53 protein-coding genes and 1 pseudogene (1 of these 54 only partly in view) are annotated in these 57,671 nt (G+C 64.1%); 24 read left to right on the top strand and 30 right to left on the bottom strand.

All coding sequences use genetic code 11. The annotated features are described in order from the left end of the window. The first annotated feature begins 229 nt into the window (after window positions 1-229). Window positions 230-601: an integration host factor subunit alpha gene (locus GPA22_RS00535; protein ID WP_169254146.1), complete on the top strand. Its 372-nt coding sequence runs from the start codon at window positions 230-232 to the stop codon at window positions 599-601. A 1,106-nt stretch (window positions 602-1,707) separates the two neighbouring features. Here GPA22_RS00535 and GPA22_RS00540 read toward each other — a convergent pair. Further along, a complete protein-coding gene (locus GPA22_RS00540; protein WP_169254147.1) occupies window positions 1,708-2,007 on the bottom strand; it encodes a DsbA family protein in 300 nt (99 codons plus the stop codon). Further along, the gene (locus GPA22_RS23005; protein ID WP_343035904.1) at window positions 2,004-2,303 is read right to left on the bottom strand and encodes a thioredoxin domain-containing protein; all 300 of its coding nucleotides are present in this window, start codon (window positions 2,301-2,303) and stop codon (window positions 2,004-2,006) included. The genes GPA22_RS00540 and GPA22_RS23005 overlap by 4 nt, the downstream gene beginning before the upstream one ends. On the opposite strand from GPA22_RS23005, the pseudogene GPA22_RS00550 reads away from it, so the two are divergent. From GPA22_RS00550 to GPA22_RS00560, 3 genes and pseudogenes are all read left to right on the top strand, one after another. Continuing rightward, window positions 2,235-2,504: pseudogene (locus GPA22_RS00550) on the top strand (ISAs1 family transposase); the annotation flags it as partial. The gene GPA22_RS23005 and the pseudogene GPA22_RS00550 sit on opposite strands and share 69 nt — an antisense overlap. A gap of 245 nt (window positions 2,505-2,749) precedes the next feature. Beyond that, window positions 2,750-3,892 carry a CaiB/BaiF CoA transferase family protein gene (locus GPA22_RS00555; protein WP_169254149.1) on the top strand — a complete coding sequence of 381 codons (1,143 nt, stop codon included), beginning with the start codon at window positions 2,750-2,752 and terminating at the stop codon, window positions 3,890-3,892. A gap of 26 nt (window positions 3,893-3,918) precedes the next feature. Further along, complete coding sequence (locus GPA22_RS00560) at window positions 3,919-4,785, top strand: SDR family NAD(P)-dependent oxidoreductase (RefSeq protein ID WP_211168853.1); 867 nt, start codon at window positions 3,919-3,921, stop codon at window positions 4,783-4,785. Between the two features lie 29 nt (window positions 4,786-4,814). Here GPA22_RS00560 and GPA22_RS00565 read toward each other — a convergent pair whose 3' ends face one another. Both GPA22_RS00565 and GPA22_RS00570 read right to left on the bottom strand, forming a co-directional pair. Then, entirely contained in the window at window positions 4,815-7,571 is a 2,757-nt protein-coding gene (locus GPA22_RS00565; RefSeq protein WP_169254150.1) for a winged helix-turn-helix domain-containing protein, read from the bottom strand. A 192-nt stretch (window positions 7,572-7,763) separates the two neighbouring features. Beyond that, window positions 7,764-8,510 carry a lysophospholipid acyltransferase family protein gene (locus tag GPA22_RS00570; protein WP_169254151.1) on the bottom strand — a complete coding sequence of 249 codons (747 nt, stop codon included), beginning with the start codon at window positions 8,508-8,510 and terminating at the stop codon, window positions 7,764-7,766. Window positions 8,511-8,733: 223 nt separating this feature from the next. Here GPA22_RS00570 and GPA22_RS00575 point away from each other — a divergent pair, with 223 nt between their 5' ends. The 13 genes from GPA22_RS00575 to GPA22_RS00635 all read left to right on the top strand — a co-directional run bounded on the left by GPA22_RS00575 (window position 8,734) and on the right by GPA22_RS00635 (window position 21,272). Then, window positions 8,734-9,474, top strand: coding sequence for an SDR family NAD(P)-dependent oxidoreductase (locus GPA22_RS00575; protein ID WP_169254152.1), 741 nt, complete (start codon window positions 8,734-8,736; stop codon window positions 9,472-9,474). A 13-nt stretch (window positions 9,475-9,487) separates the two neighbouring features. Continuing rightward, entirely contained in the window at window positions 9,488-10,540 is a 1,053-nt protein-coding gene (locus GPA22_RS00580) for a phosphotransferase family protein (protein ID WP_169254153.1), read from the top strand. 47 nt (window positions 10,541-10,587) lie between these two features. After that, window positions 10,588-11,631: an alcohol dehydrogenase catalytic domain-containing protein gene (locus GPA22_RS00585; protein ID WP_169254154.1), complete on the top strand. Its 1,044-nt coding sequence runs from the start codon at window positions 10,588-10,590 to the stop codon at window positions 11,629-11,631. A gap of 38 nt (window positions 11,632-11,669) precedes the next feature. Continuing rightward, window positions 11,670-12,890 carry an acyl-CoA dehydrogenase family protein gene (locus GPA22_RS00590; protein WP_169254155.1) on the top strand — a complete coding sequence of 407 codons (1,221 nt, stop codon included), beginning with the start codon at window positions 11,670-11,672 and terminating at the stop codon, window positions 12,888-12,890. Between the two features lie 76 nt (window positions 12,891-12,966). Beyond that, entirely contained in the window at window positions 12,967-13,845 is an 879-nt protein-coding gene (locus tag GPA22_RS00595) for an enoyl-CoA hydratase-related protein (RefSeq protein ID WP_169254156.1), read from the top strand. 106 nt (window positions 13,846-13,951) lie between these two features. Continuing rightward, window positions 13,952-14,968, top strand: coding sequence for an MFS transporter (locus GPA22_RS00600; RefSeq protein ID WP_343035906.1), 1,017 nt, complete (start codon window positions 13,952-13,954; stop codon window positions 14,966-14,968). Window positions 14,969-14,976: 8 nt separating this feature from the next. Then, window positions 14,977-15,195: a hypothetical protein gene (locus GPA22_RS00605; RefSeq protein ID WP_169254158.1), complete on the top strand. Its 219-nt coding sequence runs from the start codon at window positions 14,977-14,979 to the stop codon at window positions 15,193-15,195. Between the two features lie 174 nt (window positions 15,196-15,369). Then, window positions 15,370-16,140: an SDR family NAD(P)-dependent oxidoreductase gene (locus tag GPA22_RS00610; protein WP_169254159.1), complete on the top strand. Its 771-nt coding sequence runs from the start codon at window positions 15,370-15,372 to the stop codon at window positions 16,138-16,140. 34 nt (window positions 16,141-16,174) lie between these two features. Beyond that, window positions 16,175-16,960: a glucose 1-dehydrogenase gene (locus GPA22_RS00615; protein ID WP_169254160.1), complete on the top strand. Its 786-nt coding sequence runs from the start codon at window positions 16,175-16,177 to the stop codon at window positions 16,958-16,960. Window positions 16,961-17,001: 41 nt separating this feature from the next. Beyond that, window positions 17,002-18,270, top strand: coding sequence for an acyl-CoA dehydrogenase family protein (locus tag GPA22_RS00620; RefSeq protein ID WP_169254161.1), 1,269 nt, complete (start codon window positions 17,002-17,004; stop codon window positions 18,268-18,270). After that, window positions 18,267-19,421 (top strand): CaiB/BaiF CoA transferase family protein, encoded by a 1,155-nt coding sequence (locus tag GPA22_RS00625; protein WP_169254162.1) that lies wholly within the window; start codon window positions 18,267-18,269, stop codon window positions 19,419-19,421. The genes GPA22_RS00620 and GPA22_RS00625 overlap by 4 nt, the downstream gene beginning before the upstream one ends. A 37-nt stretch (window positions 19,422-19,458) precedes the next feature. Beyond that, entirely contained in the window at window positions 19,459-20,523 is a 1,065-nt protein-coding gene (locus GPA22_RS00630; RefSeq protein WP_169254163.1) for a phosphotransferase family protein, read from the top strand. A gap of 50 nt (window positions 20,524-20,573) precedes the next feature. Then, a complete protein-coding gene (locus tag GPA22_RS00635) occupies window positions 20,574-21,272 on the top strand; it encodes a nitroreductase family protein (protein WP_211168854.1) in 699 nt (232 codons plus the stop codon). A 31-nt stretch (window positions 21,273-21,303) separates the two neighbouring features. Here GPA22_RS00635 and GPA22_RS22575 read toward each other — a convergent pair whose 3' ends face one another. From GPA22_RS22575 to GPA22_RS00740, 22 genes are all read right to left on the bottom strand, one after another. Further along, window positions 21,304-21,546: a hypothetical protein gene (locus tag GPA22_RS22575; protein WP_211168855.1), complete on the bottom strand. Its 243-nt coding sequence runs from the start codon at window positions 21,544-21,546 to the stop codon at window positions 21,304-21,306. 12 nt (window positions 21,547-21,558) lie between these two features. Continuing rightward, entirely contained in the window at window positions 21,559-22,302 is a 744-nt protein-coding gene (locus GPA22_RS00640) for a VOC family protein (RefSeq protein ID WP_169254164.1), read from the bottom strand. Window positions 22,303-22,341: 39 nt separating this feature from the next. Next, window positions 22,342-23,142 carry an enoyl-CoA hydratase/isomerase family protein gene (locus tag GPA22_RS00645; protein WP_169254165.1) on the bottom strand — a complete coding sequence of 267 codons (801 nt, stop codon included), beginning with the start codon at window positions 23,140-23,142 and terminating at the stop codon, window positions 22,342-22,344. 29 nt (window positions 23,143-23,171) lie between these two features. Continuing rightward, window positions 23,172-24,062, bottom strand: a complete 891-nt coding sequence (locus GPA22_RS00650; protein WP_169254166.1) for an SDR family oxidoreductase — start codon at window positions 24,060-24,062, stop codon at window positions 23,172-23,174. A 24-nt stretch (window positions 24,063-24,086) separates the two neighbouring features. Next, window positions 24,087-24,887: an enoyl-CoA hydratase-related protein gene (locus GPA22_RS00655; protein ID WP_169254167.1), complete on the bottom strand. Its 801-nt coding sequence runs from the start codon at window positions 24,885-24,887 to the stop codon at window positions 24,087-24,089. Between the two features lie 12 nt (window positions 24,888-24,899). Beyond that, window positions 24,900-26,339, bottom strand: coding sequence for an MmgE/PrpD family protein (locus GPA22_RS00660; RefSeq protein ID WP_169254168.1), 1,440 nt, complete (start codon window positions 26,337-26,339; stop codon window positions 24,900-24,902). 48 nt (window positions 26,340-26,387) lie between these two features. Further along, on the bottom strand, window positions 26,388-27,413 hold the full coding sequence (locus tag GPA22_RS00665) for an NADP-dependent oxidoreductase (protein ID WP_169254169.1): 1,026 nt from the start codon (window positions 27,411-27,413) through the stop codon (window positions 26,388-26,390). Window position 27,414: 1 nt separating this feature from the next. Beyond that, complete coding sequence (locus GPA22_RS00670; RefSeq protein WP_169254170.1) at window positions 27,415-28,422, bottom strand: NADP-dependent oxidoreductase; 1,008 nt, start codon at window positions 28,420-28,422, stop codon at window positions 27,415-27,417. A gap of 42 nt (window positions 28,423-28,464) precedes the next feature. Continuing rightward, on the bottom strand, window positions 28,465-29,643 hold the full coding sequence (locus GPA22_RS00675) for an acyl-CoA dehydrogenase family protein (protein ID WP_169254171.1): 1,179 nt from the start codon (window positions 29,641-29,643) through the stop codon (window positions 28,465-28,467). Further along, window positions 29,644-31,479, bottom strand: coding sequence for an AMP-dependent synthetase/ligase (locus tag GPA22_RS00680; protein WP_169254172.1), 1,836 nt, complete (start codon window positions 31,477-31,479; stop codon window positions 29,644-29,646). A gap of 143 nt (window positions 31,480-31,622) precedes the next feature. Next, the gene (locus GPA22_RS00685) at window positions 31,623-32,423 is read right to left on the bottom strand and encodes an enoyl-CoA hydratase-related protein (RefSeq protein ID WP_169254173.1); all 801 of its coding nucleotides are present in this window, start codon (window positions 32,421-32,423) and stop codon (window positions 31,623-31,625) included. 95 nt (window positions 32,424-32,518) lie between these two features. Continuing rightward, window positions 32,519-33,601, bottom strand: coding sequence for an acyl-CoA dehydrogenase family protein (locus GPA22_RS00690; protein WP_169254174.1), 1,083 nt, complete (start codon window positions 33,599-33,601; stop codon window positions 32,519-32,521). A gap of 12 nt (window positions 33,602-33,613) precedes the next feature. Then, complete coding sequence (locus tag GPA22_RS00695; protein WP_169254175.1) at window positions 33,614-34,786, bottom strand: acyl-CoA dehydrogenase family protein; 1,173 nt, start codon at window positions 34,784-34,786, stop codon at window positions 33,614-33,616. Window positions 34,787-34,789: 3 nt separating this feature from the next. After that, a complete protein-coding gene (locus GPA22_RS00700; RefSeq protein ID WP_211168856.1) occupies window positions 34,790-35,578 on the bottom strand; it encodes a crotonase/enoyl-CoA hydratase family protein in 789 nt (262 codons plus the stop codon). A 122-nt stretch (window positions 35,579-35,700) separates the two neighbouring features. Then, window positions 35,701-36,267 carry a DUF2889 domain-containing protein gene (locus tag GPA22_RS00705; RefSeq protein WP_169254176.1) on the bottom strand — a complete coding sequence of 189 codons (567 nt, stop codon included), beginning with the start codon at window positions 36,265-36,267 and terminating at the stop codon, window positions 35,701-35,703. A gap of 41 nt (window positions 36,268-36,308) precedes the next feature. Further along, on the bottom strand, window positions 36,309-37,469 hold the full coding sequence (locus GPA22_RS00710; protein WP_169254177.1) for an acyl-CoA dehydrogenase family protein: 1,161 nt from the start codon (window positions 37,467-37,469) through the stop codon (window positions 36,309-36,311). Between the two features lie 26 nt (window positions 37,470-37,495). Then, window positions 37,496-39,280, bottom strand: a complete 1,785-nt coding sequence (locus tag GPA22_RS00715; RefSeq protein ID WP_169254178.1) for an acyclic terpene utilization AtuA family protein — start codon at window positions 39,278-39,280, stop codon at window positions 37,496-37,498. 40 nt (window positions 39,281-39,320) lie between these two features. Then, complete coding sequence (locus GPA22_RS00720; RefSeq protein WP_169254179.1) at window positions 39,321-40,172, bottom strand: MaoC/PaaZ C-terminal domain-containing protein; 852 nt, start codon at window positions 40,170-40,172, stop codon at window positions 39,321-39,323. Window positions 40,173-40,190: 18 nt separating this feature from the next. Beyond that, window positions 40,191-40,964, bottom strand: coding sequence for an SDR family NAD(P)-dependent oxidoreductase (locus tag GPA22_RS00725; RefSeq protein ID WP_211168857.1), 774 nt, complete (start codon window positions 40,962-40,964; stop codon window positions 40,191-40,193). 39 nt (window positions 40,965-41,003) lie between these two features. Continuing rightward, window positions 41,004-42,035, bottom strand: coding sequence for an SDR family oxidoreductase (locus GPA22_RS00730; protein ID WP_343035910.1), 1,032 nt, complete (start codon window positions 42,033-42,035; stop codon window positions 41,004-41,006). Further along, window positions 42,028-42,837 (bottom strand): enoyl-CoA hydratase/isomerase family protein, encoded by an 810-nt coding sequence (locus tag GPA22_RS00735; RefSeq protein WP_169254180.1) that lies wholly within the window; start codon window positions 42,835-42,837, stop codon window positions 42,028-42,030. The genes GPA22_RS00730 and GPA22_RS00735 overlap by 8 nt, the downstream gene beginning before the upstream one ends. Window positions 42,838-42,856: 19 nt before the next feature. After that, a complete protein-coding gene (locus tag GPA22_RS00740) occupies window positions 42,857-43,633 on the bottom strand; it encodes an SDR family NAD(P)-dependent oxidoreductase (protein WP_246263972.1) in 777 nt (258 codons plus the stop codon). Between the two features lie 209 nt (window positions 43,634-43,842). Between GPA22_RS00740 and GPA22_RS00745 the strand changes: the two genes are divergently transcribed. The 7 genes from GPA22_RS00745 (at window position 43,843) to GPA22_RS00775 (ending at window position 52,540) form a co-directional block, all read left to right on the top strand. After that, entirely contained in the window at window positions 43,843-45,300 is a 1,458-nt protein-coding gene (locus GPA22_RS00745) for a 3-oxoacyl-[acyl-carrier-protein] synthase III C-terminal domain-containing protein (protein ID WP_169254181.1), read from the top strand. Window positions 45,301-45,314: 14 nt separating this feature from the next. Continuing rightward, window positions 45,315-46,520: an acetyl-CoA acetyltransferase gene (locus GPA22_RS00750; protein ID WP_169254182.1), complete on the top strand. Its 1,206-nt coding sequence runs from the start codon at window positions 45,315-45,317 to the stop codon at window positions 46,518-46,520. Continuing rightward, entirely contained in the window at window positions 46,517-47,773 is a 1,257-nt protein-coding gene (locus tag GPA22_RS00755) for an acetyl-CoA hydrolase/transferase family protein (protein WP_169254183.1), read from the top strand. The genes GPA22_RS00750 and GPA22_RS00755 overlap by 4 nt, the downstream gene beginning before the upstream one ends. 92 nt (window positions 47,774-47,865) lie before the next feature. After that, entirely contained in the window at window positions 47,866-50,016 is a 2,151-nt protein-coding gene (gene fadB / locus GPA22_RS00760) for a fatty acid oxidation complex subunit alpha FadB (RefSeq protein WP_169254184.1), read from the top strand. 42 nt (window positions 50,017-50,058) lie between these two features. Next, the gene (locus tag GPA22_RS00765; protein ID WP_169254185.1) at window positions 50,059-50,841 is read left to right on the top strand and encodes an SDR family NAD(P)-dependent oxidoreductase; all 783 of its coding nucleotides are present in this window, start codon (window positions 50,059-50,061) and stop codon (window positions 50,839-50,841) included. A 47-nt stretch (window positions 50,842-50,888) separates the two neighbouring features. Beyond that, window positions 50,889-52,067, top strand: coding sequence for an acetyl-CoA C-acetyltransferase (locus GPA22_RS00770; protein WP_169254186.1), 1,179 nt, complete (start codon window positions 50,889-50,891; stop codon window positions 52,065-52,067). A gap of 23 nt (window positions 52,068-52,090) precedes the next feature. Beyond that, entirely contained in the window at window positions 52,091-52,540 is a 450-nt protein-coding gene (locus tag GPA22_RS00775) for a DUF3237 family protein (protein ID WP_169254187.1), read from the top strand. A gap of 261 nt (window positions 52,541-52,801) precedes the next feature. On the opposite strand, the gene GPA22_RS00780 is transcribed toward GPA22_RS00775, so the two are convergent. The 4 genes from GPA22_RS00780 to GPA22_RS00795 form a co-directional block, all read right to left on the bottom strand. Then, on the bottom strand, window positions 52,802-53,266 hold the full coding sequence (locus GPA22_RS00780) for a VOC family protein (protein ID WP_169254188.1): 465 nt from the start codon (window positions 53,264-53,266) through the stop codon (window positions 52,802-52,804). A gap of 46 nt (window positions 53,267-53,312) precedes the next feature. Then, on the bottom strand, window positions 53,313-55,763 hold the full coding sequence (locus GPA22_RS00785) for an efflux RND transporter permease subunit (RefSeq protein WP_169254189.1): 2,451 nt from the start codon (window positions 55,761-55,763) through the stop codon (window positions 53,313-53,315). Between the two features lies 1 nt (window position 55,764). Continuing rightward, window positions 55,765-56,931: a YCF48-related protein gene (locus GPA22_RS00790; RefSeq protein WP_169254190.1), complete on the bottom strand. Its 1,167-nt coding sequence runs from the start codon at window positions 56,929-56,931 to the stop codon at window positions 55,765-55,767. Between the two features lie 111 nt (window positions 56,932-57,042). Beyond that, a protein-coding gene (locus GPA22_RS00795) for a DUF1329 domain-containing protein (protein WP_211168859.1) crosses the window boundary here: on the bottom strand, window positions 57,043-57,671 show its 3' portion. It continues 715 nt past the right edge of the window; 629 of the gene's 1,344 nt are visible here — the last part of the coding sequence; its start codon lies beyond the right edge, outside the window — the gene reads right to left on this strand; its stop codon occupies window positions 57,043-57,045.

Below are 57,671 nucleotides of genomic sequence, written 5' to 3' on the forward strand. Positions count from 1 at the left end.
TCAAGCAGGGTGGGCGCAGGCTGCTTTTGACATTACCGCCCGAACGTCACGGATCGCCGAAAACCACCGCCACCATGAGTCGCAGCGCCACCAGGGAAACCGCCCCTTCGTCGTCCAGCTGCCAGGTGCTTTACCTGTTATCGGGAAAAGTGCTATATCAGCCCGAGTTCGAGACGGGCGACAGCCGCCCAGCCGCCGCGATCAGGCTCAGGGATTAGAAGACAAGAACATGACGCTAACAAAAGCAGAAATCGTCCAAGTCGTCGCCGACAACGTCGGACTGAACAAGCGGGAAGCCTTGGAGATGGTCGAGGCTTTTTTCGAGGAAATCAGCGCTTCGCTCGAAGCTGGTGAGGACGTCAAACTGTCGGGCTTCGGCGGATTTCAGCTGCGCGAAAAGCCCGAGCGTCCAGGGCGCAACCCGAAGACCGGTGAGACGGCGCGGGTGACCGCGCGCCGCGTCGTGACGTTTCACCCCAGCCAGAAACTCAAGCTGACGGTCAGTGGAATTGCGAGCAAGCATCAGGAGTCGCGCCAAGCCAACAAATCGGTCGGGGGCTCTTACGAAGTTCAGCGCTGGCGAATAACAGAGCCGGTCTGAGCAGCCGGATCGGGCGGTGGCAGGCCGGCCAACCCGAGGCTTCGTCGCACGCCCCATTCGGCTGCCAACCGTCACATGATTACGCGTCCTCTACCCTGTCGTGATTCGGGCGCCGCTGAGTCTCTGCGTCGGCATATGCGCGTCGCGAGTTCACACCGACCAATAGGAACACCGCTCAGTCGGTCCACTGATCTTACAAGGTTTGCAGGATTCGAGCGTTGGCCGCCGGGTAATGCCTCGCATGCTCCGAGCTACCCTAAGAAACAAGCCGCGCCTAACAGGTGGCGCCTGGCTCCGCAACCACTTTCAGGTTTCCTGCAGCGCTGCGCGACTGGAATTCCACCGTTGCTCCCCATATCCGGGTAGTTACAGTCCAGTGCTCAACACAGCGAAAACAAGCACTTGCGTGACTTTTTGCAATATGTCTTCAGCATGCAAAAGCGCTGCAAGTACTTGAAAACATGGGGCGACATACCGGGATCTAACCGGTGACAACTGGAGCCACAATCCCTATCAGTTTTCTTATCAATCAGTTACTTGAGCATTTTTTCAATCTACAATCTCCACTCATCTGTGGCCCCGGAAGCCGCGTCAGCGCTCATGGCGCCACAGTTTTGTAGAACGGTTTCGGCGCCCTTCTGCATGCGCCGAACGGGTTCCCAAGTAGGCGCTTTCGAACCCGAATCGCGCACCCGACAAATCATTCTAGACACACAGCGCGCGATCGCAACCGATGCTCACCGTTCCACCTCGTGATGGACGCGAAGGACAGCTTTGTGCGCAGCCATGCGTCCATCCGGCTTCGTCAGGACCCGCCGCACTCCGGCCATTCGGCCCTGGTAGGTTCGACGACAGCTACGCCTCCTACAACTGCCTTATTCTTGGCTTCATCCCTGAGCAATAGCTCTTGCACGAGGCGATTTCAGACACACGATGCCGGCGCTACACTCGGATCTTGTTCGGACGGCGGCATACAACTTGGGACGTGTCATTCCTCGAACAAATTAACGATCTCTCGTGGCGTCGCGTCCTCTGCCTCACTCCGTGATTCGTTGCATCACATCACCGCGCACGTCCATCCGACAGCACGTCGTCGACGAGCGATCTCAGCTGTTCATAGCCAAAACTCGGCAACGGCTTGCCATTGACGAAGAACTCCGCGTCTTGGATACATTCAAGATTTTTGCATCCGCAAGGCCCTGCTCGATCACTTTGGCGATTTCGGGCGAAGTCATGTCCAGGGCCCTGCGTTCCATGTCCAGGCCCAGTTGCTCGAGGTACTTCCATACCAGCCCCAGCTGCGGCGTATGGTGGGGTGCCCATTCGTCCTGCGACGCCAGCAGAGCTTCGAGCGCCGCCCAGAACTTGCCCTGCCGGCGGGCCGCCTCCAACACGGCGACGATCATGTTGGATCCGTTATGGAAGGGCGCGTCGCGCTGCATCCACGCGAATCTTGTCCGGATTCTCCTCCATCATCTTCCTTCACGCGCGGGTAGAACGCCCGGCAGGTTTCGCACGCGGGATCGAGAAACTCGACGATGACGACCGGCGCATCGGCCTTGCCCAGCGTTGGCGAATGCATGGGTATCAGGGCGCTGCGATCTGCCTCGATGCGCTGCGTCGCATGCGTTTCCTGCCGGCCGACGCCGAGCGTATAGCCCAAGCCGGTCGGAGCCATTGGGAAGTCGAGAACCGCCTTCATTGGTGTCTCGACGTCCAATTCAACGACGACCAGTCGCGCGAGCGTACCGGTTTCGCGGCCAACAACCTCGCTATCATCCGCCACATCGTCATCGACCTCGTTCACCTGAACACTTCACGAAAGGCCAGCATCAAGACCAAGCGCCTATTGGCCGCCTCGTCCGATCAGTTTCGTGCCGAACAGCGTGGATTCACAGCATGACAAAAAGGTGCGAAAGCCCTGCCGGTCCATCGGACCGAACCCGATGGACCGGCATCGCTGATGCTCTTGAGCAACAAGATAGCCAGCACAACTTTCGGCCTCATCGTCGGAACGGACAAATCTGCGACACCGCGACAATTTTCGGCACCCCCTCGGTCAGATCGAAAAAAATCGTCGCATCCGCCGATGCCGCAACGGGACGGCCAGCATACAAAGACACATCGACTATTCCCAATGGAGCACACATGGCTGGACCCCTGCATGGCATTCGCGTCGTCGAGATGGCCGGACTGGGCCCCGGGCCCTTCTGTGGAATGATGCTGGCGGACATGGGCGCCGACGTCATCTGCATCGAACGCAAACCCTCGACCGTCCAAAGCGACTTCGACAAGCTGAAGCGGACCGTCACCGACCGGGGACGCCGTTCGGTCGCACTGGACATGAAGAAGGAAGGCGCCGCCGACCTGGTACTGCGTCTGGTGGAAACAGCCGACGTCCTGATCGAGGGCTTTCGCCCCGGCGTGATGGAGCGCCTCGGCTTGGGACCCGACATCTGCCTGGCGCACAACCACCGCCTGGTCTACGGCCGCATGACGGGCTGGGGCCAGCAGGGGCCGCTGTCCCATACCGCCGGGCACGACATCAACTACATCGCGATCAGCGGCGCCCTGGGCGCCATGGGCTATGCCGATCGCCCCCCGACGCCGCCCCTGCATCTGGTCGGCGACATGGGCGGCGGCGGCATGATTCTCGCATTCGGCATCGTCTGCGCCCTTCTTGAAGCGAAAACTTCGGGTCAGGGACAGGTAATCGATGCCGCCATCTCGGACGGCACCGCCAGTCTTGCCTGCATGTATTACGGCATGCGCGCCAAAGAGCAGTGGAGTAGGCAACGGGCCGACAATTTGCTGGACGGAGGCGCGCACTTCTACGGCTGTTACGAATGCGCCGACGGTCGCCATATCGCCATCGGCGCGATCGAGCCCCAGTTCTATCGCCTGCTGCTCGAATTGTGCCAAATCGATGATCCGGAATTTGCCGACCAATGGAACAAGCAGGCCTGGCCGGAATTGCGGGAAAAGCTGCGCCGCATATTCGTGCGCCGCAGCCAGGATGAATGGCGCGCCCTGCTGGAGGGAACGGATGCCTGCTTCGCCCCCGTGCTCGACTTCGACCAAGCCCTGGCGCATCCGCATCACCGCGCGCGCAATACCTTCATCGACATCGACGGCATCGCCCAGCCCGCGCCCGCCCCCCGTTTCAGCCGCACGCCCGGCAGCGCGGGCCGCCTGCCGGAAAGCGCAGGACAGCACACCTCGGAAGTTCTGGCCGAGGCAGGTTTTTCTCCCGCCGAACTGGCCGACCTTGCCGCTGCAGGGATCATTTGAAGCGAATTCAACGACGGGGAGGAAGCATGGCTAGCAACATGGAAACAGCAACACGAGGCCGTTTACAGGACAAGGTCGCCGTCATCACCGGCGGCGCCAGCGGCATAGGGCGCGCTTCGGCACTTTTCTTCCTCGACCAGGGCGCCCAGGTCGTCATCGCCGACCTCAACCCCGTCACCGCCGAGGAGACGCTGGTTTTGGCCGCGCAAAAGGGACACGCCAAATCGATTCGTTTCCTGCGTACCGACGTTTCCCGCGAGGAAGACATCGAAGCGGCGGTTGCCTTGGCCCTCGACAATTTCGGCCGGCTCGACTGTTTTTTCAGCAATGCCGGCGCGGGCGGCACCATGGCCCCTGTCACCGAAACGCCGATCGAGGATTGGGACCGAACCATTGCCCTGCTGCTACGCTCGGTCTTCCTCGGCATCAAGCACGCCGGCAATGCCATGAAACGCCAAGGCTGCGGCGGCTCGATCATCAACACATCATCCACCGCCGGGCTGAACGCCGGCAGCGGGCCGGCCGCCTATTCCGCAGCGAAGGCAGGGGTCGTCAACCTGACTCAAAGCGCCGCCGTCGAACTCGCCCCGGCCCGCATCCGGGTCAACAACATCGCACCGGGAGGAATCTTTACGCCTCTGATCCGCGGCGCGAAAAACGAGCAGGAAATGCTCGCCTTCATGAAAGGCCGCCTGCCCTGGCCCTCGGTCGGCCTGCCCGGGGACATCGCTCATGCCGCCGTGTTCCTGGCGAGCGACGAATCGCGCTTTTGCACCGGAACGACCCTGCTCATCGACGGCGGCCTGCTGGCGTGGGGACCCGGCCTGTTCCCCTTCGGCGGCATCTACAACGAGGACCGCAGTTTCAGCGCCGGCAACATCGGCCAGGGCTGAATACCTGGCGGCGCCGGAGGGGAGGAATATCAGCGGATCCACCCCTGGCGCCGGGCCATGTTCACCGCCTGGGTCCGGTTGCCGGCGCCGAGCTTGGCGTTGATCTTGCGCAGGTGCGATCTGACCGTGCTCTCGGTGACGAACAGCTTTTCGGCGATGGCGTTGTTCGACAGGCCGAAGGACACGAACTCCAGGATGTTCAATTCACGCGCCGAAAGCGAGGCTGTGGCATCGACCACCTCGTCCTCGCTGCCCGCCGGTTCCAGCTTGCATCCGGCCCGCTGCAGAATCCGATCGATGAACAAAGTTAGTTCGTCGCCCTGCTCCTTGCCTTCCACCTGCCGGGCCAGGCGCAGTTCGCGCAGCAGTTCGACGATGGGGGCGCCCTCCTCCAGGAAGGTGCGGACCAGGCCCTCGCTGCACGCCGTCTCCGTGCATTCCTGGATCATCCGCATCGCCAGCCGAACCTGGCCGGACATGTGCAGTGCCTTGGCCAGCAGAATCTTCAGCTTCAGCACGCGGCGGTTCCTGGAATGGTTCTGGGCCGAGCGGATCTCGGCCTTGATCGCATCGATGATTCCCGCATCGCCGCCGCCATGCACGAACAGGCGGAAGCGACACAGTTCCGTGGTTTCCAGATCGTTGGCCGGCATGATCATGCCGCGCAGGCTGGCCCACGCCGCCGGGTATTCGGCGCGTTCGCATTGATTCCTGGCGTCTGCCAGGTCGCCTCTGAGCAAGGCCATCCTGGCCCTTTCCAGTTGGGCGGACGCGATCACGCGCGGCAAGTTGTTGTGCCGACCAAAGTATTCCAGTTCGCTCAGATAGTGGTAGCAGTGGTCGAGATCGCCGCGGTCGTGGGCGATGCGGGCGTAAATGACGTGGCTGATGATCAGTTGATCGGGCAGGACGTACTCCCGCACGATCGGAAGATAGAGCGCCAGCAACTGTTCTGCCTCGTCCAGCTCGTCGATGTCGTACAGGGCCTCAGCGAGATAGACCGCAGCGATCGAGCGCCCGACGCTGCGGCTGCCGAAAGCCACTTCGGCCTCGCCCAGCGCCACGCGAAAATGCGCGATGGCCTCCCGCACCCGGCCTTGCGCTAGGCTTACCAGCCCCTGCAGGCACATCGTGTATACGATGGGGAAGGTCGTGCTCCGGGTTTCGCCGTCCGGATTCGAACGGGTCAGCAGTTCGATCGCGTCGGCATAGCGATTGGCGGCAACCCGCCAGGTCGCCAACGTCGTGGTGAGGATGGCATAGCAAAAGCTGTCCCGGTGGACAACCGCGTGGACCGCCTCCTCCGCCAGCCAGAAACCTTCCTCGTGGCGCTCCAGGATCGCCAGGATATAGGGTCTCAGGGCATCGATTTCATTGGACAAGCCTTCGCTGGCCGGGAGCACCGCCTTGTCGCCTTCAAGCGCATCCAGGCGCCGCAGCGCCTCGGCGCCCCGCCGGGTGAAAGTCAGCGCCCAGATATGGGCAAGGCGCAAACGCGGCTTGAGCCGCAGCGACTCGGTCGGCAAGGCGTCGAGCCAGCGTGCCAGCAGCCGGAAGCGGCCTTCGAAAAGCAGGCTGTTGCTGCGGGCCGCGATAAGCGAAAGTGCATATTCGGTCATCCCCGACGCCAGCGCGTGTTCGATCGCCGGAATGGGCCGCCGTTCCGCTTCGTACCACTTGGCAGCGGTCAGGTGGAGGGCGGAAATTTCCTGGGGATAGAGCCGCTCCAGTTGGCCGCGCAGGAAAGCGGCAAAAAGACCGTGATAACGGTAGAGGTTCTGCTCGCCACCATCCAGGGTCGTGACGCAGACATTGGAGTGCGCCAGGCCGATCAGGACCTGATCGCTGTCGTCACGGCCACACACGGCATCGCACAGGGATTTGTTGAGTTCGCCGAGAATGCTGCTCTTGAGCAGGAAACTCCGCACATCTTCCGGTTGGTTGGAAAGAACGGCCTCGGCCAGGTATTCGGCCACGGCCGAATTCGACCCCGAAAACGTGGCGATGAAGGATTCCGGGTTTTGCCGGTTTTCCAGCGCCATCGAGGCCAGCCACAGCACCGCGGGCCAGCCTTCCGTATCGCCGTAGAGCTTGGCGACGCCTTCTGCCGAGAGCTTCAAACCTCTCTGGGTACGCAGGAAGAAGTCGGTTTCCTCGCGGGAGAAGCGCAGCCACATCTGGTCCACTTCCACCAGTTGCCCTTGGGCGCGCAGGCGGCCCAGTTGCAGGTTGGGCGCCTCGCGCGACGCGATCGCCAATTGCCCGCCGGGCGGCAGGCGACTGATGATGACCCGAAGCAGGTCGTCGATGGAGCGGTTGGATACCGATTCGAATTCGTCGATGAAGAGCGTGAACGGATGTTCGCAATCGGCCACGCTATCGACCAGCCTCAGCGCCAACTGATCGACCCCGGGCGTCACGCCGGTCGAAACCTGGTACTCGTCATGGCTGCCCGCCGGCTGCAACACCTGATCGAAGACTGCGATGAGGTGGGTCAGGAAACGACGGAAATCGTCGTCGAGGGAATCCAGGGTCAGCCAGGCCACCCGCCGGCCGTCGGCCTGCAGGTGATCGAGGTATTGGCGCATCGCGGTGGTCTTGCCGAAACCGGCGGGCGCCCGGAACAGGATCAGCCGGGTATCGGCGGAGCGCGCCACCAATTCGGCGATCTTGCGTCTCGCGACCGGTCGATAGGCCGCCGATGGCGCCGCCAGTTTCGCCCGCCGGACGATGCCGGGCAATTGCACCGGCGATTCTTTTGAATCAATTTCTGAATTATTTGACATATTTTATCTCCTCCTACAATTCCTTGAACTGCTGCTGTCTTGCTGTCTATCTCCTCGACTAACAGGGCTCGATGCATGATATTTATATTTAAAGCATCCGAACCGGTGACTGATTGAGCAATCTCTTCCGAATTCCGCGGACCCGCGAATACTGCCCTGATGCAGCCATCCAGGCGCCGGTTTCGCAAGGCATCAGCTTGCCGCAGCCTGAGGAATTGTTGCCGCATAATGATGCGGAAACAATCTGCGCATCTCTGCTTCAATCCAATTTCTGGCAGCCAAATTGATTTCGTTGGCATCCATGTCCCCGGGCGCGATGGCGGGGCCGATGCTGACGATGATTTCACCGGGCGTCTTCAGCCAGGTGTCACGCCGCCAGAATTCGCCGGCATTGTGCGCGACCGGGACCACGGGTACCTGCGCCTGTTGCGCGAGCCTGGCGCCGCCCGGCTGGTAGCGGCGCGTCGCCCCGAGCTCCACCCGCGTCCCCTCGGGAAAAACCACGACCCAGAAGCCTTCGGCAAGACGCGCCTGCCCCTGCTCGACGACCTGGGTCAGCGCGTCCTTGGCAGCGCCCCGATCGATCGCGATGCCGGAAGTCAAGGCAAGCCCCCAGCCGAAGAACGGCACTTTCAGCAACTCGCGCTTGAATACGAAACATAGCGGCGGAAATATCACCTGCAGCGCCATCGTTTCCCACGCCGATTGATGCTTGGACACGATCACGGCGGATCCGGCGGGAATGTTTTCGCGTCCGATAACCCGATAGCGGATGCCCAGCAGATGCCACGCGAACCACATCACCAGCGGCGCCCAGCTGGCGACGATACGACGGCGCACGGAGGACGGCAACGGAAAGGCGAGTATGCCCAGGATCGCACAGGGCGGCGTGACGATCACAAGGAACACTGCAAACAACAGGGAACGCAAGGCAAGCATGGTTTTCTCTAGGCTGCAGAATCGGCAACCACCGTTGCAGAACCGGATGGATGGGAACTTACCGAGATGTTCCCACAAGTACCGCTGAAACAAACTGTCCGATCCGACGATGCCCCCCCGCTTGTTTCTACTCACACTAGGCGCCAATCAGCAATCGGGCAGCATGATTCCCGGGCAGCCTGCCCATCGATCATGGCACTGCGCAATCTTGGAAGACCTTCAGATGACACAGGAACTCAATTTTTCCGGCAAGACGGTACTGGTAGTGGGGGGATCGAGCGGGATCGGCAACGCCATCGCCCAGGCGTTCCGGGCCCGAGGGGCAAGTGTCCATGTCTGGGGCACGCGGGCCGATGCCGGCGCCTATGGTGATTCCCCGGACTCGGATCTGGCCGGGCTGCACTATGCGCAGGTGGACCTGTCCTCTCCCGCCAGCATCCGGCACTACCAGCCGGCTTTCGACCGGCTCGACGTGCTGGTCCTGAGCCAGGGCATCGTGCTCTACGACCGGGCCGAATTCCAGCCCGAGAATTTCCGCAAGGTGGTCGAAGTGAACCTGAACAGCCTGATGGACTGTTGCGATCGTTTTCACGACATGCTCCAGGCCAGCGCCGGCTCGGTCATCGTCATCAGTTCTTCGTCCGCCTTCCACTCCACCCGCGGCAACCCGGCTTACGGCGCCTCCAAGACCGGCGCCATGGGTCTGACCCGCAACCTCGCCGACGCCTGGGCACCCGAGGGCATCCGGGTCAACGGCATCGCTCCTGGCATGGTGCCCACCAAGATGACCAAGGTCACCACCGACCATCCCAAGCGCGTCGCCGCGATGTGCTCGCAGATCCCCCTAGGCCGCCTGGGCAGCACGGAGGAAGTGGCTGGCGTCGCCCTGTTCCTGGCATCGCCCCTCGCCTCGTACGTGATTGGCCAGACCATCCCGGTGGATGGCGGCCTCACGCTGCGCTGACCGGGAGAGCGGAATGGCGCGCGAAGCCTGGCAGGAACTCGTCGATGTCGATCGACTCGCTGCGTGGATGGACAGCCGGGGCCTGGAGCAGGGACCGATTGCCGATGCCCGCCCCCTGACCGGTGGCACCCAGAATCTGCTGCTGCGCTTCCAGCGCGGCGACCGGCAATTCGTCCTGCGCCGCCCTCCTCCGCACCCGCGCATGGACGGCACGGCAACGATGCAGCGGGAAGCCCGGGTGCTGGGCGCCCTGGCCGGCACCCGGGTCCCCCATGCGCGCCTGATCGTCGGCTGTGACGACAAGACGATTCTCGGTGCCGGGTTTTACCTGATGGAACCAGTGGAAGGTTTCACCCCCACCGGGCCATTGCCTGCCCCCTTCGTCGAGCATGCCGGCTACCGGCAACAGATTGGGCTGGCCATGGCAGAAGCGATCGCCGAACTCGCCGCGGTCGACTACGTTGCCGTGGGCCTTGCCGATTTCGGCAAGATCGAAGGCTACCTCGAACGCCAGGTGGGCCGCTGGCGGTCCCAACTCGAAGGCTATCGCGACTATCCAGGCTGGCCCGGCCCGGCCGGCATCCCGGGGACCGAATCCGTGGGACTCTGGCTGGAAGCGAACAAGCCGGCCACTTTCCAGCCGGGCATCGTACATGGCGACTATCACCTGGCCAACGTCATGTTCCAGCACGAGCGTCCGGAATTGGCGGCGATCGTGGACTGGGAACTGGCCACCATCGGCGACCCGCTGATCGATCTGGGCTGGCTGATCGCCACCTGGCCCGACGCGGACGGCGCCGGCATCGTCCCCAAGCTCGAAGCCTCGCCCTGGGACCGCTTTGTCCGCGCCGACGAACTGATCGAGCGCTATGCGCAGACCAGCCGGCGAGACCTGTCCGACCTGCGCTGGTACACGGTACTCGCCTGCTACAAGCTCGGCATATTGCTCGAAGGCAGCTACGCCCGCGCCTGCGCCGGCAAGGCGCCGATGGATGTCGGCCTGTCGCTGCATGCCGCCACGCTCCGCCTGTTCGAACGCGCGCAGAACTGGATGGAGAGCCGTTAGATGGCTTGCCGCCTGACGCCGTTTACCACCTGTGACGAGGACCATCTATGAAGGCGCTCTGTTACGCGGGTCCACGAACCATCCACTATGAAACGGTTGCAGATGCCAGGCTGGAAGACGACGACGATATCGTGGTGCGCATGGAAGCGTGCGGCATCTGCGGCAGCGATCTGCACATCTACCACGGCCAACCGTTTCCCGGAAACGAAACCCCTTGCTTCAGCGTCGGCCACGAAGCCATCGGCGAAGTCATGGAGGCCGGCAAAGGGGTGCGCCGTTTCAAACCGGGCGACCGGGTCATGCTCTCGGCGTCGGTCGGATGCGGTGCCTGCCGGAACTGCCTCGCCGGGCACGTTCAGGCATGTACCAGCGGACCGATGCGGATCTACGGCATCGGGCGCGGCTTGGCAGGCTGCCAGGCCGAGGCCATCCGGGTGCCGGCCGCGGACTGCAATGCAGCCCCCATGCCCGAAGGCATCAGCGTCGACCAGGCCATCATGCTGACCGACAACCTCCCCACCGCGTGGCTCGGGTGCATCAATGCCAAGATCCACCCGGGCGATACGGTTGCAGTCGTCGGTCTCGGGTCGATCGGTCTGATGGCGGTGGAAAGTGCCTTTGTGTTCGGCGCCAGCCGCGTTTTCGCCATCGACCCCATCGCCGAACGACGCCAGATCGCGGCAAGCCTGGGCGCTATTCCGCTGGAACCGACCACCGCGCTTGCCGAAATCCAAGAAGCCACCAGCGGCCAGATGGCGCATAGCGCCATCGAGGCCGTCGGTCTCGATGCGACGATAAAACTGGCGATTGGCCTGGTAGCAAAGTGCGGCACCGTTTCCGTGGTCGGTGCGGGCATCTCCGCCATCAGCGAATTCCCATTCCGCGAGCTTCTGATCCGCAATCTCGACTTCCGTGCCGGCCTGTGTTCCGCACAAGAGCACTGGGAATCGCTGGTTCCTCTCATCCAGCAGGAACGGCTGCACCCTGAACGCTTCGTTACCCACGCCTTCGCCTTGAACCAGGGCGAAGAAGCCTACCGGATATTCGATGCACGCCTCGACGGTGCGTTGAAGATCGTCATGACGCCGTAGGTTCGTCCTGCGGATCCCCATCACAACGAGGAGTCTCCATGGAATTCGATTTCAGTCCCAAGTCAAAAGAACTGCAACAGCGCCTGTTGCGCTTTTTCGACCAACACATCGTCCCCAACGAACATCGATTTACCGAGGAGGTGGAAGCCAACCGGCGCGCCGGCAACGCCTGGCTGCCGACCGCCATCGTCGAGGAACTCAAGGACAAGGCGAAAGCGGCGGGCCTGTGGAACCTGTTCCTGCCGCATTCCGCGCGGGCGCCGGAAGGTCTGTCCAACCTGGACTATGCCCCGCTGTGCGAAATCATGGGCAAGGTGCACTGGGCGCCCGAGGTGTTCAACTGCTCGGCGCCGGACACCGGCAACATGGAAACCCTCGAACTCTACGGCACCGAAGCCCAGAAGGACGCCTGGCTCGACCCCCTGCTGCGCGGCGAAATCCGCTCCAGCTTCGTGATGACCGAACCGGACGTGGCCAGTTCGGACGCGACCAACGTGCAAACCCGGATCGAGCGCGACGGCGACCACTACGTCATCAACGGCAGCAAGTCGTGGATTTCCGGCGCCGGCGACCCGCGCACGAAGATCTACATCGTCATGGGCAAGACCGATCCGACTGCCGCCCGGCACCTGCAGCAATCGATGATCCTGGTCCCGGCCGATGCCCCCGGAATCACGGTGACCCGCCCGCTGCGCGTGCTCGGTTACGACCATGCGCCCTCCGGCCACATGGCCGTGGAACTGGTCAACGTCCGCGTGCCGGTCGGCAATTTGCTCCTCGGCGAAGGTCGCGGCTTCGAAATCGCCCAGGGGCGCCTGGGGCCGGGGCGCATCCATCACTGCATGCGTTGCATCGGTGTCGCCGAGCGCGCCCTGGAACTCATGGTGCGCCGAGCCAAGAACCGGGTGGCGTTCGGCCGCCCCCTTTCCGAGCAGGGTGTCTGGCGCGAGCGCATCGCCGAGGCCCGCATCATGATCGAACAGGCCCGCCTGTTGGTGTTCAAGACCGCGTACATGATGGACACCGTCGGTAACAAGCAGGCACGTGGCGAAATCGCCATGATCAAGGTGCTGGCACCCAACGTCTCCAGCCGGATCGTCGATTGGGCTATCCAGATGTACGGCGCCAGCGGCCTGTGCGACGACACGCCCCTGGCCGAAATGTACGCCCTGCAGCGCGCGATCCGTTTCACCGACGGGCCGGATGAGGTGCATCGCAACGCCATTGCCAAGCTGGAGCTCGCGCGCTACGACGCATAGAGCAGTCCAGGGCGTGCCCCGAAATCCGAAACAGTCTTGAGCCTAGCCTGGCATATGGGCACTTCTGGAGGTTCTGGTGACTTATCGCTTTGATACCATAACCGGCACGCTCGATCGTGGCGTCTTATTCGCCACGATCGGCAGTCCGCCCTGCAACGTAATGTCGGTACAGATGATGTCCGACCTGACCGAATTGGGCCAAAGGATCTCCGCAGATGACAGTGTTCGTGTGCTGGTGCTGCAGAGCCAGGACCCGGAATTTTTCATCGCACATTTCGATACCCCCGTCGTCATTCAGAAATCCATCGAGGGGTTGCCCAAACGCGCCAGGGAGTTAAGTCCACTGCAGGCCATGTGCGCAATGCTTAGGGACAATCCGAAACCCAGCCTGGTGAAAATTGGAGGCCGCGCTGGCGGCGGAGGCAGCGAACTGGCGTCATCCTGTGACATGCGATTCGGCGTGCGCGGCAAAACAGTGATCAACCAGATGGAGGTGCCGCTTGGCCTTCTGCCTGGCGCCTCTGGATCGCAGAACCTGCCTCGACTCATGGGCCGCGGGCGAGCGCTCGAGGTCATTCTCGGCGGTAACGATCTCGATGCCGAAACGGCAGAACGATGGGGTTATCTCAACCGCATCTTCGACACCGTTAACGAAATGGACAGCTTCGTCGAGGCCCTTGCGTTCCGTATCGCGAAATGGCCACCCCATGCCGTGGCGCTGGCAAAGGAGTCGGTGGGCAACATCGATCTTCCATGGCGGCAGGGATTGTTGGAGGAGCAGTTGCTCGCCGCGCACGCCGTACGCGATCCTGCAACGAAACGACTGCTCCGCAAATTCATGGAGCTCGGTGCGCATACCCGTGATGGCGAGGCGCGCATGGGGACACTGCTCCTCAAAGTCGCAGAGGCGCTGGCTGCCGAGTCTGGAATGAAAAATAAGGGCGATATCCCCTGACCAGCAACAGACGATTACCGCGAGACCGTATTCATCATAAGTCGTTGGAATTCCAGGCGCGGTTCTAGTACCGAGAGCAACCAAAACACTGAATAGAGGTATTCCCGTGGGAATAAAAGAAAAATCTCACAGGGCGTGGCTTCAGCTGGCCTTCAGTTGCCTGCTGGTGGCGACCATGGGGACGACGACCCTGCTATCCTTCTTCACCTTGCCGGTGTCCACGGCATTGGGCGTTCCGCGGGCGGCCTTCACCCTCTATACAAGCATCATGTCCCTGATGGTCATCGTGTCCATGCCCTTCTGGGGCAGGATGCTGCCCAGGATTGGCATCAGGGCCATGGTCGCCATCTCCGGCGCGGGCCTTTCCTACTTGGCAATGTCCCAATTCACCGCCCTGTGGCAATTCTATATTGCCGGCATCGTCGTCGGATTCACATTGCCAGCCTGCTCGTTCCTGCCCGCCTCGGTCATCGTCACCAACTGGTTCGAGAAGCGCCGGGGCACGGCGATGGGCATTGCGATGGCCTTTACCGGTGTCTATGCCGCCCTCGCCAGCACCTTCCTTCCCGGCATGATCATGAAAACTGGCTGGCCGGCTGCCTATCTGTTCCTCGGGATGGTGGTACTGGTGCTGACGATTCCGATTGCACCGTTCCTGCGCGATCATCCGTCGAAGATGGGTTTGCAGCCCTATGGCGCCAGGAAGGAAACGGGCACGCCGGGGCCGTTCGCCGCACCTTCGGGCGTATCCGCCGCCGTGGCGTACAGATCCGGCGCATTCTGGTTGGTATGCGCAGGACTGCTCTTCGGCCACGCCTCGATCATAGGATTCATCCAGCATGCCCCGGCTCATTTGACGAGCAAGGGCATCAGCCCGGTCGAGGCCGGGACCTTCATGAGTCTGTGCATGCTTTCCCTGATCGGCGCCAAGGTGATCCTGGGCTGGCTGAATGATCGTATCGGAACCGTCGGTTCGAATCTCGTTTGCCTGCCTTCGGCGCCCTTGCGCTCTTCCTGTTTACCCGGATGGGCGGGCAGGCGGTCCTCTCCGGCATCGGCGCGGCCTTGTTCGTTGCCTATGCCTTCGGCTACGCCTACAACAGTATCTTTCCGCCGCTGCTGATATCGAGGATGTTCGGCGCAACGAAGGACTTCGCGTCCATATACGGCGTTGCCTATGCCCTGGCCTGCGTCGGCGTCGCCGTGGGCCCGCCGCTGTTCGGGACTTCCTACGATCTGACGGGCTCCTACGACACCATGCTGCTCATCAGCATCGGCCTGGTCGCCCTCTCCGCAGCCATGTCCATCCTGGCCATCAGAATGAGCGCCCAAATTCCCAGGGCGGCGTAGGTCGGACGGACAAGCGAGCATCCATTCGACAAACCGGCATGACCCCTTTTCATTGCCGATTGAAGTTCTGTCGTTTCGGACGATGGCCCGCCGCCATCCGGCGGTAATGATTCAAAGGTCGAGCTGCAGGCTCCCACTGCATCGATTCCACAAGCTAGGCATTGGAGTTTCCGCATGGCAGACACCAGGCAAAGACTGGCTGACACCGTCGCGGTCGTTACCGGGTCGGCACGAGGAATCGGCCGCTCGATCGCCGAACGACTCGCCGGTGAGGGTGCCCGCGTCGCCTGCCTCGACGTCAGCCCAGCCCGCCTCGAAGCGGCAGTCGCGGAAATGCGCACCGACGGCTTGGACGTCCACCCCTACGTGGTCGATGTCGCCCGGCGCAGCGAGGTGCACGAGGTGTTCCAGCGCATCGAAGCCGATTTCGGCGGACCGGTCGCGACGCTCGTCAACAATGCCGTCTGGGCGCGCTACCAGGCGATCGACGCGATCGACGAAGAAACTCTGGAGCAGATGCTGGCCGTGGGCCTGAAAGGCATCATCTGGGCGACCCAGGCCGCGACCGCGCAGATGAAGCGGCGCGGCGCCGGCACGGTGATCAACCTCAGTTCCGCGGCCGCCGTAATGGGGCTCCGGGATTCCGTCGCCTACTGCGCCGTCAAGGCGGCGGTAACGGGGCTGACGCGCGCCGCGGCGCTCGATCTCGGCCCCCACGGCATCCGCGTCAACGCCATCGCACCCGGCATGATCGCTACACCGGCCTCGCTGGGCAAGTTCGACCAGCCCACCCTCCAGGCACGCGAGCGCAACGTGCCCATCGGCCGCTTCGGCGAGGCCGGAGAAATCGCCGCAGTGGTGGCCTTCCTCGCCTCGGCAGACAGCAGCTACATCAACGGCGCCCTGCTCATGGCCGATGGCGGCCTGACCATTGCGGGGACCTAAATCCGGATCTTCATCGGCAAAGGAGGGCAACCCCGTGCAAAGGTTACAGGGCAAGCGCGCGATCATCACCGGCGCGGGCAGCGGCATCGGACGGGCCAGCGCGCTGCGCTTCGCGCAGGAAGGCGCCCAGGTGCTGGTCACGGGCCGCACCGCGGCCAAGGTCGAGGAAACCGCCGAACTGGTCCGCGCCGCCGGCGGCAGCGCCATCGCGATGGCGGCGGACGCGGCAGTCGAGGAGGACGTCGAGGCCATGATCTCCCGCTGCATCGCCGAACTCGGCGGCCTGGAGGTGTTTTTCGCCAACGCGGCGACCTGGGTCGGCAACGTCTCGCTGTTCGAGCAGACGGTCGCCCAGTGGCAGGAGGTGCTGCGGGTCAATCTCATCGGCGCCTTTCTCGCCACGAGGTACTCCGGCCGCCATATGCGGGCGCAGGGCAGCGGGTCCATCATCTTCACCTCGTCGGTCGCATCCCTGCGCGCCAATGCCGGGGATGCGGCCTATAGCGCCAGCAAGGCCGCCGTCAACTCCCTGGCGCAAGTGGCCGCCAACGAGCTGTCTGGCAGCGGCGTGCGAGTCAACGCCATTCTGCCGGGGCTCATCGAAACGGAAGGCACCAAGGCGCTGTTCGACGCAGCCAAGGCACGCGGCGCCGCCTCCCGGCTCGGCCAGGTCAATCCGCTCAAGCGCCCCGGACAGCCCGGGGAAATCGCCGCCATGGCGGCATTCCTCGCCAGCGAGGATGCGTCCTACGTCAACGGCCAGGCCATCGCGGTCGATGGTGGGGTATCGAGCACCCATCCGTTCGGCCGCCTCAGTTGAGGTCGTGCCACCCCCCTCGAGAATAATGAAGGAGCCATCCCGTGGATCTGGAACTGCCAAAAAAACTGACCGACTACCTCGCCGAGTTGGATGACTTCATCGAGCGCGAGATCAAGCCGCTGGAAAATGAAGACGACAACAACCGCTTCTTCGACCACCGTCGCGAGAACGCGCGGACCGATTGGGAAAATGGCGGGCAGCACGCCAAGGAATGGAGGGCGTTGTTGGCCGAAGTGGTACGGCGTGCCGATGCGGCGGGCCATTACCGCTACGCCTTGCCTCCGGCCTATGGCGGCCGGGATGGCAGCAACCTGGATATGGCGGTGATCCGCGAGCACCTGAACGCCAGGGGACTGGGCCTGCACAACGACGCCGCCACCGAGCACGCCATCGTTTCCGTGCGGGTACTCACCGCCCAATTGCTGATCGAGTTCGGCAGCGAAGCCCAGAAGCGGAAATACCTGCCGCCGCTCCTCGACAGTTCCGCGGCGATGGCCATGGCGATCACCGAGCCCGGTCACGGGTCGGACGCCACCCACATGGAAACCATCGCCCAGCGCGAAGGCGAGCACTGGATTATCAATGGCATCAAGACCTGGAACTCGGGCGCCAATTGGGCGGACAGCAATATGGTGTTCGCCCGCACCAGCGGCAAGGCCGGTGATGCGCACGGCATCACCGCCTTCCTGGTGCCGCTCAAGCCCCTGCCACCACAGGGGCATGTGGTGGAGGAACTGTTGTGGACCTTCGTCATGCCCACCGACCACGCCACCGTCAGCCTCACCGAGGTCAGGGTTCACAACGACGACATCGTCGGACGCGAAGGCGAGGGCCTGGCGATCGCGCAGCGCTTCTTCAACGAAAACCGCATCCGCCAGGCTGCGGCGAGCCTCGGCGCGGCGCAATACTGCGTCGACCAGTCGGTCGATTACGCCAAACAGCGGGCGCCCTTCGGCAAGCCGCTGGCGACCAACCAGGGCATCCAGTTTCCCCTGGTCGAATTGCAGACCCAGTGCGAAATGGTCCGTGCCCTGCTGTACAAGACCGCCTGGCTGATGGACAAGTACGGTGCGGCATCGCAAAGCGACAAGGTTTCGATGCTCAACTTCTGGGCCAACCGGCTGTGTTGCGAGGCGGCCGACCGGGCCATGCAGGTCCACGGCGGCCTGGGCTATTCCCGGCACAAGCCCTTCGAACACATCTACCGTCACCATCGTCGCTACCGCATCACAGAAGGCACCGAGGAAATCCAGATGCGCCGTGTTGCCGGCTATATGTTCGGCTTCATGAAGTTGGGGAGCGAAGCATGAGCGGGCCACTGGCAGGGGTGAAGGTCGTCGAAATCGTCGGCCTGGGCGCAGCGCCGTTCTGCGCCATGATGCTGGCCGACATGGGCGCGGAAGTGATCCGCATCGACCGGCGGGGAGGCGGCGAGATCATGAAGTTGGTCGAACCGCGCTTCGACGTCATGGCCCGTGGCCGGCGCTCGGTGGCCATCGACCTGAAGAAGCCTGGCGCCGCCGAGGCGGTGCTCGACCTCGTGGCACAGGCCAATATCCTGCTGGAAGGCTTCCGCCCTGGGGTGATGGAACGCATGGGGCTGGGCCCGGATATTTGCCTCGCGCGCAACCCCAGACTGGTCTACGGGCGCATGACCGGCTGGGGCCAAGACGGCCCGCTGGCGCAGGCCGCCGGCCACGACATCAATTACATCGCCCTGGCCGGCGTGCTGCACGCCATCGGCAAGCCGGACGAACCGCCCTTGCCGCCGATGAACCTGATCGGCGACTTCGGTGGCGGCGGCATGCTGCTGGCCTTCGGCATCCTGTGTGCCCTGCATGAAGCGGGGAAATCCGGCCACGGCCAGGTGGTCGACGCGGCCATGGCCGAAGGCTCGGCGCTGCTCGCCGCGATGAACTGGGGCTTCAAGGCCGCCGGGCTGTGGCGCAACGAGCGCGGCAGCAACGTCAACGACGGCGGCGCCCACTATTACGGCGCCTACGCTTGCGCCGACGGCCGCTGCATCTCGATCGCCGCGGCCGAACCGCAGTTCTACACCCTGCTGCGCCAGAAGCTGGGGCTGGACGACCCTGTGTTCGACGCGCAGCACGACCATCGACGCTGGCCGGAACTCAAGGCACGGCTCGCCGGGATCTTCAAGACCAAGACGCGTGCTGAATGGTGCGCCCTGCTGGAAGGAAGCGATGTCTGCTTCGCTCCGGTGCTTGACTGGAACGAAGCGCCGGAACATCCGCACAACCGCGCACGCGGCATGTTCATCGACATCAACGGCGTCACCCAGCCGGCGCCGGCGCCGCGCTTCAGCCGCACTCCGCCACCCGCGCCCCGGCCCCCTTCCGCGCCCGGCGCCGATACCGCAACTGCCTTGCGCGACTGGGGCTTCGATCCCGGCCGGATCGACGCGCTGTGCGCCAGCGGGGTGCTGCCGCCGCACACCTGAACCCGAACAGCCATCTCCCCCGACAACAGGAAGCCCCATGACCATGTTCATCGACAAGGGCCGGGAAGCGGCACAGGACTGGGACGCCGTTGCCCACTATCTCGCAGGACAAGGCATGACCCTCGACCGTGAGCGGGAGATCCGCCAGTTCGCCTCCGGCATCGCCAATCTGAACTACCTCGTCTCGCTCGACGGCAAGCCGGCGGTGTTCCGCCGTCCGCCCGACAACGACGCGCCCCCCGGCGCCTACGACTTCGCCCGCCAGTACAAGATTCTCTCCCGGCTGGGCAAATGCCTACCGACCACGCCGCGGGGGCTGGCGTATTGCGACGACACCCGAGTGATCGGCGTGCCCTTTCTGATCAGCGAATTCCGCAAAGGCATCGCCATCGGCCGCGAATTGCCGGAGCAACTCGCCGCGGTGGACCACATTGGCAGCAGGCTCAGTGCGCTGATCGTCGCCGCCCTGGCGCAGCTGCACCGAATTTCCCCCGTCGAGGCCGGGCTCGCCGACTTGGGCAAGGCCGAAGGCTTCATCGCCCGGCAGATCCACGGCTGGCACAAACGCGCCTCACGGGTCATGTCGGGCGAGCCGATGCGCAAGGTCGACCTGCTCCGCGACTGGCTGGCCGCCCATCAGCCGGCCGAACGGCCAGGGACCTTGGTACACCTGGATTTCAAGCTGGACAACGTGCTGGTCGCCCCGGAGACCCTGACCGTGCAAGGCATCGTCGACTGGGAGATGGCGACCATCGGCGACCCCTGCTACGACCTGATGCTGATGCTCAGCCTCTGGGGCGAACCGTCGGACGGTCCGGTCTATGCGCAGCAGTGGTACATGCCCTGCACCGCCTCCGGCTGGTGGACCCGGCGCCAGACGCTGGAGGTCTATCAACGGCAAACCGGCATTCATCTCTCCGAGGCGGACGTGAAGTTCTACTGGCTGCTCGCGATGTTCCGCAACGTCGGCGCAATAGCCCAGTTGATCACCCTCTACCAGCGGGAGGCCATGCCCAATGCCAGCACCATCGATATGCCCGCTGTTCTCGCCTCCACCCTCGACCATGCCCTTGCCCTGACCGCCAGGCCGCTCGACTGGTAGCGGGCATACCGCCCGACGTCGACACGACCCGATGACGTGGAAATACCGGAATGAAAAAGAACGCCTCCCTCTCCGTGCTGGAAACACTTTCGTTCGACGAAGTTCTCTTCAGGCGGAGGTCGGTACGCGGCTACCTTGCCGACGAAGTGCCCGCTGACGTCCTTCGGGACGTCTTCGGGCTTGCTCAGCGGGCACCGTCCAACTGCAACGTGCAGCCGTGGATCGTGCACGTCGTGTCGGGCGATGCGCGGCACGACCTGCGGGACAAACTGCTCGCGGCCGCGCGCTGCCCCGAAAAGCTGAATCCGGACTGGCCCGTCGATATCAGGTTCGAAGGCGTTTTCCGCGAACATCAGTTCGATGCCGCAGCACAGCTCTACGGCGCCCTGGGCGTGGAAAGGCAAGACATGGCGGGCCGCAACGACGCCTATCTGCGCAATTTCGCCTTCTTTGACGCACCGCACGTGGCCTTCATCTTCATGCCGCTGCCGTTCGACGTCCGCCAGGCAACGGATTGCGGCATGTATGCTCAGACGCTCATGCTGGCAATGGTCTCGCGCGGGATCGATTCCTGCGCGCAGGGTGCCCTGACCCTGTATCCGGCGTGGTGCGCGAACACCTCGGCATCCCGTCGGCGCATCGGCTGTTGCTGGGCATTTCCTTTGGCTACGAAGACCCCGGCGCGAAGGCCAATGCCGCCCGCGTGGGCCGGGGCGCGCTGTCCAAGCGCCGTCCAGTTTCACCGGTAAACTTGGAGCTGTCCCCGTTTGATGGACGCCATCAAGGGCACTGCGGACGCGCTTTCCAGTTGCCGAAAGGGTTGAAAATGAAGTCGTCGATATTGCTTGCAAAGGCTTCGGTCAATTCCATATGGAAGCCGAGCCTTGGCATCAGATCAACGATCCGCTGCGGAGCGAGATGTTCCGGCAGGTTCTCACGACCGACCAGTTTGCCGAAATCGAGGGAGAAACTGCGCAGATCCCGCACATTCTGTCGCGCCAGCGCCGCCACGGTCGCGGGCATGTCGCGCACCAGCTAGGTGATGTTGTGAATGGCGCGGCCTCGGCGCGCCAGCAATTGCGCCCAGGGGGAGTCCTCTGTCTTCGGGCGGCAGTATTGAAGAACCACATTGCCCAGATTCACATGTACGATATCGAGGGAACCTAGGCTACTGAGAAATTGAGCGAAGCTGCTCTCGACCTTCCTGGAGCCGAACAACCGCTGCAACAGCGCGCAGGGATCGTCCAGATCATCGACGGCGAGTTCGACATGCAAAAGGGGGGACAAATTACCGAACAGCGCATCGCCCGGTGGCTCATCGTCGCCCGCAACCTTCGAACTGCCGCTGGCGCCCTCGATCAGCTCGATGTTGAAGCCGAGACGCTCCATCGTCGCAAACACACAGACCGGCGCCTCGACTGGACCTGTGGCGGCCTGCAACACAATGTCCGAGCGTTCGAGGATGACGATGCCCTCCTGCGCAAGTTCAGTCACCGCGGACGCCAGGTCCTCGACGAAAAACGCCAAGCCATCAACCTGCGGCCCCTGTTCCTTGAGTCGCCGATGAAGTCGTCCGCCCGCCGGCCTCGGCTGGACGAACTGCAGCCGGACGTCACCGAGCCCCGCATGCAATATCCGCGTCGCACTCTCCTGTTGCAAAGATGAAGATACCCGTTTCAACACCGGGGCGTCGAAAACATCGCCGAGCAAGCGCACCGCGGCATCGGCGTCATCCACAATGGCGCTGATATGGCTCAGGGCCGAGAGTCGGACCGACATGCACCCTCCTTTTTCAATCTAGGCCAGCCCGGTGTTCGTCTACCCTGTCGTAGCGTAACGGGGCTGGCGTTTTTCGATGAACGCCATCATGGCTTCGCGGAAATCCTCGCCATGGGCGCACAGGGTCTGGTTGCGGTCTTCCATGGCGATCACCGCTTCCAGGCTCTGGCCGTCGATGGCGTGCCCCAGCGCCTCCTTGGTCAGGCGCAGACCGAGCGGCGAAGCCCTCAACATGTCTTCGATCAGGGCATTGGCTTCCCCATCGAGTTGTTCCGGCTCGACCACACGGCTGACCAGCCCCAGTTCGTAAGCGCGCTGCGCATCGATGAAGCGCCCGGTCAGCATGTATTCTGCGGCAAGCGAGCTGCCCACCATGCGCGGCAGGAAATAGCTGAGTCCCATGTCGCAGGCGCTGAAGCCGATACGGATGAACGCAGCGTTCATGCGCAGGCTGGGTGTGGCGATACGCACATCCGTCGCCAGGGCCAGGGCGAATCCACCGCCGCAAGCCGGCCCGTTGAGCAGGCCGATGATCGGTTGCGGGCAGCGGCGCATGGCGATGGCGATGTCGCGGTAGCGGCGGGTCGCCGCCAAGCCCTCAGACACCGAAAGGGTGCCGGCCTCCTCGCCATGCTCGGTCAGATCGAGCCCGGCACAGAAGGCCCGGCCCGCGCCACGCATGACCACGACGCGGATATCCTCGCGGGTGTACAGGCCGGTGAACAAGGATCCCAGTTCATCGACCAGTTCGAGGTTCAGCGCATTCAGTACCTGTGGCCGGTTCAGCGTGACCCAGAGTACCGGCCCCCGCTGCTCCAGATCGAGACAGTTGTATTTCATTCTGTCAGCCCCCTTAGGCGGTTTGCTGCTTAAGTCGTGCGCCTGGCCTTGTCGGCGGCATTGCGTTCGTCGATCAACTGGCGGGTACGGCGCCAATCCTCGTCGGTCAAACTGGTCAGCTTGGCGAAGTTGCCGCCGGTCGCCGGGTACAGCCCGCCGTCGATCACGATGGTTTCGCCATTGATGTAGTCGGAGCCCGGCGCCATCAGGTAGACCGCCAGATTCGCCAGTTCGGACATCTGCCCGACGCGCCGCATGGGTACATCGTCGCCGGGTTTGGCCGCCCCGGTGGGATCGAGCCTGGCGGCGGCGCTCTCGGTGGGAAAAACGCCCGGCGCGATGGCATTGATGCGTATGCCGCGGCCGCCCCATTCGACCGCTAGGGATTGCGTCATCGCATTCAGGCCGGCCTTCGACATGGCGGACGGAACCGTGAACGCCGAACCGTTCCAGACCCAGGTGACCACCATGGACAGGACATTGCCGCGCCGTCCCGCCGCCAGCCAGCGTTTGCCGCATTCCAGCGTGACGTAGAAGGAACCGTGGAAGACGATATTGGCGATTGCGTCGAAGGCCCGCGGAGACAAATCCTCGGTGCGGCTGACGAAGTTCCCGGCGGCGTTGTTGATCAGGCCGGTCAACGGTCCGCCGTCGTCCCAGATGCTGTCGAGCATGGCGGCGATGGCCTCGGGCTGGCGAATGTCGCAGGCCAGGCCCACCACCTTGCCGCCATGCTGCGCCATCAGTTCGGCGGTGGTCTGTTCGACCACGGCGCCACGACGTCCGCAGATGTAGACCTCGCTTCCCAACAGCAGAAAGGCTTCGGCCATCACCCGCCCCAGCCCCGTCCCGCCACCGGTGACCAGGATACGTTGTCCGCGCATCAGCCCCGGTTTGAACATCAAGTCGTCAAACAACATCGCTACTTCCTCTCATCGCTTGGATCAACGCTCGAAGACGGGCGCACGCTTCTCGAAGAACGCCTTCACGCCCTCCCTGAAAGCGGGTGCGTCCAGCAGTTCGCGCTGCCGGTCACGTTCGTAGCCGAGCTGGGCCACCAGACCCTGGCCGTCAGCCGCGTCCAGTGCGCGACGCGCTTCGAGGGCGCTATGCGGCGGCGCCTGGGCCAGCCGTCCTGCAATATTCCTCGCCTCATCCATCAGCTCAGCGTCGTCGACACAGGCCCAGATCAATCCCCACTCCTGTGCTTTCTCAGCCGGCAAGCGGTCACCCAGCAACAACAGGCCAAGACTGCGCGCCCGCCCGACCAGGCGCGGCAGGAACCAAGTGGCGCCCATGTCCGGCACAATGCCCAGACGCGGCAGAAACGGCGTAAGGAAATAGGCCGAGCGCGCGGCAATCACGATGTCCGCCGCCAGCGCAAGCGCCAATCCCCCTCCCGCGGCGACGCCATTCACGGCGGCTACCACCGGTAGAGGAAACTGCTGCAATGCCAGAATGAGCGGATTGGCGATCGCGTCCATGGTCGCCGCGGCACGCTTGCCGAGGGACATGCCATCAACATCGACGGCATCCATTTTCCCGAGATCGGCGCCGGAGCAGAACGCCTGCCCCGCTCCGGTGAGAATCAATGCCCGCACCTCATCGTGCGCGCGCAGCCGATCCAGCGCCTCGATCAATTCCCGCAGGGTCGCCTCCGACAGGCTGTTCCGGCTGCCGGGGTGGTTCAGCGTCAGCGTTGCGACATGACCGGAAACATCCACGTTGATCGTCGCAAAGCTCATGGCTGCGCCTCCTCAGGATGCAGGATGGCGGTCAGGATTCGAGGGGGTGAGCGCGTTCAGCAGCTCCGACACGTCCCCGACCTGGTCGAGATCCGTGCACAGCTCGACGAGCCTGTTCAGCTTCGCCTCCGCCAGCGGCACCGCGGCATAGGCCGCGCATTTCGATAGCTTGCGGCCCAGGTCGTCCCAGCTCATCGGATTCCTGGTGTGGCCGAGCACATAGGGCGTGCGCTGCCGGAACACCTGCCCGTCTTGCAGCGTGATCTCGACGGTGAAGCCCTCGAACTGCTCCTTGATCCCGGGATCGAACTCGACGGCGATCTTCTGCATCAGGGCCCGCTTGTCTGGCCTATTGACTTCCTCGATCGTGAAATCGCCGAGGAAAACGTCGCCACCGATGATCGCCGTCGCCACCGTGTAAGGCGTGCTGTACAGCGCCTCGCCCACGGTTTTCGGGTTCCATTTCGCTTCCCGAGGCTCGACGGTCATCCGCGCCCCTTCGCTGCCGATGCACAGGACGCTGGCGATGTCCCGGTAATCGAGCCGGTTGCGCCGCATGATCTCGATGGCGCCGGCGATGAATGAATGGGTGAACTTGCAGGCCGAATAGGGCTTCATCGACAAGCCTTCGGCATAGATCCAGCGCTTGCCGAGATCTTCGGTCAGGACTTCCGGACGGACGTCGCTCCAGCCGATATGCCGGAACGAGCCGCCGGGCACGCCGAGGAAAATCCCCTTCGGCCCGGTCACGCCCTTGCGCGACAGCAGCGCCGCCTTGATCGCGGTCTCGCCAGCAAAGGAATGCTGGACCCGCGCCATCTGCGTGCCCTCGGCGTACTTCTGCATTTCCGACATGCCGTGATTCGAATAGGCGATCCCCAGAGCATTCCAGGTTTCCTCGACGCTCAGGCCGAGCAGCCGCGATACCGAGGCCGTGGCGCAGAGAGGGCCCATGTACTCGCCGGGCACGCCAAAAGAAGCATAAGCAGTGCCGTTCATTGCCGTATTCACCCGGACGCTCAATTCACCGCCGGTAATATAGGCGACGAGAAATTCCCTGCCAGTGACCGGCTTCCCGGCGATGCCAAGCGCGGCCAGCATGGCGGGGACGTTCCATTCCGTGACGTGGCCGCCGGTTTCATGCACGTCGCCCATGTCGATGCCACGGGCCATGACGCCGTTGGCGAACGCCGCCAGCGGCGCCGGCACCCGCTGGCCATGGACGAGGATCGGGCTTTGCGGCGCGCCGCCCCACTCCACCACCTGACGCACGATCTGTGGGCTGACTTCCCAGTTGGAGCCGGCGATGGTGACGGCCAGGGTGTCGAGAATGGCCCTTTTCGCCAGTTCGACCACCGCCGTGGGGATATCCTCGAATGCCGTGGTGACCACCATCTCGGCCAGCTTACCGGCGGGGTCCTGTTCAGGCCTGATCGGTTCGAATGCGTTCATCGGCTTCTCTCCATAGCTGTGTTTGCAGCGGGCCGGCGGCACCCGCGACTAGCGGGGTTGTCGCGGGGAGGCGACGCTGACCATCATTTTTCCGCGATTGCGCCCTTCGAGCAGATCGATCAAGGCCTGGGGCGCGTTCTCCAACCCATCCACGGTCTGCACCGGTGCTTTCAATTTGCCGCTGCGAAGCAGTTCCAGGAATCCGGACTCCACGTTCGGGCGCCGATGCAGATGGTCGAAAACGACGAAACCCTGCATCCGGATGCGCTTGGCCACCAACACGCCAGGAACGCCGCGGGGTCCTTCACCCCAATCGTCCTGGTTGTACTGGGAAACCGAGCCGCAACAGGCCACGCGGCCGTGGGCATTCATGCGGGCAAGCACCGCAGCGAGGATCTCGCCACCGGTGTTGTCGAAATAGACGTCGATGCCTTCGGGGCACGCCGCCTGCAACTGCCCGTCCAGATCGCCCGATTTGTAATCGACAGCCGCGTCCGCGCCCAAGTCCTCGACCAGCCACTGGCCCTTGGCGGCACCGCCAGCGATCGCCACGACACGGCAGCCGGCCAGCTTCGCCAGTTGCACGGCGACGCAGCCGGTCGCTCCTCCGGCGCCGGACACCACCACGGTCTCGCCAGGCCGCGGCCTTGCCACCTCAAACAGGCCCACATGCGCCGCGAAGCCGGTCAGGTTCAGTACCCCCACCAGCCATTCAAGTGGTATCCCGGCCTGCCGCCGGCGAACCGCCCCGGGCGCGACAACGGCATAATCCTGCCAGCCGAAGTCACCATCCACGATGTCGCCGGGCGTGAAGCCCTCGCTGCGCGATTCCACTACCTCGGCGAGCCCGTAGGAAGCCATCACTTCGCCCGGCTGCAAGCGCGGCCGGTAGGTATCGGTCATCATCCAGGCACGTTGCCCCGGCGACACCGAAGCAACCAGTACGCGCACCAGAAGCTGGCCGGCCCCGGCTGTGGGTAGCGCAACCTCCCGCATTTCGAAATGTTCGACGCCCACGGCATCTTGCGGGCGCTGCTTGTAGATCCACTGCCGATTGACGCCGATCGGAGCCATCTCAACCTACCCGCACCATCATCTTGCCCCGGTTCTTTCCGTGGAGGAGGTCGATCAGGGCCTGGGGCGCGTTCTCGAGTCCTTCGACGACATCCATCGGCGTCTTGAGCTGACCGCTGCGGATCCAGTTCGTCAGGACTTTCTCGGCTGCCTTGCGCTGCTTGTAGAAATCCATCACCAGGAAGCCTTCCATGCGGATGCGTTTGGCCACCAGCACGCCCGGCACGCCGCGCGGACCGCCGCCCCATTCCGCCTGGTTGTACTGCGACACCGCGCCGCAACAGGCGACGCGGCCATGGGTATTCATCAGCGCCAGCGCCATCTCGAGGATTTCGCCGCCGGTATTGTCGAAGTACACGTCAACTCCGTTCGGACACGCCGCTTTCAAGGCCTCGTACAAATTGCCGGCCTTGTAGTCGACGGCAGCATCGACACCCAGCTCTTCCTCAAGCCAGCGGCACTTCTCGGCGCCGCCGGCGATGCCGACCACGCGGCAGCCGGCGAGCCGGGCGATCTGCACCGCGATGCAGCCCACCGCACCGGCCGCGCCGGAAACCACGACGGTCTCCCCCGGCCGCGGATCGCCCACATCGAGCAGGCCGAAGAACGCGGTGAGACCGGTGATGCCGAGAACACCAACCAGGTGCTCCAGCGTCTGATCCTTATCCCGCCGCCGGACGCTTTCCGGCGTGACGACAGCAAAATCCTGCCAGCCCAGGTCGCCGTCCACCAGATCGCCGGGGGCCAGCCCAGGGGTATTGGATTCCACGACCTCGCCGATGCCGAAAGCCGCCATGACCTCGCCGGGCTGCAATTGCGGCCGGTAGGTCCGGGTCATCATCCAGGCGCGCTGCGCCGGATCGACCGACAGCGCGCGCAGGCGGACCAAGGCCTGACCAGGGCCGAGAGTCGGAATTGCCGCCTCACGCCACTGGAAGTGTTCAAGTCCGACAGCCCCGCTCGGGCGCTGCGCGTAAATCCATTGGCGATTGATTTCTGTTGTTGGCATCTGATGCGTCCTTGATCGTGCGGGCGTTCATGGCCCACGTATTCAACCCGACAGGCCTTCCGCCTTGCCGATGATTTCCTTCATGATCTCGTTGGTGCCACCGAAGATTCGCATGATCCGCGCATCCGCCCAGGCGCGGGCGATCGGGAATTCGGTCATGTAGCCGTAGCCGCCGAAGAGTTGCAGGCACTGGTCCATGACCCGCCCCTGCAGATCCGTGCACCACCATTTCGCCATCGCCGCCTGCTCCGCGGTCAGTTCGTGTTTCAGGTGGAGGCCGGTGCATCGATCAATGAAGACCTGGGCAATCTCGACTTCCGTCCGGATGCCCGCAAGCACCTGGCGCGAGTGCTGGAAGGTACCGATGGGCTTGCCGAAGGCGACGCGCTCCTTGACGTAGGCCAGCGTCCACTCCAGCGCGGCCCGGGACGCGGCTACGGCCGAATTGGCGATACTGAGGCGCTCCTGGGGCAGGTTCGTCATCATGTGCACGAAGCCTTGGTTTTCCGTGCCGATCAGGTTGCTTTTCGGTACCCGCACATCGTTGAAGAACAACTCGGCGGTATCCTGGGAATGCTGGCCCAGCTTTTCCAGATTGCGGCCGCGCTCGAAGCCCGCCATGCCGCGTTCGATGACGAGCAGGCTGATGCCGCCATGACGATTCGAAACGTCGGTCTTGACCGCGGTCAGCACCAGGTCGGCGTTGATGCCATTGGTGATGAAGGTCTTCGAACCGTTCACCACGTAGGCATCGCCGTCGAGACGCGCCGTCGTGCGCAGGGCCGCCAGATCGGAGCCGCCGCTGGGCTCGGTCATGGCAATCGCAGTTACGAGCTTGCCGGCGACCATGCCGGGGAACCAGCGCCGCTTTTGCTCCTCATTGGTGTAATCCAGGAAGTAAGGCAGGGCGACGTCATTCACCAGGGCAATGCCCGAGGCCAGGGAGGTCATCCCAAGGGCGAGGCATTCCTCGGTGAGCACGATGCTGAAGCGGAAATCGGCCAGGCCTTGGCCACCATACGCCTCCGGAACCGCCATGCACAGATAGCCTGACTCACCCAAGGCTTCGAACAGGGCATGGGGGATGATGCCGTCGCGCTCCCACTGTTCATAATGCGGCTGGACTTCCTTGACGAGAAAACGGCGGAAACCATTACGGACCGCCTCGTGGTCCTCGTCGAAAAGCTCGCGCCTGAAACGGTTGTTGTCTTCCCTGGCCATTCAGTCTCTCCCTTCGCCGGCGTACATCGCATCGATCTCGTCGGCATACTGTTCCAAGATGGCCCGACGCCGCAGCTTCATGGTCGCCGTCACCGCCTGGGATCCCGGCAACCATTCACCACCGACGATACGGAACTTCTTGATCTGCTCGACACGAGCCAATTGCTCGTTGGCCCGCGCCACTTCGGCCTCGACCTCGACCAGCACTTCCGGACTGCGGCACAGGGCGTCGATATCCAGCCCGCCCAAGCCATGCTCCGCGGCCCAGGCGCTCAGATAGGCGGAATCGACGGTAAGCAGGGCAGCGTTGTAGTTGCGGCCATCCCCCACGACGATGGCTTGGGAAATGAAGTTGCCCGCACCGGTCAGCGCCCCTTCGATATTCGACGGCGACATGTTCTTGCCGAACGAATTGATGATGATGTCCTTCTTGCGGTCGACGATGCGGAAATAGCCGTCGGCATCCACAGTCCCGATGTCGCCGGTATGCAGCCAGCCGTCAGCGTCCTTGATCGCGGCGGTCGCTTCCGGCTGCTTGCGGTAGCCGCGCATGATCCCGGCGTGGCGAATGAGGATTTCGCCGTCGTCGGCGAGCTTGACCTCGACCCCTGGCTGCGCCCTGCCCACCGTACCGATGCGAACCTTGCCCTTCGGGCTGCGCGTACCGAGCGCCGCCGACTCGGTCATGCCGTAGGCCTCATCCAGGGGCAGGCCGATGGCATGGAAGAACTCGACCAGGGCAATCGGCGCCATGGCACCGCCGGAACCGACGAACAGCCCTTCCGCATCGAGGCCCAGGGCCTTGCGCACCGGGGCGAAGAAGCGGGCGTCGTCTGCCGCGACGGCTTCAGCCAAGGCCGTCGGCACGGGCTTCTCGGCCTGCTCCAAGCGCACCTTCTCGAGCGATCGCTGCTGCGCCTCATGCACCGCCAGGCGGGCGTCCTCGGGCAGCGCGGCCCACTGCTTTTCGATGCCGAGCTTGATTTTTTCCCACAGCCGCGGCGGCGAAAAGAAAATATGGGGATGAACCTGCTTGACCGCCGCCATGATGTTCATCGGGTCGTCGCAGAAGGTGATCGTGCAACCGTTGAGCAGGGGCAGGTAGTGTCCGGCCACCCGTTCGGTGGTATGGGCGGTCGGCAGCCAGGACAGAATTCTTTGTCCGGGGAAGAAGCGCAGCCAGTGCTCGACGATGGTGGCAAAGGCGATCACGCTGGAGTGAGGCAGTTCGACGCCCTTGGCAGGCCCAGTGGTACCCGAGGTATAGACGATGGTCGCCAGATCGTCGGGGCGCACCGCCGCGACCGCCGCTTCGAAATCGAACCCCTCGGCACCGCCTTTTTCAACGTCGGACCAGTCGATGGTTCCTGCCCCGCCGTCGCCGTCGAGCAGGACGACGGTGGCGAGCGCCGGCCAGTCTTTCTGCGCGCCCCGGATCTGATTGAGGAAAGCCCGCTCGCAGAGAACGATCCGGGCGTCCGAATTGTCCAGCAAGGGCACGATCTGCGCTGCCGGCAAGGTGGCATAGAGCGAGAAAGGTGTCGCGCCCAAAGCCATGATGGCCAGATCGGCGAACAGGAATTCCGGCCGGTTCTTCAACATCAGTGCCACCGTATCGCCATGGCGAACACCAATACGACTCAAGCCCGCGGCCAATGCTTCGACACGCTCACGAACCTGACGCCAGGTCAGACGCGTCTTCCCGTCCAGACTGTCGACGGCAATCAAGTCGGCGTACTGCTCGACGGTACGAAGGAAGCCCTTGATGACCGTATCCGGGTGTCGGGGTGGGATGGAGGCAGCCGCCGTCTTATGCAGATCGGGGGAATGTTCCATGACGTCTCCTTTAATTATCGTTTGCCTTTCGGCAGGCATGAACGATCAATCGCCCGTCATTATGGCGCCGTCGCGGCCGAGGACTTCTTCAAGTCCCGGCCGCCATCGATCAGCTCAAAGCCCTTCAGCCTGCCGACGACCCCTTACACCGATACTCGGTTGCGGTAGTTACCGAAGGCGGGGGCGCGTTTCTCGGCGAATGCAACCACGCCCTCCTTGGCTTCGGGGGTGTCGCCGAAATTGATCAGGCCGGTCGACGCGAGGCTGCCGGTGGCGACGAAGTGCTCGGTGTCGGTATTCAGCGATTGCTTGAGGAAGCGCAACGTGGTGGGCGACATGACGAGCATCTCGTCCGCCCACTTGCGCACCTCCGCCTTCAGTTGCGCCGCGGGTACGACGGCATTGACCAGGCCCCAGCGCTCCGCAGTGGCGGCGTCGTATTGCCGGCACATGAACCAGATTTCCCGCGCCCGCTTCTCGCCGACGATGCGGGCCAGCAGCCCGGTGCCCCAGCCCGCGTCGAAGGATCCAACGCGCGGCCCGTTCTGACCGAAGCGCGCATGGTCGGCGGCGATGGAGATATCGCACAGCACGTGCAGCACGTGGCCGCCGCCGATGGCCAGGCCGTTGACCGCGGCGATCACCGGCTTGGGAATGTCGCGGATGACGCGCTGCAGGGCCAGGATTTCGAACAGTCCGCTCTCCGACTTGCCGTAGCTGCCGGTTTCGGCCCGTTCCTTCTGATCGCCGCCGGCGCAGAAGGCACGATCACCGGCACCGGTGAGGCAGACGACGCCGACTTCGGGATCGGCCCAGGCGCGCTTGAAGGACTTGACCAGTTCATCCACAGTTTCGGCGCGGAAGGCGTTCATGCGCTTTTCGCGGTTGATGGTGATGGTGGCCAGACCGTTGTCGACTTCATAGGTGATGTCTTTGAGTTCCATGGTATTTCCTCTTTCATTAGACAGATTGAACGCCGTCCGGCAAGGGCAGGATGGATGGATGGATGGATGGATGGATGGATGGATGGAAGCGATGCTCAGTGCAATGCCAGTACCTCGGCCATCCGTTCCCGATAACTGCGCGGCGAACCGAACAATTCGAGATTGAGCTTGGCCCGCTTGTAGAACAGCTGCAGGTCGTGCTCCCAGGTGTAGCCGATGGCTCCGTGCAGCAACAACGCCCGATCCGCCGTGCGCACGGCGGCTTCAGTGGCGAACGCCTTGGCGATCCAGGCGTGGAGCACGCCGTCAGCCTGCCCTTCCTGCAAGGCCCAGGCGGCGTAATAGACGCCGGAGTGGGCGGCTTCGATGTCGACCAAGGCCTCCGCGGCGGCATGCTTGACCGCCTGAAAGGAAGCAACCGGTACGCCGAATTGGACCCGCTGGCCGACGTACTCCACAGTCATGTCGAGCATGCGCCGGGCCAGCCCCAGCGACTCGGCGGCGACCAGCAGCGCGATGACGGCATTGGCGTCCTGCGCCGCGCCGCGGTCCAGTCGGCCGATGCGGATGCCCTTCGCCTGCTGCAGGCGTACGTCACCGAAGCGGCGGGTGCGATCGATCATCCGCCGCGGCTTGATATCGACGTCCGATCCCCCGTCCGGCACCAGCCAGAGGTCCAAGCCATCGCCGGAGGGCAGCGGAACCAAGAGATGGCTGGCCCCGGGCGCTTCCAGCACCATCGGTATCACACCCGACAGGCGCCCCCCGGCCACCTGCACTTGGAGCGCCCCCTCGTCGGCCGGCCGACCGGCGGGAACGCACAGGACCCCAGTTCCCTCGCCATCGAGGACTTCGCGCAGAAACTCGGCGCCGCCAGGAAGCCTTACGGCAAAACCCAGGGCCCCGCCGGCACCGGCCAGCAGAACGCCGCTGGGCGCGACGGCCCGCCCCAGTTCCTCGAACATCAGGGCCTGCTCGACCCGGCCGCCGCCCTGGCCGCCAAGCTCCTCGGCAACGCCGATACCCACCCAGGCATTGCCGACCGCGCATGCGTCGAAAGGCGACAAGTCCGCCGCATCGACCCAGCGTCGAATCTTGTCCAGCCCCGCTTCACGCTGCAAGGCGACGCGGATCGCGTCGCGCAGCATTTCCTGTTCTTCGTTGAAAGCGAATCGCATCACATGCTCCATTCAGTCGCGCGGCATGCCGAGGACACGTTCGGCCAGGATGTTGCGCTGGATGAAGGTTGTGCCGCCGGCAATGCTGGTGCCCCGGGCCTGGTAGGCCAGGCGCAGCCATTTGGCCCGGGCCGGGTCCATATCGGCCGGCTCCTCCTGCCCTTCGATGCCGATCACCGAAAGCGCGAAATCGCAGATTTCCTCCACCAGCGGCGTCGTGAACAGCTTGGCGGTGGACGCCTCGGGGCCGGGCGCCCCGCCCTCGGCGAGGGTGCTCAAGATACGTTTTCCGGTGAGGCGCTGGAGGGTCATCCGCGTATAGAGCTCGGCCAGGCGTTGCCGCACGAAGGCATCCTGGCCGAGCGGCAGGCCGTCGGCACCCCGGGTGTCCCGCACCAGCGCGATCAACTCGTCGAGCAGGCGCAGCGTATTGACCCGCCCGGTGGCGATTGCCGCGCGCTCGTAGCCCAGCGTGGACATGGCAACCTTCCAGCCGCCGCCTAACTGACCGACCAGCAGATCTCCCGGCACATGGGCGCCGTCGAGAAACACTTCGTTGAACTCGGCACCGCCCAGCATCTGGCGCAGCGGGCGCACGTCCACGCCGGGCTGGCGCATGGGCAGGATGAAAAAGCTGATCCCGCGATGACGCTCCCCTTCGCCGGTACGGGCAAGGAGGATGGCGTATTCGGCCACCTGGGCGGCGCTGGTCCACACCTTCTGCCCATCGATGCGCCAGCCGTCGCCGTCGGGCGTCGCACGGGTGGCGAGGGCGGCCAGATCGGAACCGGCCCCCGGCTCTGAGAAGAGCTGGCACCAGAGATCTTCTCCGGTCAGGATGCGATCGAGAAAACGGGTTTTCTGGGCGGCAGTGCCGTGTTCGATCAGGGTCGGCCCGGCGAAACCGGCGCCGATCACGTCGAGCCGGTCGGGCGCGCCGGCCCGATCGCACTCTTCATAGAAAATGGCTTGCTGCAACACACTCGCACCGCGACCGCCGTACTCGCGCGGCCAGGCCAGGCCCGCATACCCGGCTTCATACAGGCGGCGCTGCCAGGGGCGCCACCATTCGACGCGTTCCTCGAGTTTGTCCGGCGCCGGCCCCAGGCGCGGCACCTCACTCTCCAGCCAGGCCCGCACCGTCTCGCGGAAAGCGGCGTCCTCCGCAGCGTCACGGAAATCCATGCTTCAGCATCCTTTCCAGATTGGCGTGCGCTTTTCGGCAAAAGCCCGGGCGCCTTCGCGTGCGTCCTCGGTTTCAAGAGCAGGCAGGCCCAGTCGATCCTGCAACTCCCAACCGCCTTCTTCGTCCAGATCCAGGGCGCCGCTCACAATCGCCTTGGATGCCTTGACCGCCAGCGGTGCGTTGCGCGCCACTCGGTGCGCCAGGGCCAGCGCCTGCTCCAGGGCCTCGCCAGGCTCGCACAGTTCATTCACCAGGCCGATTTCATAGGCGCGCTCGGCACTGATGTAATCGCCGGTAATGGCTAGGTACATCGCCACCTGGTAGGGAATCCGCTTGGGCAGGCGGATCAGCCCGCCGGCCGCCGCCACAAGGCCGCGCTTGGGTTCCGGCACACCCAGCTTGGCGCCACGCGCCGCCACGATCAGGTCGCAGGACAAGGCAATTTCCAGCCCGCCGGCGACCGCGAAGCCCTCGATTGCCGCGATCAGCGGCTTTTCCGGCGGCTTGCGCGTCACCCCGGCAAATCCTCGCTCTGTCGCAGGCACGTCGCCGCGCAGATAAGCCTTGAGATCCATGCCCGCACAGAACGCGTCGCGGCTACCGGTGATGACGCCGATGCGCAGCGCCGGATCGGCATCGAGTTCGTCCATGGCGGCGGAAACGCCGCGTGCGAGAGCCTCGTTTACCGCGTTGCTATCCGCCGCGCGGTTGAGGCGGACGATCAGCACGCCATCGTCGCGCGTCACGCAAACCGGTGCCTCATCAAGTACGGGAGCATTCATGTTCAGCATTTCCTTTCGGTAAGATCGGGGGCTGGATGAGTTCTGATTGCCAGCCTTGAAATCATTCTGCGGTAGCGCTCAAGCTCTGCTATCGTCCAAAAAGACATACTTTCCTGAGCGACGGGATCCGCTTATTTGGCACCGGTAAAGGAATCAGGCCAGTGCACGCGGGCGATTTCGCCATCACTGCGAAAGGCGTGGCAGCTATTGATCAGCGCTTTCGGATCGCCGACGCGGATCGGCGTCTCGTCACCGCGCGCCGCGTTGCGAATCTGCGCCGCCCACAAGGTCTGCATCGCCGTCGTCGCCAAGGGACCAAGCAGATCGGTCAGATGGGTGCAGCCCAGGCGTCCGCCAAACAGCCTTTTGACCGCGGCGGAAAAACCGGCGGCGATACGCAGGCCAAGCAACTGCCGGTAGGTATCGGAGATGTCCCGGCATTCCGGCGACGGTCCGTGGGCCGTCAGCGGCTCGACCTCGCGGATGATCGAATCCCGATCCACCGTGATGCGCAATCCCATCTGGTGCAAAGGCTCGTTGGCCGCGAGGCGCCCCCCCAAGGGCAAAGGCAGTTCAAAGCTGCGGGTGTCGAGCAACTGTGCCTCGATATCCCACAGGCCATCCTCGCGCTCATAACCTTCGCAAAGAATGCGGCGGCGATGCAGCAGCGCCCTCTTCACCGGCGGACTGAAATCCATCTCTTCTCCCATCCTGCGTCGCTCGCCCGACCCCGCCGGTATCAATAGGATTTCGGCAAACCCAGCGCCCGCTCGGCGATGTGGCACAGCACCAGCTCGTGGCTGACCGGACCAATCAGGCCCATGATCGCCTCGCGGTAATAGCGCTCGACGTGGAACTCCTTGGCATAACCGAAACCGCCGTGAGTCCGCACTGCGCGTGCCGCCGACTCGAAGTAGGCGTCGCCGCCCAGATACTTCGCCATGTTGGCTTCGAGGCCGCAGGGCTTGCCTTGGTCGTACAGGGTCGCCGCCTTGAACATCATGGTTTCCGCCGCCTGCAGGCGAACCCAGCAATCCGCCAGCGGATGCTGGATCCCCTGGTTCATGCCGATTGGCCGGCCGAACACGATGCGCTCCCTGGCGTACTTGGCCGCCTTGTCGATCACCGCCTGGCCGGCACCGATGTTGGTGCCGGCGATCAACACCCGCTCCGGATTCAGACCATGCAACAGATACTCGAAGCCCTTGCCCTCCTCGCCGATGCGGTCCTCGATGGGAATTTCCAGGCCGTCGATGAAAAGCTCGTTGGAATCGACGGCGTTGCGGCCCATCTTGGGGATTTCCCGCACCGTGATCTTGCTGCGATCCAGGTCGGTGTAGAACAGGGTCAAACCATCGGTCGGACGCGGAGAATCCTCGAACTTGGTCGTCCGGGTCACCAGCAGGATCTTGTTGGCGATCTGGGCCGTCGAAATCCATACCTTGGAACCGTTGACCACGTAACGGTCGCCCTTGCGCTCGGCAAAGGTCTTGATGTGGGTGGTGTCGAGGCCGACGTTAGGCTCGGTGACGCCGAAACAGGTGCGGTCCTTGCCCTCGATCAGCGGCGGCAGGAAGCGCGCCTTTTGCTCGGGCGTGCCGAACACCACCACCGGATGCGGCCCGAACATGTTGATGTGCACCGCCGACGAAGCGTTGGCGCCGAGCCGCGAGATGCGCTTGATGATGATCGCCGCCTCGGTGATGCCCAAGCCCGCCCCGCCGTATTCCTGAGGCATGGTCACGCCCATCCAGCCGGCCTTGACCAGGTCGTCCACGAACTCCTGCGGAAAACGCTTTTCGTTTTCTGCGCGCAGCCAGTAATTGTCATCGTAGACATCGCAGATTTCGCCGATGGCCGCTTCGATTGCCCGCTGTTCTTCATTCAACGAAAAATCCATTTCGTACTCCTCGATAAGTGGTCTTGTTATTCCAGCAGCGCCGCCGGCACCCGCACCGGCATGTCCAGCAGCATCTGGGCGAACGCCTTGCCCAGCGGATCGCTGCGCGGCGACGCCATGCCGCCGCCGGCCAGCGCCCCCTGCAGCAGGAAGTTGAAGGCGCCGACGCCCGGCACGTCGAAGCGGCTCACCGCCCCTTCGACGAAGTGACCGAAGTATTCGCGCACCCGCTCCGCCGTGAGTTCGGCGCGCAGCACCCCTATCCATTTCGGATCGCGGGCGATGATGCCGATATTCACGCTGTTGCCCTTGTCGCCGCTGCGCCCGTGGGCGATGCGCAACAGCGGCACTTCCAACGTGGCCACGCCATCCATCGACGACACAGGCTCGGTGTAGGTTGTGGCGACATGCGTCGTCGTTTCCTGCAACTCGGCGGGAAGTGGGACGGGCCAGTGTTCGCCGGCGACCGTTGCGCTTACCTTGAATTCCGTTTTCGGCGCAAGGAAGGAGAACAACTTGACGATGGGCGACGGGCGCGGGCGGCCGCCACCGATGCTGGTCATGCCCGGCGCCCAGGAAACCGCGCCGGGGGCAATTTCGGCGGCGAACAGTTCCAGTGCGTCGCGGTTCGCGTGCTCGACCACCAGCCGCAGCACCACCTCGCGGCTGACGGCAATCCGGGAGTGGGGGCCGAAAGCGGCCTCGGTGCCGATCACTTCCGAATACACCAGGCGGTAGTCGCCCATCCCGCGCGCTTCGAACATCCGCCGCGTGCGCGCCAGGATGGCTTCCGCGACCCGCTGCGCCTTGCGCTCCGCGCGCCCGCCGATCAGGGTGATGTTGGCGACGCAGCGCCAGCCGTCGGCGTAGGTCGCGGAGACCTTGTAGCAGGGGCCGGGCGCGTAGCCGCGCGCGCCCTCCACCAGTACTCGGTCCGGGCCGTCGGCGCTCATGCGCACGGCCGTGAAATCGCAAATGACATCGGGCAGTAGATAGGCCGCCGGGTCGCCGATCTCGTAGACCATCTGCTCGGCGACGGTGGCCGGCGTGACCAGGCCGCCGGTGCCGGCCGGCTTGGTGACCACGAATCTGCCGTCGGACCGGCATTCGACGATCGGATAGCCGATATTGTCCCAGCCCTCCACCGTCTCCCAGTCGGAAAACAACCCGCCGGTGGCCTGGGGGCCGCATTCGATCAAATGCCCGGCCAGGCTGCCGGCGGCGAGCAGGTCGTAGTCCCGCGCCGACCAGCCGAACTCGTGCATCAATGCCGCCAGCGGCAGGGCACTATCCACGCAGCGGCCGGTGATCACCACCTGGGCACCGTGCTTCAGGGCCTCGACGATGGGCAAGGCCCCCAGGTAGGCGTTGGCGCTCATGACCTTGGCCGGCAGCGGCTGCCCCGAGTGGAGGTCCCGGACATCCTCGGCGCGGAAATCGTCGACTCTGGAGAGCACATCGTCGCCCTCGACCACTGCGATCCGCAGCGCCAGGCCCTCTGCTTCCGCCAGCCGCTGCAGGGCCTCGGCACAGGCGCGCGGGTTGACGCCGCCCGCGTTGCTCAGCACCTTGATGCCGCCGGCCACCACCTCGCGCAACACGCTGCGCATGGCGACATCGACGAAATCCCGCGCATACCCTGCCGCCGGTTCCTGCGCCCGCGCACGGGACAGGATCGACATGGTGAGTTCGGCCAGATAGTCGAACGTCAGGTAGTCCAGTTTGCCGCTTCCTACCAACTGAGGCGCAGCCTCCGCGCTGTCGCCCCAAAAACCCGAGGCGCCGCCGATGCGCACGATGCGATCCGTCATTGATCCAATCTCCGTGAAATCCAGTTAGGCGCGACCGTCGTCAGCGCAGCAAGGCACAACCGTTGTCCAGAACCTTCACCCCCCGTTCCTTGCTCCTCGCGCGAAACGACAAGGTCTGCCCGTCGCGCCAGCTTTCGAAGACCAGCGTTTCTCCCGGATAGACGGGTGCCGAGAAGCGGGCGCGGACACTGGCGATGCGCGTGGCGTCGTAGTCGCACCAGGTCTTGAGCAGGGCATGGACCGCCAGGCCGTAGCTGCACAGTCCATGGAGGATGGGACGCTCGAAGCCGGCCCGGCGGGCCAGTTCGGGGTCGGCATGGAGCGGGTTAGTGTCGCCGTTGAGGCGGTACAGCAATGCAGCCTGGGGCAGCGTCGCCAGCTCGGTCGTGCGATGGGGTTCGCCCTCCGGCACGGCGTGCACCGGACCGGCTTCACCGTGGGACGCACCGTTGCCACCGTCTCCGCGGCACATCAGGGTCGCGTTCAGCACCGCCAGGGGCTCACCGGTCGCGTCGTCGACGATGTGGCGCTCGGTGCGCAGCAGCGTTCCCTTGTCGCGCCCCTTGTCCAGGATCGCGACGACGCGCTCCCGCGCCCGCACGGTGGCCGCCGTCGGCAGGGGACGCAGCAGCTTCAGCGCCTGTTCCCCATAGACGATCTTGCGGAAGTCGATGCCCGCGGCGGGGTCGGTCACGTAGGGGCCGGGATGTCCCAGCACCACGGCCATGCTGGGCACGACCATCAGGTCCTTTTCGAACACATAGCGCAATTGGCCGGCATCTGTCGGATCACCGCCGAAACCCACGCTGAGGGCGTACAGCAGGGTATCCCGCACCGTATAGGTCTGGACCACATCCTGAAACGGCCATGCGAGCAGACGATCGACATTCATTCCGAACCCCTTTGCCGTTCAGGCGCTCATGAATCCGCCGCCATCGACGGAGATCACCTGACCGGTGATGTAGGACGAAGCCTGGGACAGGAAGAAGCAGATCGGTTGGGCGGCTTCTTCAACGGACGACCAGCGCCCCATCGGGATGCGCGCCAGCAGGCCCTCGCGGAATTTTTCTCCGCGCACCGTTTCCGTCATCGCCGTTTCGACCACCCCGAAGCAGATGGCGTTGGAACGGATGTCGTGCTTGGCCCACTCGCGGGCGGCGCTCATGGTGATCCCGAACATTCCCGACTTGGCGGCGCTGTAGTTAATCTGACCGATCGTCCCCATGCGTCCGGCATCGGAAGAGATATTGACAATCGAACGCCGCGCCGGGTGGCCGGCCTTGATCTGCGCCAGGGCGGCGCGGCCGAAGGCCTGGACGCAGTAATAGCTGCCGGTGAGATTGACGTCGATGACCTGCCGCCACTGCTCGTCCGTCATTTTTTCGATCATCGCCGGGCGGATGATGCCCGCACTGTTCACCAGCCCGTGCAAGGTGCCGAAACGCGCCGCAGCGTGGTCGAAGGCGTCATTGACGAAACCGCCGTCAGCGACACTGCCGGCGTAGGTCATCACCCGCTCGGCCGCGTAGTCGCGGACAGCCGTCCGCAGGAGTTCGTCCTGCAGGTCGATCAGCACGAGGGAGGCGCCCAGCCCGTAGGCCAGGTCCGCGACCGCCTTGCCGATACCCTGGGCGGCACCGGTGACGACGATGGTTTGACCTTCCAGGCTCATTGGATTAATCATGATCATTCCTGAATGCTGGGTTGCACGGATCGAAGCACATCACCCCCTTGCCAACTTGGGCGGCGTGGACAGATGGAATCCGTCATAGACGGGCGAGGTGGTTTTCCTCGCCGGCAAGGTGTAATTGGGCGTGGCCATGGCGAAGGCACCGTCGATGCAGATCGTCGCGCCGGAAATGTAGGCGGCGCCCTCGGACAGCAGGAAGACGATGGCTGCCGACACCTCGGCCTCCGTCCCCGTACGCCCCAGCGGCACGTCGTTCTTGAAGCGCAGCAACCGCTCCTGGATGGCCGGCGGATAGCTATCGACGCCGGACGAGAACACCAGGCCCGGCGCAACCGCGTTGACGCGCACGTTGGCGGCACCCCACTCCAGCGCGGCGGTCATGGTGAAATTGACCATCCCGGCCCGGGCCGCGCCGGAATGGGCCATCTCGGGCATGCCGTTCCACATGTCAGCAGCCATGTTCACGATCGCGCCGCCATGCTCTTGCATCCATTGCAGATAGCATTCCCGGCCCATCAGGAAGCCACCAGTGAGGTTGGCGCTGATGACCGCCTCCCAGCCATTTTTCGAGATGCGTTCCAACGGCGTCGCATATTGGCCGCCAGCGTTGTTGACCAGGTGGTCGATACGGCCGAAGCGCTTGATCACGCCGGCGACGAGTTCGCGCACACCCTCCTCGTCGCGGATGTCACAGGCATAGATTTCGGCATCCGCCCCGCCATCCAACAGTTCGCCGCGGACTTTCTGAAGCTTTTCGGCATCGCGTCCGACAATGGCGACCCTCGCTCCCAAGGACGCCAGTTCATGAGCCGTGCAACGCCCGATGCCGCTACCGCCGCCGGTGACGATGGCCACCTGCCCAGCAAACAGGCCGGGACGGAAAACCGAACGATATGAATTTGTACTCATCTCTTCCTCCATAATCTGCTTGACGCTGGCATCCGACTGGATGAACCGGTCCGAGATACGACCTGCAACAAGGCGTTCGACCCGAGACCATGTTGCCGACAAGTTGTAAGGAACCCGTCGTCGAAAGCGACAATCTTCAACGGCCTGTTCATGCACCGCGCCAGACCGGCGGACGCTTTTCCATGAAGGCGGCCACGCCCTCCTTCACGTCGTCCGTGCCCTGAGCCAGCGTCAGGTAGTGCTGCAACAGGACGAGCGCACTCTCCAGGGACAGATCCTGGGTTTCGAACAGGGCCCGCTTGCCCAGCTTGAGCATCAAGGGAGATTTGGCGGCCAGCCGTTGCGACCAGTCGGTCACCGTTTCGGCGAAGCGATCGGCGGCGACCACCCGGTTGACGATGCCGAGTTCCAGCGCCTCCTCAGCGGTCAATTGATCGCCGAGGAAAACCAGCTCCGACACCCGCTTGCGCGGGATGTTGCGCAGCATCAGCGTGGAAATCATGAACGGGAAGACGCCGACGTTGATCTCCGGGGTGCCGACGCGGATGCCTTCCTTGGCGAGCACCAGGTCGCAGGCCATCGCCAGCCCCAGACCGCCGGCTAGGGCATGGCCGCTCAAGGCGCACAAAATTGGCACCTTGAGCTTCATCATCGCTTCGATGACGCCGGGGAAGCGGCCGTTGCGGGCGTGCTTGTCGAGGAGGCTTTCCTCGGCGGCGAAGCCCTTGAGATTGCCGCCGGCGGAAAAGACCTTGTCATGGGTCGAAGCGAGCACAACGCAGCGCGCCGCCGGCTCGTTCTCGACCCGCGCCAGCGCCGCGAGGAGGCCATCGACCAGTTCGTCGTCGATGGCGTTGCGCGACGCCGGCCGGTTGAGCGAAACGGTCACTACCCCGTGGCTGTCCAGGGCGTACAGGACCGCATCCGCGTCAGCCGGGGAAACATGTTGTCCGAGCATCGATGGCCTCCTTCGGCGCTCAGGCCATCGTCAGCCCGCCACTGACGGACAGCGTCTGCCCCGTCACGTAGCCGGCCCGCTCGGAAGCCAGGTAGACCACCGCGGCGGCGATGTCCTCCGGCTCGCCGAGGCGGCCGAGGGGTACGGACTTGACCATGGATTCGAGCAGCTTGGCGTTGGTCGGGTCCACCACCGACTCGAACCCCGGCGTCCGGGTCGGGCCGGGGCACACCGAATTGGCGGTCACGCCCTTGCGCGCCACTTCCCGCGCCAGCGTCTTGGTGAAGGAAATGATCGCGCCCTTGGCGCCGGAATAGACGGCCTCGAAGGAAGATCCCACCCGAGCGGCATCCGAACTGATGCTGATGATCCGCCCCCACTTGCGCTCCAGCATGCCGGGCAGGACCGCATGGATCAGGCGCAAGGTCCCGAGGTAGTTGATATCGACCACTTTCTGCCAGAAAGCCTCGTTGGTGTCGGTAAAGGGCTTCAGCTCATCCCAGCCGGCGTTGTTCACCAGTACGTCGACCGGCCCCAGTTCATCCACGGCCCGCTTCAACGCGGCCTGCACCGACGCCGAATCGGCCACATCGAGCGGCACGAACAAGGCCTTGCCGCCTGCCTTGCGGATCAACTCGACCGTTTCGTTGCCTTCTGGCTCGCGCAGGTCACCCACCGCGACGGCATGGCCGCTTTCCGCCAAGGCAATTGCAATCGCGCGCCCGATGCCGCGCCCGGATCCACTTACAAACGCTACTTTTTGAGTCATTTCGGTTTTTCCTTTGGTTGAAGACATGAGAACTACACCGACGCCAGATTAGGGAGTCGGCGAGTATTTGGAATCGTCCGAAACGACAGAGAAGTGCGGCGACGTGTCTATGCCGTCGTCGGAAAGGATATTTCGCGCAAGCGTTCGCAAATGTCGGATCGGACGATGCGCACAAACAAAACGAAAAGGGACACTGCAAGCCAACGAAAACCAGGCAAGACGAGGATAGACAAACGATGTCCACGACCCGAACATTCGGCATCACCGGTTTTGGCGGCTATATTCCGCGTTTGCGCATGCAACGCGCGGCGATTGCCGCGGCCCACCAATGGATGGCCCCCGGCCTGCGCTCCCAGGCCAAGGGCCGACGGGCCTTTTGCAGTTGGGATGAAGACAGCATCACGCTGGCGGTCGAAGCGGCCCGCGACGCACTCGCAAACCGCCCGCGCGAGGCGATCGCCTCGCTCACCCTGGCTTCGACGACGCTGCCCTTCGCCGACCTGCAGAACAGCACCATCGTGGCCGGCGCCCTGGGGCTGGCGCCGTCGGTGCGCACCCTCGACGTGGGGCACTCGCAGCGCGCCACCACCAGCGGACTGATCGCCGCCCTGCGCCAGAGCGACGCACCGGCCTTGTTCATCGCCAGCGATCGTCCGCGCGGCAAGCCGGCCAGCAGCCAGGAGATCGGTTTCGGCGCCGGCGCCGGCGCGTTTACGCTCGGCAGTGACGAAGTCATCGCCACCCTGCTCGCCTCCACCAGCCGCACGGCATTGTTCGTCGACCACTTCCGCAGCGACGGCGCCCGCTACGACTATTACTGGGAAGAGCGCTGGGTCCGCGACGAGGGCTATATGAAGCTGGTCGTCGAGGCGGTACGGGCCGCGTTGCAGCAAGCCGGGGTTGCGGCGGCCGCTGTCGATCATTTCATCCTGGCGGCGCCGTTCAAGGGCGTCGCTTCGGCGGTCATCAAGAAACTCGGCATCGTTCCGGAAGCAGAGAGCGACAGCCTCGAAGCCGACTGCGGCTACAGCGGCGCGGCTCACGGCCTGCTCATGCTCGCCCATGCGCTGGAACGGGCCAAACCCGGCCAGACCCTGGTTCTGGTTGGCTTCGGCCAGGGCGTCGACGTGCTGGTGCTGCGCACCACCGAAGCCCTTGCGTCGTTCGCACCGCGCCGCGGCGTCGGCGGCGCGTTGGCTGACGGGCAGAACCACGACGCCTACCTGCGCCTCGCCTCCTATGAAAATGCGATCGAGCTGGAATGGGGCATGCGTGGCGAGAAATCGATCAAGACCGCGCTCACCGAGCAATATCGCTCCAGCGATCAGCTCTCCGGCTTCGTCGCCGGGCGCTGCCGCGCTTGCGGCACTATCCAGTTTCCACAATTGACTTACTGCGTGACCCCCGGGTGCAACGCGCCGCGTGCGAACTTCGATCCGCATCCGTTGTTCGACGAGCCTGCCCAGGTCCTCACCCATACCGGCGACTGGCTCAGCTATCACCCGGCGCCGCCGCTGTACGTCGGTTTCGTGCAGTTCGAACAGGGCGCGCGCCTGCTCATGGAAATGGTCGATGTCGGCGCCGTCGGCCTGGAAGTGGGCACACCGCTGCGCATGGTGTTCCGCGTCAAGGATGTCGACAAGACACGCGGCTATCCGCGCTATTTCTGGAAGGCCACGCCGCTTCAGGCTTGAGGAGAGAACATTTCATGGCAACGGGAATCAAGGACAAGGTCGCCATCATCGGCATGGGCTGCTCGAAGTTCGGCGAACGCTGGGACGTCGGCCCCTCCGAATTGCTGGCGGAAGCCTTCGAGGAAGCCCTGCTCGATGCGGGCATCGAACGTAAACAGATCGAGGCGGCCTGGTATGGCTCCTGCTCCGATCCGATCAGCGTCGGCAACTCGGCCATCCCCGCCTCGATGGCGCTGCGGCTGGACGGCATTCCGGTGAGCCACATGGAGAACATGTGCGCCACCGGCAGCGAGGTGCTGCGCGCCGCCGCCTATGCGGTGGCCAGCGGCGCGGTGGATTTCGCCCTGGCGATCGGCGCGGAGAAGCTGAAGGACACCGGCTACGGCGGCCTGCCTTTCGTCTACAAGGGAACCTTCAACGACCTGTGGCTTCCCCTGGGCTCGACGCCGGCGGGCTTTGCCCAACTGGCCGCCGGCTACCGGGCCAGGCACGGCACCAGCAAGGAAGATCTGAAGCGGGCGATGGCGCACGTTTCATGGAAAAGCCATCAGAACGGAATGCTCAGTCCGAAGGCCCATCTGCGCAAGGCGGTCAGCATGGAGCAGATCCTCGGCGCCCCCATGATCGCAGACCCGCTCGGCCTCTACGACTGCTGCGGGGTCAGCGACGGCGCCGCGGCGGCGATCGTCACCACCCCCGAAATCGCCCGCGCCCTGGGGCGCAAGGACATGGTCACGATCAAGTCCATCCAGTTGGCGATCGGTTCCGGCGTCGAGTCGGGCACCTCCCAGTGGGACGGCAGCTATGTGCGCACCACCCGGGCGGCGGCGCAAAAAGCCTACGCGGAAGCCGGCATCAAGGACCCGCGCTCGGAACTGAGCCTGATGGAAGTGCACGACTGCTTCTCGATCACTGAACTGTCGACGATGGAGGATCTGTTCGTTTCTCCCGACGGCGGCGCGGTGCACGACATCCTCGACGGCTTTTTCGACCGCGATGGCGGCCTGCCCTGCCAGGTGGACGGCGGGCTCAAGTGCTTCGGCCACCCGATCGCCGCCTCCGGCCTGCGCATGGCCTATGAAATCTACAACCAGTTGCAGGGACGGGCCGGCGAGCGGCAGTTGAGCAATCCGAGCATCGGCCTGACCCACAACCTGGGCGGCGTACCCTATCTCGGCATCGCCGCGATTTCCATTCTCGGCCTACACGGCGGCAAATGAACCGCGCCCTCTCCGCCGATCGCCTGGCCGACATTCTGGCGCCCGGCGCATCCGTGTATGTGCCGGGCGGGATCGCGGTACCCGTCGCCTTTCTCGCCGACTTGCAGAACCGGCCGGAGCGCAGCCGCGATCTGCACATCCTGACCAGCATCGCGCCCGGCATCGACATCCCCTTCGACGTCGATAGACTCCATCCCAGTGCCGTCGTCAGCGGCCTGTTCATGCAACCGGCGTTGCGCGAGGCGCAACGCGCCGGGCGTTATCGCCTGCTGCCCATGAGCTACGGCGGTTTCGTGCGCCACCTGCAGGACAACGCGGACTTCGACCTGATCGTGTTCCAGGTCACCCCCCCGGATGCGGCCGGCAATTGCTCCCTCGGACCGTCCGTGGAATTCCTGCCGCTGGCCGTGCGCCAGAGCCGCCAGGTGCTGGCCTTGATCAATCCGCGCCTGCCGCGCATCCCGGGCGCCGCCGCCTTACCTTACGATCGCTTCGATTACGTCTGCGAGATCGACTCGGCGCTGCCCGAGTACCGCACCGACACCGACGCGCCGACCCGTGCCATCGCCTGCCACATCGCGGCGCTGGTGAAGGATGGCAGCACCTTGCAGATGGGACTGGGCAAGGTGCCCACCGCACTGGCCGGCGCCTTGCGCAATCATCGGCGTCTGCGGCTGTTTTCCGGCATGCTCTCCGACGGCATGCGGGACCTCGCCGAGGCCGGAGCCCTGGACCTCGACTTCGCCCATACCGCCTGCGTCGTCGCCGGCAGCCGCGACCTCTACGCCTGGGCCACCGGGTTCGCGCCGCTGCGCGTACTCGGCTGTGAAGTGACCCACGATGCACGCAACCTGCTCGCCCAGCAGCGCTTCGTCGCGGTCAACTCGGCCCTCGAAGTGGATCTGTTCGGCCAATGCAACCTGGAACACGCCGAAGGCCAGGCGGTCAGCGGTGCCGGCGGCGCCCCGGACTTCGCCCGGGCGGCCCGTCTCGCAGCCAAAGGCAGCAGCATCGTCGCCCTCAACGCCACCTACAAGCGCGGCACCGCTTCGCGCATCGTGCCCTGCCTGGGGGACCTTTCCATTTCATCGCTGTCCCGCATCGACGTCGACCTGGTGGTCACCGAATTCGGTGTCGCCGATCTGCGCGGCGCAAGCGTCCACCAAAGGGCGCAGGCCCTGATCGGCATCGCCGCGCCGACCTTCCGCGCCTCCCTGCAGGAAGCCTGGGATGCCTTCGCGCAGCGTCTCTGAATCGTCGCTTCCGACGGTGAAAGTCTACGGCCGACCGCCCTAAATTGGCGTTTTGCCCGGCCCCAGGTCCGACCCCAACAAGGAGAATCGTTGTGTTTCAGGGAAACAGCATCAGGTTGCAACGGATCGAGGAAGGCTTCGTCGAGCTCTGCTTTGACCGGAACGAAGACGCCATCAACAAGTTCGACGAACGCACCCTTGACGAACTGGCGCAAGCCGTCGCATCGATCGCCGCCGACGGCACGATCACCGGCGTCCTCATCACCAGCGCCAAGAGCGTATTCGTGGTCGGCGCCGACATCAACGAATTCGCCGCGGCCTTTCGCCTCTCGGAGGCCGACCTGGCGGCGCGCAACCTGAAACTCAACCGGGGCTTCATCGGCCTGGAGGACCTCGCCGTTCCCAGCGTGGCGGCGATCAACGGCATAGCCCTCGGCGGCGGCATGGAACTGACCTTGGCGGCGGCGCTACGGGCAATCTCGGCCGACGCCCTGATCGGCCTGCCGGAAGTCAAGCTGGGCCTGATTCCCGGCCTGGGCGGAACGCTGCGCACGCCGCGCATCGCCGGCGCCGATGTCGCGCTGGACCTGATCACCGGCGGCAAGCCGCTCACCGCGCCGGCGGCGCAGGCCGCGGGCCTGGTCGATACGGTCTGCACCGCGCCGGAACTACGCGCGACCGCCCTCGGGCTGCTGCGCCAGGCCCGCGACGGGGCCATCGACTGGCGCCAGCGCCAGGCCCGCAAGCGCCTCCTGCCTGCCGATGAAGCCGCCCGACAGCAGGCGGCATTGCTAGCCCGCCGGGGGGACATCGCCGCCCGCAGTCCGAAACACCAGCCGGCGGCCCTGGTCGCCCTCGACCTGATGGCGCGGGCGGCGGCACAGCCCCGCGATGCCGCGTTGGCCCAGGAAGCCGAAAGTTTCGCCCAGGTGGCGAAAACCCAGGCTGCGGACGCCCTGATCCAGACTTTTCACAATGAACAGGCGCTCAAGAAGCTGTTCCGCCAGCACGGCCGCGACGGCCGCCCGATCAAGCAAGCAGCGGTGCTCGGCGCCGGCATCATGGGCGGCGGCATTGCCTTTACCAGTGCCTTGCGCAGCATCCCGACCCGCCTGAAAGACCTCGCGCCGGCCCAACTCGATCTCGGCATGGCCGAGGTGGACCGCCAGTTAGCGCGGCAGATCAAGGGCGGCCGGCTGGACGCGGCCCGGGCCAAGACCGTGCGCGACAGTCTCGTCCCGCAGTTGAACGACGCCGGCTTCGATAACGTGGACATCGTGATCGAAGCCATCGTCGAACGTCTCGAAACCAAGCGCGAAGTGCTGGCGGCCCTGGAACCCCGGCTGCGTAGCGACGCCATCATCGCCAGCAACACCTCGAGCCTGCTGATCGACGACATCGCCCAGGCCCTGGCCCGCCCCGAGAACCTGGTCGGCATGCATTTCTTCAATCCGGTGCCCGCCATGGCCCTGGTCGAAGTCGTGCAGGGCAGCCGGACCCGTGCCGAGACGGTATCCACGGCCGTGGCCTATGCCGTCGCGATGGGCAAGACGCCGATCGTGGTGAAGGACTGTCCAGGCTTCCTGGTCAACCGGATACTGACCCCCTACGTCATCGCCTTCCTGCAACTGCTGGCCGAAGGAGCCGATTTCGCCCAGGTGGACCGGGTGATGGAGGCTTTCGGCTGGCCGATGGGGCCGGCCTGGCTGCAGGATGTGATCGGCATGGACACCGGCGCCCACGTCTGGCAGGTGATCAGCGCCGGCTATCCGCAGCGCATGGCCCTGCCGGAACATGACGCGGTGCGCCTGATGGTGGCGCACAAACGCTACGGCCAGAAGAACGGCGCCGGCTTCTACCACTACGACACGGACGCCGCCGGCAAACCGCGCAAATCCGTGAGCGATGAAACCTATGCGCTGCTGGCGACGATCCAGCCCACCGCCCCCCGCGCCTTCTCCGACACCGAAATCGTCGAACGCTTGATGCTGCCGATGATCGTCGAGGCCGCCCACGCCCTGGCCGACGGCGTGGTGGCAAGCGCCGGCGAACTGGACATGGCCCTGCTGCTCGGCCTCGGGTTTCCGGCCCACCTCGGCGGCCCGTTGAAATATGCTGATTGGATCGGCCTCGACCATGTGGTTCGCCAGTGCGATCACTACGCGACGCTCGGCCGCCACTATGAATCGACCGGGCAGATGCGCGCACTGGCCGCCGCCCGGCAGAAATTCCATCCCGCCTGACGCCTGTGGCGGAACTGCCCCCCCCACTCGAAAGGATTTCCCATGAAACTTGATTCCACCCTATCGGCCGTCGTCACCGGCGGCGCCTCCGGACTCGGCGCCGCCGTGGCGCGCCGGCTCGCCGCGCAAGGCGTCAAAGTTGCGCTGTTCGATCTCAACGAGACCCTCGGCGAAGCCCTGGCACGGGAAATCGGCGGCCTCTTCTGCACGGTCAACGTCACCAACGAGGCACAAGTCGATACCGCCTTCGCCAAAGCCCGCGCAGCTCACGGGCAGGAACGCATCCTGGTCAACTGCGCCGGCATCGGTGGCGCGGCGAAGACCGCCAGTCGGGACAAGGCCAGTGGCGAGACCCGGCACTTTCCGCTGGATCTCTTCGAACGGGTGATCCAGGTCAACCTGATCGGCGCTTTCCGCTGCATCGCCAAGGCGTCCGCCGGCATGCTCACGTTGCCCCCGCTCGAGGACGGCGAGCGCGGCGTCATCGTCAACACCTCCTCGGTCGCTGCCCAGGACGGGCAGATCGGCCAGGCCGCCTATGCAGCCTCGAAGGCCGCCATCGTCGGCATCACCCTGCCGGTCGCGCGCGACCTGATGAACGACGGCATTCGCATCAATACCATCATGCCGGGGATTTTCGACACCCCGCTGTTGCAAGGCACCCCCGACAACGTGAGGGAAGCCCTGGCCGCTTCGGTCCCCTTCCCCAAACGCTTCGGCCGCCCCGACGAATTCGCCGCGGTCGCCGAAACCATGATCACCACCACCTACTTCAACGGCGAATCCGTTCGTCTCGACGGTGCAATCCGCATGTCGCCCCGCTGAATCGGCGTTTCGCTCTTTTTCGATCGACCATTTACTGGAGAAAACACATGGCTGAAGCTTATATCGTCGCCGCGGTACGCACCGCCGGCGGCCGCAGGGGAGGACGCCTGTCCGGCTGGCACCCGGTCGAACTGGCGGCAACGGTTCTCGACGCCTTGCTCGACCGCAGCGGGATCGACCCGGCCGCGGTCGAGGACGTCATCATGGGCTGCGTGCAGCAGGCCGGCGAGCAATCCAACAACATCGGCCGCAATGCCGTGCTCGCCTCGCGCCTGCCGGAATCCGTGCCCGGCACCACGCTGGACCGGCAGTGCGGCTCGTCGCAGCAGGCCCTGCACTTCGCCGCGCAGGCGGTGATGTCCGGCACCATGGACGTGGTGATCGCGGCGGGCGTGGAAGCGATGAGCCGGGTGCCGATGTTCGTGCCGCAGAAGCTCGCCCTGGAGAACGGCCTCGGCGAATACATGAGCCCGGAAATCCGCCGGCGCTATCCTGAGGGCGATTTCAGCCAGTTCATCGGGGCGGAACTCATCGCCCGCAAGCACGGATTCTCCCGCGACGACCTGGAACGCTTCGCCTACGCAACCACCCAGAAGGCAATCGAAGCCACCCGCGCGGGGCGCTTCGCCGAAGAAATCCTGCCCGTCAAGGTGCGCCTCGCCGACGGCACGCGGCCCGGCGAGCAGCATACTGTCGACGAAGGCATCCGCTTCGACGCGACGCTGGAAAGCATCCACGCCGTCAAGCTGCTGACCGAGGGCGGCAGCATCTCCGCGGCGACCGCCAGCCAGGTCTGCGACGGCGCCAGCGGCGTCATGGTGGTCAGCGAGCGCGCCCTCAAGACCCTCGGCCTGACGCCCCTGGCCCGGGTGCACCACATGAGCGTGCTGGGCGGCGATCCGTGGATCATGCTCGAAGCGCCGCTGGCGGCCACCGAGGCGGCGCTGCGCAAGGCCGGCATGAAGATCGCCGACATCGACCTGTACGAAGTCAACGAAGCCTTCGCGCCGGTGCCGCTGGCATGGTTGAAAGCCATCGGTGCCGACCCCGAACGCCTGAACGTGAACGGGGGCGCGATCGCCCTGGGCCACCCCCTCGGGGCGTCCGGCACCAAGCTGATGACTACCCTGATCAACGCCCTCAAACAGCGCGGCAAGCGTTACGGCCTGCAGACCATGTGTGAAGGCGGCGGCATGGCCAACGTCACCATCATCGAACGCTGCTGACAGCATACTGGAGGAAACCCACGGTGGAACTCGAATATGTCTTCAGCTACAGCGCTTCGGTTATCGATCTCCAGCACGTAGGTGGGCCTTTCGGCAAGCGCCGGATCGCGCGCTGTGGCGCTGGGATAATCAACGGCCCCAAGCTCAACGGTGAAGTGCTGGAAGGCGCGTATGACTGGATACTCGACGGCCCCGACGGCTGGGGCCGGATCGACGTGCGCGCGCAATTTCGCACCCACGACGGATGCGTGATCTACGCCCAGTATCTCGGCGTCCTCGAATATAACGAGAAGTACTCGGCTGCGAGTCGCGAAGGCGGCGAGACTGCCTTTGAGGATATCTATTTTCGCAGCACACCGCGCTTCGAAACCGACGACCCCCGCTATATCTGGCTGACGCAATCGGTATTTGTCGGACGTGGTCGAATCCTCCCTGGACACACCGTTTGCTGGGAGATCTACCGAGTGACTTGAGGCGCCGCGCCAGTAAGCCGCCCTTGGGCGGCTTACTGCTTCATCCTCAGAGGAAGGGATTCGTCGACCATCGCGGCATAACGGACTGGCATGACGCAATCGTAGAACTCACTCTACACACCGCAGTACCTGGAGCAAATCCGTAAACCGCTGTAAATTGGGGGCCCGCGAGCACCATTCTACAGCGGCTACAAAACCAGCCGGATCGCCTCAAGCTTCGGGAGCCAGACCTGAACGGCTCCCGCTTCGTCCTCACGAGTATCAGAGCGTGAACTCCTCGACCAGTTGCACCAGATTCCCGTCATGATCATGGAACAGGAACGACTTAAGCCGCCCGCCGCCCACCGCCCAAACGTAGCCGGTCTGTGTTTCGTAACCCGCTGAACGGATGGTCTGAAACCATTCATCAATGTTACTCACGCGCAAGGCCAGTTCCCTGATACCGGTATGGTCATAGCCTAGATACTCCCTCGGGGTCTGGCGCACCCGAGGGTTCTCGGGCTGCTGCAATTCAAGCTTGGCTCCCGTGGGGGAAGCCAGCATGACCATGCGCGACCGCGCGCCACTGACGTGAAAGATATCGTCCAGTGTGTCTTGGGAAAAGAGAGCCTCATCCTTGTCGGGAATGACCGTATCGATGTACGGCGAAAAGCCCAAGATATCCCGGTACAGCCCCAGCGCCTGGTCCATGTCACTGACCACCAAGCACATATGATGGAAATCCATCGCACAATCTCCTCTGCAACGTCGAACCTGACGCAAGACCCTTTCTTCAGCCGCCAGCACGCTGCACTGGCGACCCTTCACGCACTGCTGCCGGCAGCAACAGGCTCAGTACCGCGGGAATAATCAGGATGGCGCCCACCATGTTCCACAGGAACATGATCGCCAGTAACAGTCCCATGTCGGCTTGGAACTTGATGTCGGAAAACAACCACGTCGCCACGCCCAGCGCCAGCGTCACGGCGGTCACCGCGATGGCTGCGCCGGTGGTCTTGAGGGTTTCGCCATAGGCGTCTTTGAGACTCATCCCCATCCTGAGGTAGTTCTCGAGTCGGTTATAAAGATAGATACCGTAGTCGACGCCGATGCCCACGCCCAGCACGATCACTGGCAGCGTCGCCACTTTGACCCCGAGCCCGAGTTTGGCCATGATCGCCTCGCAAAGGATCGAGGTAATGAGAAGCGGCAGAATGAGTGCCGTAGTCACCTTCCACGACTTGAACTCCCACCACACCAGCAGTGCGACGACGCCGTACACCAGGAACAACATCAGGCGCTCCGCCCGCTTGACCACGATATTGGTGACCGCCTCGATGCCAGCATTGCCGGCAGCAAGGAGAAACTCGGCATGTTCGGTGTTGTTCGCCGCGGCGAACGCCTCCGCGGCGGCCACCACCCGCGTCAAGGTATCAGCCTTGTGATCCTCCAGGAACAGCAGGATCGACAGCATCGAGCAGTCGTACTTGTAGAAGTCCTGCCGCGTCATCTTCAGCGTGCCACTGGAGATGTATTCGTCTCGCGACAACCCGTACCATTTCAGGTTGCCACCCTGGAGCGCAGCGTTCAGGCCCTTCATCTCAGTGACCAGCGACTGTATGCCGACCACCCCTTCGACCTCGCCCATGACTGCCTGGAAGCGGTCCACCGCCGAGGTCACCGGGTAGGTGCCACAGGTGTCCGGCCGGGTCTTGACCATGACCACGAAGACGTCGGCGCTGTTGGCATAGTTCGCACTGAGGAAGCCGACGTCCCGGTTGTAGCGGGAGTCCGCCCGCAGTTCCGGCGCGCCAGGATCGAGATCGCCGATGCGCAGGTCGCGCGCCATGTACAGCGATGTAGCAAGAATCGCTATGCCGGTCAGCACGACACCCAGCGCCCAGCGCCGCTCGGTCAGCCGGGACAGGAAATCTCCGGTCACGCGCCGCACCAGGGACTTGTTTTTCTCGCCTACCTTGAGCGCGCGGTGCTGCAACCCCCGCTCCGAGATCCCGGTATAGGACATGATCACCGGCAGCAGGAAGATCTTGGTGAAGATGATGACCAGTACCCCAACGCAGGCGCTGATCGCCAGCTCCCGGATAACGCCGATGTCGATCACCAGCAGGGTGGAGAAACCGACCACGTTGCACAGCAGGGCGACCGAACCGGGCACAAACAGCAGACGGAAGGTCGCCTTCGACGCATCGACGCTGGATAGCCCCCCCAGGCGCTCCGCCACCATCGTGTTGATGTTCTGGATCGCGTGGCTGACCCCGATCGCGAAGGTCAGGAAAGGCACCAGGGTCGAATAGGGATCGAGCGCGTAACCCATCAGACGCACGACCCCCAGTTGCCACACCACCGCCAGGCTGCAGCAGAAGATCACCGACGCGGTGCTGCGCCAGCATCGCGAGTAAAAATACAGCAGGCCAACCGTGAGCACGAAGGTGACAGCAAAGAACAAGGCCATGCTGCGCACGCCCTCGATCAAGTCGCCCATGATCTTGGCAAAGCCGGTAATGTGGATGCGCACGCCCTCGGCGGCATACTTGTCGCGTACTAGTTGCTCCAGGCGTTCCGAAAGCAGGCCGTAATCGAGCGACTCGCCGGTCTGGGGATCTTTTTCGAGCAGCGGCACCAGGATCACGGTGGAACGATGATCGTTGGCCACCAGGCTGCCGACGGTGCCCGAGCGGGACACGTTGCGCCTGACCTGATCGACGTGGCCAGGCGTCCCGTCGAAATCGTCGGGTACCACGAGACCGCCGACGATGCCGTCCACGGTCACTTCGCGCCAGAACACATTGGGCGTCCACAAGGACTTCATGTTGCCGCGGTCGACACCGGGAATGTAGAAAACCTCGTCGTTGATCTTCTTCAGGGTGAGGAGGAAATCCTTGTCGTAGATGTCGCCCCCGGTGTTCTCAACGACGATGCGCAGCACGTTGCCCATCTTGCGCAGATCGTCCTCGTAGACGAGGTAGTTCTCGATGTACGGATGGCTGGCCGGGATCATTTTCTGGAAGCTCGCCTCCAGCCCGATCTTCGACGCATGCCAGCCAAGGAATATCGACGCAACACAGAAAACCGCCAATACCCATATCCTGCGGTGAAACAGCAGATGCTCGGCGTAGTCCGCGATCGTGCGCGCACCGTGGTGCGCCTCCAGATCGACATCGGACAGCGGCGTGACTTCCAGCGGAGTCGATTCCTTGCGTTCGTGAGGACTCAGGTCTGTCATTTCACTTCCCGTTCGTGGAAACTAGGTGGATGCCGCCCATGCCTGCCAGCACCAGCGAACCGTCGGGGAGCGGGATCGCCGCGGCGATCCTTTTCTGCACGCCCGCCCCCCCATCCGAGCCCGCCGGCACGAACGGTTTGCCGTCGCTGCCGCCGCGAAAAACTTGTCCGCCGGCAGTCAGCAGCCGGACGGAACCGTCGGCGGCGACGAAGCCGTCCACAATGTTCGCCTTCACCCCGGCATCGACCTGACTCCAACGCAATCCCCCGTCCCGCGACAGGAGGATGCGCCCGCCGAAACCGTAGGCCAGGAAAACCTCCCTGCCGTCCGCGTCGCGTAAGGCCAGCATTCCATACAACTGCCCGTCGTAGCCGGTTTCGTGCCGCTGCCAGGTCTGCCCGCCATCGGCCGACAAATGGATGCGCCCCCCCTCACCGACGATTGCGATCTTCCCTGAAGGAGTCGGTACGATAGCGTTGTAATGGAGGGCTTCGGGGTTATCGAGCCGATCGCCGATGTAGCGCCAGCTGGCGCCGCCGTCCTCGGTGTGGAACAACTGGCCAAAGGCGCCGGCTACGAAGCCTTGCTTGGCATCCTTGAACCATATGCCGAACAGCGGGCGGGAGGGCCCGAAGCGGGCCCCGGCCTCGGCATCCGCCAGCGCATCCTCGGCCCGGTCGAGTTCGTCCTGCGCGGCCTGCGTCGCAGCAGCCGCCTGGCTGCGCTCCCGCGCCTGCCTGACACGACGCTCGGCAGCGGCGACGATTTGTTCGTTGACCGCATTGCCGTCGAACAACCGGACCCAGTTCAACCCACCGTCCTTTGTGCCGAGGATCACTCCGTCATGGCCAGCCGCCCATCCGGATGCGGCGTCGACAAAGAAGGTCGCAGTCAGATTCACCGAAACGGGCACCGCAGCCTGCCGCCAGGACCGGCCGCGGTCGTCCGACAGGATAATCGTGCCCTGCTCGCCAACGGCCACCAAGCGTCCGTCGCTCAACGTCGCGACATCGAGCATCAGTCTGGCGGCGGCCTTGACCGACTGGCGCGCCATCAGTTGCAGGGGGTCGACGAAACCGGTGCTGGCCGTCGCAAAGGCGCTGGCGGCGAGCGCCAGCAGGACAGCCGCCGCGCCGATGGGTTTTGAATGTTTGAGGAAAAAAAACACTGGCACCCCCTCCATAAGCGAGGTGGGCGAGCGGATGATGGCATCCGCCGCCCCCTCCGAGATCGTTACTGCCACGCCCCGCGAGGCACGGCGCCCGGTCGTGACGTGCGCTCAACGCGCCAGACGCTTCATGTTGTCGGGCGTGAAGTATTCGGGTCTATAGCTCTTGCCGAAAACCGCAGGCCGCTCCTCGTTGGTCAAGGCATAGACTGCGTAGCGCCCTGCCTGAAAGTCGTAACTCACATCACCGGCCATGAAGGTGCACTGGCAATCGTAGGCATAAACTGCGAACACTTCGTGTGCACGCCACAATTCGCCGCGGCCGTCGTAGTTATCCACATGGGCCACCTGGAAGCTGTCCTCATCCACGAGCACCGTCCGCTTGCTGTAGATGTGGCGGGCGCCAGGCTTCAGCGTGGCTTCCAGGACATAGACCCGATGCGTCTCGTAGCGAACCAAGTCCTGGTTGACGGTCTGCGCACCGACGATGTCGGTGTATTTCAGGCCCTTGTCCGTCATCCTGAAGTTGTTGTATGGGATGATCATTTCGCGTTTTCCCACCAGTTTCCACTCGAAGCGTTCCGGCGATCCGTTCAATCCATCGAAATCGTCCTGGGTCATCAACCCATCCGAACCGGTCAAGGGACTGTCAAAGCCGATTTGCGGCGCGCGCAGCACGCGACGGCTTCCAGGGTTGTACGCCCATGCCCGGCGGGACTCGATGCTCTGATCGATGGGCT

Source organism: Aromatoleum toluvorans (genome assembly GCF_012910905.1).
Lineage (GTDB): Bacteria > Pseudomonadota > Gammaproteobacteria > Burkholderiales > Rhodocyclaceae > Aromatoleum > Aromatoleum toluvorans.

Coding starts and splice junctions, on each gene's coding strand:
- GPA22_RS00535 (WP_169254146.1), top strand. CDS start 230: ATGACGCTAACAAAAGCAGAAATCGTCCAAGTCGTCGCCGACAACGTC.
- GPA22_RS00540 (WP_169254147.1), bottom strand. CDS start 2,007: ATGATCGTCGCCGTGTTGGAGGCGGCCCGCCGGCAGGGCAAGTTCTGG.
- GPA22_RS23005 (WP_343035904.1), bottom strand. CDS start 2,303: ATGAAGGCGGTTCTCGACTTCCCAATGGCTCCGACCGGCTTGGGCTAT.
- GPA22_RS00555 (WP_169254149.1), top strand. CDS start 2,750: ATGGCTGGACCCCTGCATGGCATTCGCGTCGTCGAGATGGCCGGACTG.
- GPA22_RS00560 (WP_211168853.1), top strand. CDS start 3,919: ATGGCTAGCAACATGGAAACAGCAACACGAGGCCGTTTACAGGACAAG.
- GPA22_RS00565 (WP_169254150.1), bottom strand. CDS start 7,571: ATGTCAAATAATTCAGAAATTGATTCAAAAGAATCGCCGGTGCAATTG.
- GPA22_RS00570 (WP_169254151.1), bottom strand. CDS start 8,510: ATGCTTGCCTTGCGTTCCCTGTTGTTTGCAGTGTTCCTTGTGATCGTC.
- GPA22_RS00575 (WP_169254152.1), top strand. CDS start 8,734: ATGACACAGGAACTCAATTTTTCCGGCAAGACGGTACTGGTAGTGGGG.
- GPA22_RS00580 (WP_169254153.1), top strand. CDS start 9,488: ATGGCGCGCGAAGCCTGGCAGGAACTCGTCGATGTCGATCGACTCGCT.
- GPA22_RS00585 (WP_169254154.1), top strand. CDS start 10,588: ATGAAGGCGCTCTGTTACGCGGGTCCACGAACCATCCACTATGAAACG.
- GPA22_RS00590 (WP_169254155.1), top strand. CDS start 11,670: ATGGAATTCGATTTCAGTCCCAAGTCAAAAGAACTGCAACAGCGCCTG.
- GPA22_RS00605 (WP_169254158.1), top strand. CDS start 14,977: ATGTTCGGCGCAACGAAGGACTTCGCGTCCATATACGGCGTTGCCTAT.
- GPA22_RS00610 (WP_169254159.1), top strand. CDS start 15,370: ATGGCAGACACCAGGCAAAGACTGGCTGACACCGTCGCGGTCGTTACC.
- GPA22_RS00625 (WP_169254162.1), top strand. CDS start 18,267: ATGAGCGGGCCACTGGCAGGGGTGAAGGTCGTCGAAATCGTCGGCCTG.
- GPA22_RS00630 (WP_169254163.1), top strand. CDS start 19,459: ATGACCATGTTCATCGACAAGGGCCGGGAAGCGGCACAGGACTGGGAC.
- GPA22_RS00635 (WP_211168854.1), top strand. CDS start 20,574: ATGAAAAAGAACGCCTCCCTCTCCGTGCTGGAAACACTTTCGTTCGAC.
- GPA22_RS22575 (WP_211168855.1), bottom strand. CDS start 21,546: ATGCCCGCGACCGTGGCGGCGCTGGCGCGACAGAATGTGCGGGATCTG.
- GPA22_RS00640 (WP_169254164.1), bottom strand. CDS start 22,302: ATGTCGGTCCGACTCTCGGCCCTGAGCCATATCAGCGCCATTGTGGAT.
- GPA22_RS00645 (WP_169254165.1), bottom strand. CDS start 23,142: ATGAAATACAACTGTCTCGATCTGGAGCAGCGGGGGCCGGTACTCTGG.
- GPA22_RS00650 (WP_169254166.1), bottom strand. CDS start 24,062: ATGTTGTTTGACGACTTGATGTTCAAACCGGGGCTGATGCGCGGACAA.
- GPA22_RS00655 (WP_169254167.1), bottom strand. CDS start 24,887: ATGAGCTTTGCGACGATCAACGTGGATGTTTCCGGTCATGTCGCAACG.
- GPA22_RS00660 (WP_169254168.1), bottom strand. CDS start 26,339: ATGAACGCATTCGAACCGATCAGGCCTGAACAGGACCCCGCCGGTAAG.
- GPA22_RS00665 (WP_169254169.1), bottom strand. CDS start 27,413: ATGGCTCCGATCGGCGTCAATCGGCAGTGGATCTACAAGCAGCGCCCG.
- GPA22_RS00670 (WP_169254170.1), bottom strand. CDS start 28,422: ATGCCAACAACAGAAATCAATCGCCAATGGATTTACGCGCAGCGCCCG.
- GPA22_RS00675 (WP_169254171.1), bottom strand. CDS start 29,643: ATGGCCAGGGAAGACAACAACCGTTTCAGGCGCGAGCTTTTCGACGAG.
- GPA22_RS00680 (WP_169254172.1), bottom strand. CDS start 31,479: ATGGAACATTCCCCCGATCTGCATAAGACGGCGGCTGCCTCCATCCCA.
- GPA22_RS00685 (WP_169254173.1), bottom strand. CDS start 32,423: ATGGAACTCAAAGACATCACCTATGAAGTCGACAACGGTCTGGCCACC.
- GPA22_RS00690 (WP_169254174.1), bottom strand. CDS start 33,601: ATGCGATTCGCTTTCAACGAAGAACAGGAAATGCTGCGCGACGCGATC.
- GPA22_RS00695 (WP_169254175.1), bottom strand. CDS start 34,786: ATGGATTTCCGTGACGCTGCGGAGGACGCCGCTTTCCGCGAGACGGTG.
- GPA22_RS00700 (WP_211168856.1), bottom strand. CDS start 35,578: ATGCTGAACATGAATGCTCCCGTACTTGATGAGGCACCGGTTTGCGTG.
- GPA22_RS00705 (WP_169254176.1), bottom strand. CDS start 36,267: ATGGATTTCAGTCCGCCGGTGAAGAGGGCGCTGCTGCATCGCCGCCGC.
- GPA22_RS00710 (WP_169254177.1), bottom strand. CDS start 37,469: ATGGATTTTTCGTTGAATGAAGAACAGCGGGCAATCGAAGCGGCCATC.
- GPA22_RS00715 (WP_169254178.1), bottom strand. CDS start 39,280: ATGACGGATCGCATCGTGCGCATCGGCGGCGCCTCGGGTTTTTGGGGC.
- GPA22_RS00720 (WP_169254179.1), bottom strand. CDS start 40,172: ATGAATGTCGATCGTCTGCTCGCATGGCCGTTTCAGGATGTGGTCCAG.
- GPA22_RS00725 (WP_211168857.1), bottom strand. CDS start 40,964: ATGATTAATCCAATGAGCCTGGAAGGTCAAACCATCGTCGTCACCGGT.
- GPA22_RS00735 (WP_169254180.1), bottom strand. CDS start 42,837: ATGCTCGGACAACATGTTTCCCCGGCTGACGCGGATGCGGTCCTGTAC.
- GPA22_RS00740 (WP_246263972.1), bottom strand. CDS start 43,633: ATGTCTTCAACCAAAGGAAAAACCGAAATGACTCAAAAAGTAGCGTTT.
- GPA22_RS00745 (WP_169254181.1), top strand. CDS start 43,843: ATGTCCACGACCCGAACATTCGGCATCACCGGTTTTGGCGGCTATATT.
- GPA22_RS00750 (WP_169254182.1), top strand. CDS start 45,315: ATGGCAACGGGAATCAAGGACAAGGTCGCCATCATCGGCATGGGCTGC.
- GPA22_RS00755 (WP_169254183.1), top strand. CDS start 46,517: ATGAACCGCGCCCTCTCCGCCGATCGCCTGGCCGACATTCTGGCGCCC.
- GPA22_RS00765 (WP_169254185.1), top strand. CDS start 50,059: ATGAAACTTGATTCCACCCTATCGGCCGTCGTCACCGGCGGCGCCTCC.
- GPA22_RS00770 (WP_169254186.1), top strand. CDS start 50,889: ATGGCTGAAGCTTATATCGTCGCCGCGGTACGCACCGCCGGCGGCCGC.
- GPA22_RS00780 (WP_169254188.1), bottom strand. CDS start 53,266: ATGGATTTCCATCATATGTGCTTGGTGGTCAGTGACATGGACCAGGCG.
- GPA22_RS00785 (WP_169254189.1), bottom strand. CDS start 55,763: ATGACAGACCTGAGTCCTCACGAACGCAAGGAATCGACTCCGCTGGAA.